Annotated in this window: 70 protein-coding genes, 1 tRNA gene, 2 pseudogenes and 1 other annotated feature; of the genes and pseudogenes, 34 read left to right on the top strand and 39 right to left on the bottom strand. The window is 57.0% G+C overall.

The annotated features are described in order from the left end of the window. Positions 1-56 precede the first annotated feature (56 nt). The 23 genes and pseudogenes from RRF55_RS20880 to RRF55_RS20770 form a co-directional block, all read right to left on the bottom strand. On the bottom strand, positions 57-176 hold the full coding sequence (locus RRF55_RS20880) for a lysis system i-spanin subunit Rz (protein WP_410317632.1): 120 nt from the start codon (positions 174-176) through the stop codon (positions 57-59). Continuing rightward, a pseudogene (locus RRF55_RS20875) lies at positions 140-241 on the bottom strand (hypothetical protein); the annotation flags it as partial. The gene RRF55_RS20880 and the pseudogene RRF55_RS20875, both read right to left, overlap by 37 nt. 354 nt (positions 242-595) lie before the next feature. Further along, the gene (lysC, locus tag RRF55_RS20870) at positions 596-850 is read right to left on the bottom strand and encodes an Rz1-like lysis system protein LysC (RefSeq protein ID WP_439419165.1); all 255 of its coding nucleotides are present in this window, start codon (positions 848-850) and stop codon (positions 596-598) included. Further along, positions 738-1,127: a DUF2570 domain-containing protein gene (locus RRF55_RS20865; RefSeq protein ID WP_232706158.1), complete on the bottom strand. Its 390-nt coding sequence runs from the start codon at positions 1,125-1,127 to the stop codon at positions 738-740. The genes lysC and RRF55_RS20865 overlap by 113 nt, the downstream gene beginning before the upstream one ends. After that, positions 1,124-1,618, bottom strand: a complete 495-nt coding sequence (locus tag RRF55_RS20860; protein WP_232706156.1) for a lysozyme — start codon at positions 1,616-1,618, stop codon at positions 1,124-1,126. Before RRF55_RS20860 ends, RRF55_RS20865 begins: the two co-directional genes overlap by 4 nt. Before the next feature lie 2 nt (positions 1,619-1,620). After that, positions 1,621-1,935 (bottom strand): hypothetical protein, encoded by a 315-nt coding sequence (locus RRF55_RS20855; RefSeq protein ID WP_029884058.1) that lies wholly within the window; start codon positions 1,933-1,935, stop codon positions 1,621-1,623. Positions 1,936-2,668: 733 nt separating this feature from the next. Then, the gene (locus RRF55_RS20850; RefSeq protein WP_046653824.1) at positions 2,669-3,169 is read right to left on the bottom strand and encodes an antiterminator Q family protein; all 501 of its coding nucleotides are present in this window, start codon (positions 3,167-3,169) and stop codon (positions 2,669-2,671) included. After that, positions 3,166-3,306, bottom strand: a complete 141-nt coding sequence (locus RRF55_RS20845) for a YlcG family protein (protein WP_032431116.1) — start codon at positions 3,304-3,306, stop codon at positions 3,166-3,168. Before RRF55_RS20845 ends, RRF55_RS20850 begins: the two co-directional genes overlap by 4 nt. Continuing rightward, a complete protein-coding gene (locus RRF55_RS20840; RefSeq protein ID WP_048291423.1) occupies positions 3,303-3,938 on the bottom strand; it encodes a recombination protein NinG in 636 nt (211 codons plus the stop codon). Before RRF55_RS20840 ends, RRF55_RS20845 begins: the two co-directional genes overlap by 4 nt. Further along, positions 3,931-4,101 (bottom strand): NinE family protein, encoded by a 171-nt coding sequence (locus RRF55_RS20835; protein WP_023342724.1) that lies wholly within the window; start codon positions 4,099-4,101, stop codon positions 3,931-3,933. Before RRF55_RS20835 ends, RRF55_RS20840 begins: the two co-directional genes overlap by 8 nt. Beyond that, positions 4,101-4,556 (bottom strand): YbcN family protein, encoded by a 456-nt coding sequence (locus RRF55_RS20830; RefSeq protein ID WP_125317065.1) that lies wholly within the window; start codon positions 4,554-4,556, stop codon positions 4,101-4,103. Before RRF55_RS20830 ends, RRF55_RS20835 begins: the two co-directional genes overlap by 1 nt. Before the next feature lie 251 nt (positions 4,557-4,807). Further along, positions 4,808-5,011, bottom strand: a complete 204-nt coding sequence (locus RRF55_RS20825; RefSeq protein ID WP_064169610.1) for a hypothetical protein — start codon at positions 5,009-5,011, stop codon at positions 4,808-4,810. After that, positions 5,011-5,751 (bottom strand): DUF551 domain-containing protein, encoded by a 741-nt coding sequence (locus tag RRF55_RS20820; RefSeq protein ID WP_228261575.1) that lies wholly within the window; start codon positions 5,749-5,751, stop codon positions 5,011-5,013. Before RRF55_RS20820 ends, RRF55_RS20825 begins: the two co-directional genes overlap by 1 nt. Further along, positions 5,748-5,960, bottom strand: a complete 213-nt coding sequence (locus RRF55_RS20815) for a hypothetical protein (protein ID WP_049079400.1) — start codon at positions 5,958-5,960, stop codon at positions 5,748-5,750. Before RRF55_RS20815 ends, RRF55_RS20820 begins: the two co-directional genes overlap by 4 nt. Next, positions 5,960-6,667: an ead/Ea22-like family protein gene (locus tag RRF55_RS20810; protein ID WP_125317064.1), complete on the bottom strand. Its 708-nt coding sequence runs from the start codon at positions 6,665-6,667 to the stop codon at positions 5,960-5,962. Before RRF55_RS20810 ends, RRF55_RS20815 begins: the two co-directional genes overlap by 1 nt. Before the next feature lie 10 nt (positions 6,668-6,677). Continuing rightward, the gene (locus RRF55_RS20805) at positions 6,678-7,430 is read right to left on the bottom strand and encodes a hypothetical protein (protein WP_023316697.1); all 753 of its coding nucleotides are present in this window, start codon (positions 7,428-7,430) and stop codon (positions 6,678-6,680) included. After that, a complete protein-coding gene (locus RRF55_RS20800; protein WP_023158884.1) occupies positions 7,427-7,687 on the bottom strand; it encodes a DUF4752 family protein in 261 nt (86 codons plus the stop codon). Before RRF55_RS20800 ends, RRF55_RS20805 begins: the two co-directional genes overlap by 4 nt. Next, on the bottom strand, positions 7,684-8,292 hold the full coding sequence (locus tag RRF55_RS20795; protein WP_228261574.1) for an ead/Ea22-like family protein: 609 nt from the start codon (positions 8,290-8,292) through the stop codon (positions 7,684-7,686). The genes RRF55_RS20800 and RRF55_RS20795 overlap by 4 nt, the downstream gene beginning before the upstream one ends. Then, positions 8,289-8,591 (bottom strand): MarR family transcriptional regulator, encoded by a 303-nt coding sequence (locus tag RRF55_RS20790; RefSeq protein WP_135721765.1) that lies wholly within the window; start codon positions 8,589-8,591, stop codon positions 8,289-8,291. Before RRF55_RS20790 ends, RRF55_RS20795 begins: the two co-directional genes overlap by 4 nt. Next, a complete protein-coding gene (locus tag RRF55_RS20785) occupies positions 8,588-9,439 on the bottom strand; it encodes an ATP-binding protein (RefSeq protein ID WP_029363677.1) in 852 nt (283 codons plus the stop codon). Before RRF55_RS20785 ends, RRF55_RS20790 begins: the two co-directional genes overlap by 4 nt. A 2-nt stretch (positions 9,440-9,441) precedes the next feature. Further along, entirely contained in the window at positions 9,442-10,296 is an 855-nt protein-coding gene (locus tag RRF55_RS20780) for a replication protein (RefSeq protein WP_232706154.1), read from the bottom strand. 86 nt (positions 10,297-10,382) lie between these two features. Beyond that, positions 10,383-10,703 (bottom strand): CII family transcriptional regulator, encoded by a 321-nt coding sequence (locus RRF55_RS20775; RefSeq protein WP_004141720.1) that lies wholly within the window; start codon positions 10,701-10,703, stop codon positions 10,383-10,385. Between the two features lie 49 nt (positions 10,704-10,752). Next, complete coding sequence (locus RRF55_RS20770) at positions 10,753-10,968, bottom strand: helix-turn-helix domain-containing protein (RefSeq protein ID WP_023284762.1); 216 nt, start codon at positions 10,966-10,968, stop codon at positions 10,753-10,755. Between the two features lie 99 nt (positions 10,969-11,067). Between RRF55_RS20770 and RRF55_RS20765 the strand changes: the two genes are divergently transcribed. From RRF55_RS20765 to RRF55_RS20695, 15 genes and pseudogenes are all read left to right on the top strand, one after another. Then, entirely contained in the window at positions 11,068-11,700 is a 633-nt protein-coding gene (locus tag RRF55_RS20765; RefSeq protein ID WP_038421610.1) for a LexA family protein, read from the top strand. A 317-nt stretch (positions 11,701-12,017) separates the two neighbouring features. Beyond that, complete coding sequence (locus RRF55_RS20760) at positions 12,018-12,143, top strand: hypothetical protein (protein ID WP_009652632.1); 126 nt, start codon at positions 12,018-12,020, stop codon at positions 12,141-12,143. Next, positions 12,136-12,330, top strand: a complete 195-nt coding sequence (locus tag RRF55_RS20755; RefSeq protein WP_004151303.1) for a hypothetical protein — start codon at positions 12,136-12,138, stop codon at positions 12,328-12,330. Before RRF55_RS20760 ends, RRF55_RS20755 begins: the two co-directional genes overlap by 8 nt. 88 nt (positions 12,331-12,418) lie before the next feature. Continuing rightward, positions 12,419-12,703 (top strand): host nuclease inhibitor GamL, encoded by a 285-nt coding sequence (gene gamL, locus RRF55_RS20750; protein WP_016529276.1) that lies wholly within the window; start codon positions 12,419-12,421, stop codon positions 12,701-12,703. Between the two features lie 15 nt (positions 12,704-12,718). Beyond that, complete coding sequence (gene bet / locus RRF55_RS20745) at positions 12,719-13,564, top strand: phage recombination protein Bet (RefSeq protein WP_201519117.1); 846 nt, start codon at positions 12,719-12,721, stop codon at positions 13,562-13,564. Then, the gene (locus RRF55_RS20740; RefSeq protein WP_116955501.1) at positions 13,561-14,241 is read left to right on the top strand and encodes a lambda exonuclease family protein; all 681 of its coding nucleotides are present in this window, start codon (positions 13,561-13,563) and stop codon (positions 14,239-14,241) included. The genes bet and RRF55_RS20740 overlap by 4 nt, the downstream gene beginning before the upstream one ends. Then, positions 14,238-14,666, top strand: coding sequence for a hypothetical protein (locus RRF55_RS20735; protein ID WP_017898874.1), 429 nt, complete (start codon positions 14,238-14,240; stop codon positions 14,664-14,666). Before RRF55_RS20740 ends, RRF55_RS20735 begins: the two co-directional genes overlap by 4 nt. Further along, positions 14,663-15,319: an MT-A70 family methyltransferase gene (locus tag RRF55_RS20730; protein ID WP_201519118.1), complete on the top strand. Its 657-nt coding sequence runs from the start codon at positions 14,663-14,665 to the stop codon at positions 15,317-15,319. The genes RRF55_RS20735 and RRF55_RS20730 overlap by 4 nt, the downstream gene beginning before the upstream one ends. Continuing rightward, positions 15,316-15,536: pseudogene (locus tag RRF55_RS20725) on the top strand (hypothetical protein). Before RRF55_RS20730 ends, RRF55_RS20725 begins: the two are co-directional and overlap by 4 nt. Further along, the gene (locus RRF55_RS20720; protein ID WP_065953597.1) at positions 15,533-15,757 is read left to right on the top strand and encodes a hypothetical protein; all 225 of its coding nucleotides are present in this window, start codon (positions 15,533-15,535) and stop codon (positions 15,755-15,757) included. Before RRF55_RS20725 ends, RRF55_RS20720 begins: the two are co-directional and overlap by 4 nt. Then, the gene (locus tag RRF55_RS20715; protein ID WP_201519119.1) at positions 15,754-16,428 is read left to right on the top strand and encodes a morphogenetic protein; all 675 of its coding nucleotides are present in this window, start codon (positions 15,754-15,756) and stop codon (positions 16,426-16,428) included. The genes RRF55_RS20720 and RRF55_RS20715 overlap by 4 nt, the downstream gene beginning before the upstream one ends. Beyond that, positions 16,425-16,652, top strand: coding sequence for a hypothetical protein (locus tag RRF55_RS20710; RefSeq protein ID WP_102047347.1), 228 nt, complete (start codon positions 16,425-16,427; stop codon positions 16,650-16,652). The genes RRF55_RS20715 and RRF55_RS20710 overlap by 4 nt, the downstream gene beginning before the upstream one ends. Then, positions 16,649-16,867 carry a TraR/DksA family transcriptional regulator gene (locus tag RRF55_RS20705; protein ID WP_101858848.1) on the top strand — a complete coding sequence of 73 codons (219 nt, stop codon included), beginning with the start codon at positions 16,649-16,651 and terminating at the stop codon, positions 16,865-16,867. Before RRF55_RS20710 ends, RRF55_RS20705 begins: the two co-directional genes overlap by 4 nt. Before the next feature lies 1 nt (position 16,868). Next, positions 16,869-17,204: a helix-turn-helix domain-containing protein gene (locus tag RRF55_RS20700; RefSeq protein WP_004151317.1), complete on the top strand. Its 336-nt coding sequence runs from the start codon at positions 16,869-16,871 to the stop codon at positions 17,202-17,204. After that, positions 17,087-18,244, top strand: a complete 1,158-nt coding sequence (locus RRF55_RS20695; protein ID WP_227661057.1) for a tyrosine-type recombinase/integrase — start codon at positions 17,087-17,089, stop codon at positions 18,242-18,244. The genes RRF55_RS20700 and RRF55_RS20695 overlap by 118 nt, the downstream gene beginning before the upstream one ends. A gap of 15 nt (positions 18,245-18,259) precedes the next feature. Here the strand turns inward: RRF55_RS20695 and RRF55_RS20690 are convergent. Next, a tRNA-Arg gene (locus RRF55_RS20690) sits at positions 18,260-18,336 on the bottom strand. A gap of 338 nt (positions 18,337-18,674) precedes the next feature. Here RRF55_RS20690 and folD point away from each other — a divergent pair. Continuing rightward, a complete protein-coding gene (folD, locus tag RRF55_RS20685; protein WP_004143017.1) occupies positions 18,675-19,541 on the top strand; it encodes a bifunctional methylenetetrahydrofolate dehydrogenase/methenyltetrahydrofolate cyclohydrolase FolD in 867 nt (288 codons plus the stop codon). A gap of 1 nt (position 19,542) precedes the next feature. Next, on the top strand, positions 19,543-19,755 hold the full coding sequence (gene ybcJ, locus RRF55_RS20680; protein ID WP_004143016.1) for a ribosome-associated protein YbcJ: 213 nt from the start codon (positions 19,543-19,545) through the stop codon (positions 19,753-19,755). 45 nt (positions 19,756-19,800) lie between these two features. On the opposite strand, the gene cysS is transcribed toward ybcJ, so the two are convergent. After that, positions 19,801-21,186, bottom strand: a complete 1,386-nt coding sequence (gene cysS, locus RRF55_RS20675; protein WP_004143010.1) for a cysteine--tRNA ligase — start codon at positions 21,184-21,186, stop codon at positions 19,801-19,803. 175 nt (positions 21,187-21,361) lie between these two features. Between cysS and ppiB the strand changes: the two genes are divergently transcribed. From ppiB to mnmH, 6 genes are all read left to right on the top strand, one after another. Further along, entirely contained in the window at positions 21,362-21,856 is a 495-nt protein-coding gene (gene ppiB, locus RRF55_RS20670; protein WP_004151319.1) for a peptidylprolyl isomerase B, read from the top strand. Between the two features lie 3 nt (positions 21,857-21,859). Further along, positions 21,860-22,582 (top strand): UDP-2,3-diacylglucosamine diphosphatase, encoded by a 723-nt coding sequence (lpxH, locus tag RRF55_RS20665; protein WP_032432666.1) that lies wholly within the window; start codon positions 21,860-21,862, stop codon positions 22,580-22,582. Between the two features lie 107 nt (positions 22,583-22,689). Then, positions 22,690-23,028, top strand: coding sequence for a hypothetical protein (locus tag RRF55_RS20660; RefSeq protein ID WP_032423671.1), 339 nt, complete (start codon positions 22,690-22,692; stop codon positions 23,026-23,028). A 96-nt stretch (positions 23,029-23,124) separates the two neighbouring features. Further along, entirely contained in the window at positions 23,125-23,634 is a 510-nt protein-coding gene (gene purE, locus RRF55_RS20655; protein ID WP_004893772.1) for a 5-(carboxyamino)imidazole ribonucleotide mutase, read from the top strand. Next, positions 23,631-24,698, top strand: a complete 1,068-nt coding sequence (gene purK, locus RRF55_RS20650; protein WP_064153244.1) for a 5-(carboxyamino)imidazole ribonucleotide synthase — start codon at positions 23,631-23,633, stop codon at positions 24,696-24,698. The genes purE and purK overlap by 4 nt, the downstream gene beginning before the upstream one ends. A gap of 111 nt (positions 24,699-24,809) precedes the next feature. After that, positions 24,810-25,886 (top strand): tRNA 2-selenouridine(34) synthase MnmH, encoded by a 1,077-nt coding sequence (gene mnmH, locus RRF55_RS20645; RefSeq protein ID WP_004151323.1) that lies wholly within the window; start codon positions 24,810-24,812, stop codon positions 25,884-25,886. A gap of 107 nt (positions 25,887-25,993) precedes the next feature. Here mnmH and RRF55_RS20640 read toward each other — a convergent pair whose 3' ends face one another. After that, positions 25,994-27,139 (bottom strand): porin, encoded by a 1,146-nt coding sequence (locus RRF55_RS20640; protein ID WP_004142997.1) that lies wholly within the window; start codon positions 27,137-27,139, stop codon positions 25,994-25,996. 91 nt (positions 27,140-27,230) lie between these two features. Here RRF55_RS20640 and RRF55_RS20635 point away from each other — a divergent pair, with 91 nt between their 5' ends. Then, positions 27,231-27,344 (top strand): hypothetical protein, encoded by a 114-nt coding sequence (locus tag RRF55_RS20635; RefSeq protein ID WP_032428564.1) that lies wholly within the window; start codon positions 27,231-27,233, stop codon positions 27,342-27,344. On the opposite strand, the gene ybbP is transcribed toward RRF55_RS20635, so the two are convergent. Then, a complete protein-coding gene (ybbP, locus tag RRF55_RS20630; protein ID WP_439419164.1) occupies positions 27,321-29,735 on the bottom strand; it encodes a putative ABC transporter permease subunit YbbP in 2,415 nt (804 codons plus the stop codon). The two genes, RRF55_RS20635 and ybbP, sit on opposite strands and share 24 nt — an antisense overlap. After that, entirely contained in the window at positions 29,732-30,418 is a 687-nt protein-coding gene (ybbA, locus tag RRF55_RS20625; protein ID WP_004146399.1) for a putative ABC transporter ATP-binding protein YbbA, read from the bottom strand. The genes ybbP and ybbA overlap by 4 nt, the downstream gene beginning before the upstream one ends. Here ybbA and tesA point away from each other — a divergent pair. From tesA to RRF55_RS20610, 3 genes are read left to right on the top strand one after another with little or no spacing between them, the layout of a single operon-like run. Continuing rightward, on the top strand, positions 30,389-31,012 hold the full coding sequence (gene tesA / locus RRF55_RS20620; RefSeq protein WP_004196998.1) for a multifunctional acyl-CoA thioesterase I/protease I/lysophospholipase L1: 624 nt from the start codon (positions 30,389-30,391) through the stop codon (positions 31,010-31,012). The genes ybbA and tesA overlap by 30 nt on opposite strands. Further along, a complete protein-coding gene (locus RRF55_RS20615; RefSeq protein ID WP_004191621.1) occupies positions 31,002-31,811 on the top strand; it encodes an SDR family oxidoreductase in 810 nt (269 codons plus the stop codon). The genes tesA and RRF55_RS20615 overlap by 11 nt, the downstream gene beginning before the upstream one ends. A gap of 58 nt (positions 31,812-31,869) precedes the next feature. Beyond that, positions 31,870-32,724 carry a co-chaperone YbbN gene (locus RRF55_RS20610; RefSeq protein ID WP_002892263.1) on the top strand — a complete coding sequence of 285 codons (855 nt, stop codon included), beginning with the start codon at positions 31,870-31,872 and terminating at the stop codon, positions 32,722-32,724. Between the two features lie 107 nt (positions 32,725-32,831). Here RRF55_RS20610 and fetB read toward each other — a convergent pair whose 3' ends face one another. Next, positions 32,832-33,614 (bottom strand): iron efflux ABC transporter permease subunit FetB, encoded by a 783-nt coding sequence (fetB, locus tag RRF55_RS20605; RefSeq protein WP_004177223.1) that lies wholly within the window; start codon positions 33,612-33,614, stop codon positions 32,832-32,834. Next, positions 33,601-34,278, bottom strand: coding sequence for an iron efflux ABC transporter ATP-binding subunit FetA (fetA, locus tag RRF55_RS20600; RefSeq protein ID WP_004177224.1), 678 nt, complete (start codon positions 34,276-34,278; stop codon positions 33,601-33,603). Before fetA ends, fetB begins: the two co-directional genes overlap by 14 nt. A 140-nt stretch (positions 34,279-34,418) precedes the next feature. Here fetA and RRF55_RS20595 point away from each other — a divergent pair, with 140 nt between their 5' ends. Further along, positions 34,419-35,336 (top strand): SPFH domain-containing protein, encoded by a 918-nt coding sequence (locus tag RRF55_RS20595; RefSeq protein ID WP_032421072.1) that lies wholly within the window; start codon positions 34,419-34,421, stop codon positions 35,334-35,336. Continuing rightward, positions 35,333-35,791, top strand: a complete 459-nt coding sequence (locus tag RRF55_RS20590; RefSeq protein ID WP_004142979.1) for an NfeD family protein — start codon at positions 35,333-35,335, stop codon at positions 35,789-35,791. The genes RRF55_RS20595 and RRF55_RS20590 overlap by 4 nt, the downstream gene beginning before the upstream one ends. Here the strand turns inward: RRF55_RS20590 and cueR are convergent. Continuing rightward, positions 35,788-36,198 (bottom strand): Cu(I)-responsive transcriptional regulator, encoded by a 411-nt coding sequence (gene cueR, locus RRF55_RS20585; protein WP_002892208.1) that lies wholly within the window; start codon positions 36,196-36,198, stop codon positions 35,788-35,790. The two genes, RRF55_RS20590 and cueR, sit on opposite strands and share 4 nt — an antisense overlap. Before the next feature lie 106 nt (positions 36,199-36,304). Between cueR and copA the strand changes: the two genes are divergently transcribed. From copA to ybaK, 3 genes are all read left to right on the top strand, one after another. Further along, positions 36,305-38,806, top strand: a complete 2,502-nt coding sequence (gene copA / locus RRF55_RS20580; RefSeq protein ID WP_032421659.1) for a copper-exporting P-type ATPase CopA — start codon at positions 36,305-36,307, stop codon at positions 38,804-38,806. 131 nt (positions 38,807-38,937) lie between these two features. Further along, positions 38,938-39,732, top strand: a complete 795-nt coding sequence (locus RRF55_RS20575; protein ID WP_004151327.1) for a TraB/GumN family protein — start codon at positions 38,938-38,940, stop codon at positions 39,730-39,732. 202 nt (positions 39,733-39,934) lie between these two features. Continuing rightward, positions 39,935-40,414 carry a Cys-tRNA(Pro)/Cys-tRNA(Cys) deacylase YbaK gene (gene ybaK, locus RRF55_RS20570; protein WP_002892205.1) on the top strand — a complete coding sequence of 160 codons (480 nt, stop codon included), beginning with the start codon at positions 39,935-39,937 and terminating at the stop codon, positions 40,412-40,414. A gap of 105 nt (positions 40,415-40,519) precedes the next feature. Here the strand turns inward: ybaK and ushA are convergent, their stop codons facing one another. Further along, positions 40,520-42,172: a bifunctional UDP-sugar hydrolase/5'-nucleotidase UshA gene (gene ushA / locus RRF55_RS20565; protein ID WP_004191627.1), complete on the bottom strand. Its 1,653-nt coding sequence runs from the start codon at positions 42,170-42,172 to the stop codon at positions 40,520-40,522. Between the two features lie 269 nt (positions 42,173-42,441). Here ushA and RRF55_RS20560 point away from each other — a divergent pair, with 269 nt between their 5' ends. Together RRF55_RS20560 and ybaL are read left to right on the top strand one after the other, a co-directional pair. After that, positions 42,442-43,662: an MFS transporter gene (locus RRF55_RS20560; RefSeq protein WP_040217364.1), complete on the top strand. Its 1,221-nt coding sequence runs from the start codon at positions 42,442-42,444 to the stop codon at positions 43,660-43,662. A gap of 225 nt (positions 43,663-43,887) precedes the next feature. Next, complete coding sequence (ybaL, locus tag RRF55_RS20555) at positions 43,888-45,564, top strand: YbaL family putative K(+) efflux transporter (RefSeq protein ID WP_002892195.1); 1,677 nt, start codon at positions 43,888-43,890, stop codon at positions 45,562-45,564. Positions 45,565-45,599: 35 nt separating this feature from the next. Here the strand turns inward: ybaL and RRF55_RS20550 are convergent, their stop codons facing one another. From RRF55_RS20550 to RRF55_RS20520, 7 genes are all read right to left on the bottom strand, one after another. After that, a complete protein-coding gene (locus tag RRF55_RS20550; protein WP_002892192.1) occupies positions 45,600-46,904 on the bottom strand; it encodes an inosine/guanosine kinase in 1,305 nt (434 codons plus the stop codon). A gap of 63 nt (positions 46,905-46,967) precedes the next feature. After that, positions 46,968-47,930, bottom strand: coding sequence for a ferrochelatase (gene hemH / locus RRF55_RS20545; protein WP_002892189.1), 963 nt, complete (start codon positions 47,928-47,930; stop codon positions 46,968-46,970). A gap of 128 nt (positions 47,931-48,058) precedes the next feature. Further along, positions 48,059-48,703 carry an adenylate kinase gene (gene adk / locus RRF55_RS20540; RefSeq protein WP_002892184.1) on the bottom strand — a complete coding sequence of 215 codons (645 nt, stop codon included), beginning with the start codon at positions 48,701-48,703 and terminating at the stop codon, positions 48,059-48,061. 222 nt (positions 48,704-48,925) lie between these two features. Then, positions 48,926-50,800, bottom strand: coding sequence for a molecular chaperone HtpG (gene htpG / locus RRF55_RS20535; protein WP_004177228.1), 1,875 nt, complete (start codon positions 50,798-50,800; stop codon positions 48,926-48,928). Between the two features lie 111 nt (positions 50,801-50,911). After that, positions 50,912-51,517: a recombination mediator RecR gene (recR, locus tag RRF55_RS20530; protein WP_002892177.1), complete on the bottom strand. Its 606-nt coding sequence runs from the start codon at positions 51,515-51,517 to the stop codon at positions 50,912-50,914. Continuing rightward, complete coding sequence (locus tag RRF55_RS20525) at positions 51,517-51,849, bottom strand: YbaB/EbfC family nucleoid-associated protein (RefSeq protein ID WP_002892173.1); 333 nt, start codon at positions 51,847-51,849, stop codon at positions 51,517-51,519. The genes recR and RRF55_RS20525 overlap by 1 nt, the downstream gene beginning before the upstream one ends. A 57-nt stretch (positions 51,850-51,906) precedes the next feature. Continuing rightward, on the bottom strand, positions 51,907-52,639 hold a 733-nt coding region (locus RRF55_RS20520), incomplete at its 5' end, for a DNA polymerase III subunit gamma/tau C-terminal domain-containing protein (protein WP_439419163.1). Then, positions 52,510-52,574 (bottom strand) — a sequence feature (DnaX frameshifting element). It overlaps the preceding gene by 65 nt.

The following is a 52,639-nucleotide window of genomic DNA, read 5'->3' as shown; positions in this document are numbered from 1 at the left end:
GCCGATTTGAATCTCAAGGACCAACGTTATAAATTGCCAACTAATTCAAGCATTGCTCACGCACATACTCCTGCAGGCCTGTCAGTTTTTTTGGTGATGGTTTCGACTCGCTCTCTGAGGGTGAAATAATCCCGTTCAGCGGAGTCAGTAAGTCGGAGGCCGGAAGCATCGCCCAGGCCGGTATGCCGACTCGATGGCCTCCCAGTCCGGTGTTGCCATAATTTTGTCCTCGCCTTGACATTATTGAGCCACCTCTGGAAGTGGCTCTGTAATGCCCATAAAAAAACCCGCCGGAGCGGGTCTGATTATTTTTTATTATTGCTTTTCTCGCGTTCGTACTGCATCCAAACCCCTAACATCAGGAGCTCAACAACTATCAGCATCATGTCGACTTTGATAACACCAAAAACCTGAGCGACAAGGCCAAGCACTGAGAAGAATGCAGCCAACCGCAATGAGAACATTACGAACCTTGGGTTTAGCATGCTATATATGTGTGTAGAAATGTTACAGGCGACACAATCATACAACATTTAACCCTACGGTTATAGTTGCTTAAATCAAACAAATAGCACAGCGTGCAGATGCAGTCCTGCTACTGGCTGGCCCGTTTTTTCTCTGCTTGCCTGATGTCGGCCTTATCCCGGTTACACTGCCCGAGCGCTGATAGCAGACTGACGTTTAAATCCAGGCTCTGGCCCCACGTCAGGTTGTCAGGGATATCCGGTTGCGGCGTGTCAGCCGTCAGGATGGCCGGTAACGGTACCACTGGCACTTTGACGTAGACCGTTCGCGAATTGTTGCAGCCGCTTAACTGCGCCAGCAGGCACAGGGCGATTAGTGCAATCATCATTCGCAACAGCAACCCGGATATCAGCCGAGGCTCCCGATGCGTCCAGTGCGATCTGCTCTTTTGCATGCTGATTGGCCTCAACGATGGTGTTGAAGATGGTCATGGTGGTCAGAACGTTGGATGTAATAGCCTGAGCTGCGTTTACCTGCTGCTCGGCGCCATCGGCTCGGGTTTTCTGCTCAGTAGCAGCGTTGCGGTAATGCATTGCCAGCCACCCAAGGCAAACAACCAGGCAGATCATAATGGCGCTGATAATGGCGGTTAACCGGCTCATTTCTGCCCCCACAAACAAACTTCACGCTCAATCTCTCGCCTGGTGATCAGTCCCTTCCACTGCTTGCCACCGGCATACGTCCAGCGCTGCAGTTCCTTGCAGGCGCCAGGGACGTCTCCAGCATTCAGTTTCTTCAGTAGCGTGGAGCTGGCGAAGGCGCCAGAGCCAACGTTATAAGTGAATGAGTAAAGCGCGGCGCGGGTAGGATCAGGAATGCGGACTTTGATGAGCGGGTCAATGGCGCTTGCCACCTTCTGCAGATCTGCCTTCAGCAGGCTGTCGCATTCCCTGTCGGTATAACGATGGCCGTGGCGAATATCGGTGCCAGTGTGACCATCACAAACAGTCCAGACGCCGACAACATCCTGATAGGCGTAATAACGCCTTCCTTCCAGGCCGTCAGCATTACCAAGCATGACGGAAGCAATGGCTATGGCGCCACCACCGCCGGCGATCACGCCAATCAGTTTTTTCCTCATTGATGGCGTCATGTTCACCCCTGTGTATCACTTGCGATCCGCTTCAAAGCCTCGGTAACCACTTCGGCTGAAGCCGGACGGTCACCTCCAGGCTTTGTGGAGACATCAGCCAGATAACTGGCCAACAGCTGCGTGCGCTTTTTCTCTTCATCAAGTCGCTCTCGCTCTTCCTTGCGCTTTGCGTAATAAGTCTTGATTGTGAAGAAGGCAGAGATCAGGGCGCCAATGATGAAGACATAATCCTGCAGACTCAGGACGGAAAAGATACCAAGCAAGGCTGACCACCAGTAAGGCAGATTGTGACCATCGGTTGGGTTCATACGTTGCATCTCTCACCTCCGATAATGTTCGGGGTGCTATCTGTAGTCAGTAAAAGATTCAGGGCCGTCGGGCTGATTTACCAACAAAGCGTCGAGGGTGATTCCCGCGACCCTGAAATAAAAAAAGGCCACGCTAAAGCGCAGCCCTTAAATGTCTTATGGTTTGTAGCAATGCCTTAATCAGGCGAAAAAAAGCCCGCTCAGAGGAACGGGCAGAAAGTAGACATTCTAGGTAGTAACAAACGAAAGCGCACCTAATAGTCCGAGCTACCGATTTACCAGGAGAGCGCTCGCTTTTTCCGTTACTGCCTTTTAAACATAGATGGAGGAGCCGAAACAGCAACCCCACTACCAAATGTCTTAGTAGTACTGCGTGGTGCCGGGTGCCTCCCGGTGAGCATGTCCCAGCCGACATGGCCCGCGCTGCATTTACAGATCACTGTAAGTGACTGGTCGCCCCACCGCACAGGGGGATTCACCACACGAATAGATTAACAAGATGTTAATTTTCTGGTCAATAAGATGTAAGCAAATGATGACATGCAGTTTTCTTATTGCAGAGTAACTTCAGTCTGGTTCAGAGCTCTTACCGGCGGGTGTCGACGTGTCGTGCAGCACGTCTCAACCCAAGAGCCCTGACCGGATCGCAGGTATAAAAAAACCCCGCACGATGGCGAGGCTCGGTGTTCTGATAGGTCAAACGCAAATACGGCAACCTACACTAAATATATTGCTCATTTGTTCATTGAAATGCAAGCACGTTATGACTATTTTTTGCAATTTTCTTCACACTTTCCCGATCGTTAAACGCATTTTGCAGCGGCTGGTACAGGCAGAAGAGCGCCGCGTTGATAATCTGCTTAACTTCCCGACGGATGGTTGAAATGCTCGGGTGCTTATACTGGTTTCCGGCGCGAGTCTTCATCAGGCGAGGTTTGCTAACAGCATGCTGCCATGAAGCGATCCTTATCTCGCTTGAGTTACAGACGTAATAGGCAAAAATCACCTTCCATGCGTTCTCATCTACGTTTTTCAGGTAATGTCGGATGACGGCATCAATTAGCAACCCATCATCATCGCTGCATACAGGCCTTGATGGTGCTTGCGGTTCAACCGTGGCCATGAACTTGGCAATCATATTTATCATCGCCTTGTCTATCTTCCCTGTCTGGCACCATGCGCCCCAAAGCTGGAGCCACTGATCTATCCACTGGTGCTGTTCGTTGGTTAATTCCAGTTTCATGCTGTCTCTCCCAGGCGCTTATAGATACGGACGAAATTGCGTAATATTTTGTAGTCAACCAGTACGGTGCCGCGGCTACGCAAGAGGCGGAGCTTTTGCCAACGGTCGCGGATGCGTTCGATAACGTCACGGCTCATGCAGCCTCCCGCTGTTTCAGTGCTTTGAGCTTGGCGCGGTACTCATCGCGGATACGAATAAAGTCTTCCCGGCGGTAGTTGGTCATTTCGTGGGGTCCGTTAAGCCAGTCGACATACTCCTGTCCATAACGAGCAACCAGGCCAGCTTCATATTGCTGAGCAACCGTCGCCTCTTTGGCTGTGTACTTCCCCGACCCGGCATTGCACGATTTGCACTGCTTATGAGCGTTGCGCTCTTCAAAACGCAACTCAGGGTAAGCGCCGACCGTTTTGAAGTGGCCGCAGTCCCACTGGCCGCCATGCAGATCAGGTGGGTTGGTCTCGCCGCAACTGATGCATGGCAAACCAGCATCACGAGCGCGGATGTAGGCGTTGAATGCCTTCTGAGCCTGGGCTTTGTAGTAACCGTTAGGTCTGAGTTCAGCCAATCTTGCTTTACGGCGCTGACGCCCCTCTTTCTCGGATTCGCGCTGGCGCTTCACCGCCCTGGCCTTCGCCACTTCCCGGGCTTTTGCTGTCTGTTTTTTGCCGATCGCGCTGGCGCATTCAAAACTGCATACCACCTGCCCTTCCCGGGCAGGATGGAACCATTCGCGGCAGTGGGCGCATTTACGACGTGCTGGTTTACGCATGTGGCCTCCGTGCTCTCAGGCGTAGCCACTTCTTATCGACCAGGCGGGCGGTGTAGTCTTTCAGGGTCGGGATATCGGAAGGCTTAACTTCGACCTTGCGCTTGCGGCGCGCCGGAACGCGGAAGATGCCGCGCTCCATTACTTTGGCGAGAAGGCTGCTCATTAGGCCTCCTGCTTTTGCTGCAGTTGCTGATATTCGCAACCGTGTGGAATGGTGAGAGACAGGCCAAACTGAGCGCACCAAGCCTCTACTTTGGTCAGGAAGATGTGCATTTCACCGGTATCAAGGTCGGCGGTATGGCGAGGCTCCCACGTTGTGGTTTTCTCACCGGTGATGAAGTCGGTGTATGTCACCTCTTCGCAGCCGAGATAGGTCTTTTTGAGGTTGCGCTTAACCCACTCAGGAGTTGCGTCGGTACGCCCGGAGTTAATCAGGTATTCGCTGATTTCCGCGTACCACATGTGACTGAGTGCGTTCTGGCTCAGGCTGCGCTTTTCGCGCCACTCTTTGACCTGCAGGCGAAGACATTTCCCGTCAGAGAGCTGCTCCTGAAGAATCTTGCCTATAGCGCTGAAGTTGCCGCTGTGCAGTTTGATGCCGCATTGAGGGATGTTCACGCTTCACCTCCTGGGAGGCTAAACGCTGAATGCAGAAAATCGCCGGTGACTTTCGCCATCGGTGACAGGGATTGCTGTAAGGTTTTGTGCGCCATGTGTCCCCACTTGGCGCCGGATAATCGTGTCAGTTGCTCAGGCTGACTAGATAATTATCGCCCTTCCCGGGGATAAATGCAAAATGAGCATATACGAGAAAACCCCTCAGGAGAGGGGTTTGATTTCAGCGGGAAGCTTTGCGTTCTGCGGGGGATTTAGGCACCTTTCGCCTCCCGCCTCATTTTGGTGATTGGGTTATTCCAGGAGTCGATATCCTCCTGAATCACCTTGCCGCTACCTTGGCACAGCTCACAGGAAGAAAGAAGCCCGTAGCAGACCGGGCATTTCTCAAACGGGCCAAACTGACGCTTCCACTTCAGCAATGCGGCATGCTTGCCAATCTCCTCAATGGTGCGCATCACTTCCCCTCCTGCTCATTCCGCGATACTAAGGGAATCAATGCGTTAATATCCTCCTTCGGACCGGCAGGCAGTGGCATCCAGTGAGTTGCCGGTAACTCTCTACCGGAAATAACTGACGTGAAGAAACGACAATTTGCAGCAGAGCACTCCATTTCGCCAACGTTAACTGCCCCTCCCATTGCGGTAAGCACGATGTCGCCAACTTCCGGCATCCGCTCGCTTACCGGAATCCATGTATCAGGAATTACCGAAGAGTTGCCGCCTTGCGCCGGAGAGTTGGTGTGCAGCACTTCACCTGTTTTTGACAACGAACCCATAGCTGGCGCGGGATTGATGCTGGTTAGCGACTCCTCATCGACATGGTCGACAAGTTGTCGGTCGAGCATGGCGGCGCGGCAGGCGTTCCAGCCTATACCAAAGCCAATTTTCGGCTCGCAGACGCCATTAAGCATCATTCTTCCGCGCTCATCGCGCACGTATGCATCAGGCACTACCGGCGCTGGCTGCGCTGCATATACAGGCATGGTGCAAGCCTTATTGAAATCTCTTCTTGCTAGGATATGCGGATAACCGGCATCAAAGTCTGATTTGCTTATGTACGCCACCGGCTCGCCGTCCATTGCGGCCAGCGCCATGCGCGCCAATTCTTCAATTTCAGCGTGAGACGGCGGCAGTGTCATTGCACGATGAAAGTTAGCGATTAGCTCAATGCGCTCTCTGGTTAATTTGCTGGTCATTGGTTGGCTCCCCGTGAAATTTTGTGGCCCGGCGCATAGCAGCGCTGGCGGTCTTTGCTGATGCGCCAGCCAGCTTTGCGCGCCTGCTGAGAAATATCGGTCATATTCCGGCCAATAAAATCAGCCTGCCCCTGAGGATAGATTTTCCCTGACTGGCAACCTTCACAGTCGCAATACAAATCGGCGCAAAATCCTTCAGTTATGCCCATCACTCAGCCTCCACCTTGATGCCAGCGAGCCAATTTCTAACCAGCTGATATTCGTTATTTCGGAAAGAACCGCAGGCGTAAATGTACGGCAACCGCAGGTTATGGCCGTTCTGGCGCAGATAGTCTTTGCATCCATGCTCGGTAAAGCAGGCAGTAACAAACTCATCTACTTCCTGCATCGCGTATCGATCATATCCGCGAGTGTCGCGACCATCCTGATAAAGCGCTTCCAGTCGCTTGGCTCTCAGCTCGCTGACCTCTTCACCATCCCATACCCAGCAAATTCGGCTAGGCGAGTGCTCGTCACTTCCGATAATTTCACGCTTCTGGAAAACGACGAACATGGGCTGATCGGTAATGCGGTTGTCCTGCGTCCTGATAAGCTCACCGATTGTGTAAAGCTCAGGGGACAGCTTCACGGTGCGGGACTCCAGCTGGGCGATGCGCTTCTCTGCAATTTCCAGTTCCAACTTTAGGTGTCGGTTTTTATCTCTCGCCGCTTCCCTAAATTCGATCGCGGTTTTGCTATAGGTCTCAAGCTCGCCGTTCCGCTGCTGCGCCTTCTCCAGCGCCTCTACCAGCGCGAGGATGTTTTCCGGAGTTACAGTTCTTTCCCATATTTCAGAAGTTTCGGCGACATCTCGGCAAATCATCTCTCTATCTGCTGCCGCTTTCAGGCTCTGCGACAGTTCGGTGATACCAGTCATGGTTGACTCCCTAAATCTCAAAGGCCAATTGCGGCATAAAGCGGTCGCGTTCGGCGTTATAGTTGAGCGCACTGGCGCTGTTCATTGACTCGATACGCTCAACGAGTACAGCGGCTCTGGTTTCTTTGCTGGCCGGTGCATAGGCTGATTTCTGCCATGATTTGTCGATACCGATATTGCGGGCCACGTTTGTGCTATCAGCTGATGACAGCGGTATATGGCGGAAAATATCGGCATTGAGCATACGTAGGCCGTGCAGTTTGCAAATCGGGTAGCCGTTCTCATCCACAACATGCCGGATTAAGTCACGCAGGCGAGCCACACAGCGGCGCGGCCGCTTTGCGTCGTATTCGCCCATGCTGCCGATTGCCACGCGGGGGAACTCATTGCAGAGCTGAATAAACCGCTCGTCTGGTTCGTTCATATGCCACACTGGCGCCCCAATAAACTTTCCGTGCGGCCACTCTGCTATCAGCGCATCGTTTTCTTCGCTACTACCACCGATAACGTCAGGGATAATGGCGAATGAGAACCGCGGGTGATTAGCCCAACGCTCGACGAACCGGTAATACTCGTTCCAGTCCACAACGCGTTTTTTCGTCCAGAAACTGAATGCGCCGTTATCCAGAGCAAATGACTGAGTAACCTCGCTGGCCAGTGCTAACTGACCAGCGTTTGCAAAGCTAATGAACGCATGGCGCCCCTTCCACGCTTTCAACGCACAGGTATCTGGCGTGATTGGCCCTCCGTGGAAGTGAATCATTTGTCGGCCCCCTCGCTGCGGAACATCATGATTGTCAGGTCGCCTTTAGTGGCCAGGCGAACGGTAGAGCCAGGTTCCAGGCTGTTAAGCTCAAAGGCGTCATAAAACTCATTCACAGCTTTCTGGCGGCGAGATTCCTTACGACGCTTGTCCCACTGCCTCAGAGCATTTTTAGTAATCCACTGGCCTGTTTTAACCATGATGTATGCCCATCCCAGAATGGCTAAACCGGTATTGAGATAAGTGGCGATGCTCATTTTCCGTCCCCCTCCCGCAGCTGTTTGGCGATATCTGCCAAGATGTCATCAGCAAAAGAACGGTCGAAATCACCCTCTGGTGCATTTGCCATAAACTCGGTTGAGGCGAGAATCATGCGAGCGATATCTGCTGCGTTTTTGGCGGTGTCTTCGATGAAACCGGCATCCCAGGCAGCCAGCATTCGGTTAGCCACAAAGTGCGCACCTTCAACGCGGCCATCAGCCTTAATCCCGGCTACGATGCGATCGGTGGCTGGGGTGTCTGGCTTAAGTGCGTCAAGAACGGCGTGGATAACCTCTGTTTCGTTTTCAACCCATGACCACTCGGAGGTTTCATTCCAGTCATGATCCATTACAGCGGTTTCCATGAATGCATCGACTGCTTCGGATGGGATTTCCCCCTGGCTAAAAACAGCCTTCAGCGCCACATTCTCCGCAGCCAGCTTATCCATTTCGATGCTACGACCTTTCCAGCCCTCCCACATTGCAGCCATCATCATGAACCAGACATTTCCGCACCCCACCTTCTTCTCGTTAAAGAACCAGGTTACGAATTCAATGCTCATATCGTTTTGCTGTGCAATCTGTTCGATTTCGTTTTTCATTTTCTTACTCCCGCCAGGCACTGGTTAAACAGGTTGGTCATTGGGTTTACGCCGCCAGGACGCTGGCGATACTGAACAGACGGATCGCTTTCGGTTACGGCTGTTGTGTCGATCAGGGTGTAGCGGTAGCTACTGCACTCACCCGCACGCTGTACCTGGCCGTCACGGTGCATCTGCCACAGGGAGGAATTGACCACTGAAGAGTCAAGCCCGGTACCGCGGCGGATATCCTGAAAGCTGCAGCCAGGATGCTGGCCGATGAAGTTAATAACGGCTTGTTTGCCAGAGTTCTTTTTCATGACCGGTTCTCCCGATAGCTGTCCCAGGTAAACGAAATCGTGCAGCCGCCGCCGTCGTTCATGCGGTCGATGACCCGCTCGCCGATGAACTGCGTCAGCTCATCCTTCGGCAGGTTGCTGATCAGGATCGTCGGCTTAAGGCGCTCGTAGCGGGTGTTGATGATTTCAAACATGATCATCTTCTCGGCTTCGCTGCCAAACTGCACACCAACCTCATCGACAATGAGAAGGTCTGGCTTCGTGAAGTAGCGGATCACCTCATCCTCAGTGCGCGTGGCTGTTTTTGACCAGGTCGATTTAAACTCCCGGGCAATCTTGAGCGCCGTCGTGAAAATGACTGAGCTTTGGTGGTGCTCAATCACATGACGGGCAATGGCCAGCGCAAGGTGGTTTTTACCGGTACCAGGCTTGCCACACATAACCAACCCACCACCCTGCTGGAGGCGATCAGTCCATTTCGATGCGTAGGCCTGGCAGACCCGTAATGCTCGCTCAGAATCCTTCCCAACAGGCTTGTAGCTGTCCAGAGTGCACGTGGAGAAGCGCTCTGGTATATCCAGCTGTCGAAGCAGCCTTTCTGCAGTTTGCTGGCGAACTCGCTTATCCCAGCGAACCTTTTCATCCCTCAGAAAATTCAGTTCGTCTTCCAGGCAGCCCGGGCAGCGTGTCGGCGGTGATGGCAGATTGATGATGCTGCTGGTCAGGATCCGCTTTCGCTGCTCATACTCGCCATGCTTTTCGCAACAGACGCGCTCAATAACCACCTCGCAATTCGGGATGTCTTCCGGTGGCTTACTCAGCTGATCAAGCATCCGCTCAATGGCAGTGATTTTTTCTTCCAGTTCCATGATCAGTCCCTCGCCCATGATGGGATTTCAGTCTGCCCGTAATCCTTCCCTGCGAAATTTTCGGCAACTCGCACCTGTTGACTTGGTTGAGGCTTGACACCATTTGGCTCAAACAGGCCTTGCCAGCCATTGGCGATGCTGCGGTTGATAATTTCTTCGGGCGCGTAACCGTTCAGTCTGCAGCGGTCCAGCAGGTTGATAGCCTGGGTGACCGTCTGCTGAGACTTGATCGGCTTTTTCAGGTCACGACGGTATGCCACCCATGACGACCAGATTTTTGCAGAAAGCCAGTCAGGCAACTGAACAGCTGACGCATCGAACGAAACCGCCCGGGGGGATTTAGGGGGGTTATTAATATTGTCTTTATTGTCTTTTGTATGTTTGTCTTTTGTGTTTACCTGATTCGGGTAATAGGCGTTACCTGATTCGGGTAATCTTTTCTTACCTGATTCGGGTAATGTTACCTTTTTCAGGTAAGGTTCCTTTTCTGTACCTTTTACGGGTAAAGATGACCATTCGCTGACCGTTTTATTAATCCCGATAACACGACCGGTTTGAGTTAATATCCCCCGCTTAACCAGGACGCTTTTTGCAGCTGAGCACTTATGCGGGAGAATGCCGGTCAGCTCCGAGAGCTGCTCGTTACTGACCCAGTCAGATTTCTTGTTGAAGCCGTATGTTTTGCGCATGACAGCCATGAACACCAAAAGCTGATGCTGCGACAAACCCGCACGCATGACAGCTTCAAGGAGCTCATTGGCGATGCGCGTAAACCCATCGTCGAGATCTGCCACGCGCAGCTCCTGTAGTGCCACGACAGGCACAGGGAAATTGATTACCTCGGCAGTATTTGCCATAATTACTCCTGTGAATTTGTTCAGTTAATTCGCGTAGAAAGCCGTTAGTGTTCGAGCACTGCGGCTTTCGCCTTTTACGCACTTCATCAGTCCCACCCTAACGGGCCAGGGCGGCACCGCTCCGCACGCAAACCGATATCCGCCAGCGTTTCTACTGACTGCAGGTAGTGGCGGGAAACAACCACCGCCTCCGGCGGAACAACCTGCAAACCCAGCGCTGATATTTCCTTCGCCATTTCGGCGTAATACCCCTCGCTCTTGCGGCGACTGATTGTCGACTCGCTAACCCCTCGCATTTCCGCAAAAACCTTTTGGCCAATGGATAAAAGCCGGTTTAACAAAATGCCTTCAATCTCAATTGGGTTGAGGATTGGCGGCTCTAACTTTCGGGCTATTGCATTCTCCATCTGTGATACTTCCTCTGGTGGTGTTTGAAAGGCCGATTAAATCGGCAACTTATTGAGATTGAGATGGCATCTCGCCATAAAGCAGCCACTTAGGGTCGCAATGGAGCGCAGTTGCCAGTTCGAACAAATAACGTGGGCGCTTGGTTGTCCCGGCCTCAATTGCCTGTAGAGACTGCTGTCTCATGCCAACTTTTTTTGCTAATTGCGCCTGAGACAGATTCATCTCTTCGCGCTTTTTTTTGAGGCGTTGCGAAATGGTTTCCATGTTACCTCCTACAGTTTTATCTGTATTCTGTGACAGTTATTTCTGTTTGTCAATTACAGTTTTAACTGTGAATATCAAGGCATACATTGAGAGGGATTTATGAGCCTTGCAGATCGCGTAAAGCAAAAGAGAATTGAGCTCGGTCTAACGCAGACCGAGGCAGCGTTGAATGCCGGAATAACTCAGCAGTCATGGCAGAGCATTGAAAAGGGAGACACCAGAAAACCGCGTAATATTATTGGCATAGCTAAGGCGCTAAAGTGCGATCCTGACTGGCTAATGAATGGCGGGGCCTTTATGCCTATTGCTGAAGTTAGCAGCAAGAAGGTGCCTCTCATAAGCTATGTCCAGGCAGGGGCTCTCGCAGAAAAAAATCCTATTGAGGCATTTGATGGGAGTTTTGAGTACATCCTTACAGACCACGAAGTTTCTGATTTTACATTTGCTTTACGCATCGAAGGCGATTCGATGGAGCCAGACTTCAAGGCTGGAGATGTGATCATCGTAGACCCAGAGGTTGAGCCAACCCCCGGAGAGTTTGTTGTGGCCAAGAACGGTGGAACTCAAGCGACATTTAAAAAATATCGGCCAACTTACACCGATCACCTGGGCTGCCAGCATTTCGAGCTTGTGCCATTGAATGATGACTACCCGATTATCAGCAGCGAGCATCAACCACTAACAATCATCGGCGTGATGATTGAACACAGAATCTATCGAAGAAAGCGCTAACCCCCTACCCCTCTCAGAATAGAACCGGCATATGCCGGTTTTTTTTCGCCCCATCAAAATAAATCCCCTTTCATTACAGACAGATATGTAACAAACACCAAAAAATACAGTTTTGTCTGTTGACGAAAATACAGTTTTATCTGTAAATTTAAGCCATCCAAACAACAACGTTGGCGCCGATAATAGGTAACAACGCTCCGTTAGCCGCGATAAGGCAAAGGTGAAGAGATGATCCGCGAAGAAGACAAGCCTGCATGGCGTAATTTTTGGTTAAAGGTCGTTCCGTTTTTGGTTGCTGTTATCGCAGTTAGCTATCCGTGCTGGGGTGGAAAATGAGCAAACAAGGCATTCGTTCACTGATTTACTGCCTGCTGATCTGCGGCGTTATCTGGACAGCGTTGATTATCAAAATTCTACACGTTACGGGGGTGTTCAATGGCTAACTCAATTCCTAACAACGGACGCGCCGTGATGATGCGCAATCGCCGCACCGGCGCCGCCTGGCTGGTCAGCTTCGACTATCGCGACGGCAGCTACTGGCATGAGCCGCAGGGAAATCTGCGCCACATCCGCCGGCCATACGCTTCACGCAGTATCGAACCGAACCTGGTACCAGCCGGGACGCATTAACCGCGCATATCAGCGCACGAATTTAACTGAGCTATCAGGCAGCCATTACGGTGCCGGGCGTTTCACAACCAAATTTCAGGAGCGAGATATGAACGCATACCGCGCATACGACGCTATCGAAGAACGGAAATGGGCTGAGCAGTCGCTCACCGAAGAGAAGCAAAAGTGGATTGACGATCGGGCGCAGGAAATTATCGACGCGCTGCCGAAAGAGCCGTCAGGCCTGTTCCGCTTCTCTGTACCTATGGACAAAAGCCCATACGAAGGCCTCCGAAGCGATGCAGCTGGCGAGGCATATAACGATCTCATTTCGGCAGTAGCTTACGCCCAGGCGGAATACGACTGGGATCACCGCACCGGCTGCCCGTTTTAACTTTGGGGAATAGCAATGGCTAACGAACTTGTGATTACAGCCAGCTCTCTTGCTGAGCGAGGAATTGACGGCGCTACCTGGAGCGCCCTCAAGAACAGTATTTATCCTGGCGCCAAGGATGAGTCGGTGATGATGGCGCTTGACTACTGCCGGGCCAGAAACCTCGATCCGCTTCTGAAGCCCGTTCATCTGGTGCCGATGAGCGTTAAGGACTCGAAGTCGGGGAAAAGCGAGTGGCGCGATGTGGTTATGCCTGGCATCGGGCTTTATCGGATTCAGGCCGATCGCTCCGGTGATTACGCTGGCGCAAAAGAACCAGAGTTCGGCCCGGACGTCACTCTGACGCTTACCGGTGTTGAGGTGACAGTCCCTCAATGGTGCAAGTACACGGTCAGCAAGCGCATGCCGAGCGGGGAGATCGTCGAATTCAGTGCGAAAGAATACTGGGTTGAAAACTACGCCACCGCCGGCCGCGACACTACCGCGCCAAATGCTATGTGGAAAAAGCGCCCTTATGGCCAGCTGGCGAAGTGTGCCGAGGCTCAGGCTCTGCGTAAGGCATGGCCTGAAATTGGCCAGCAGCCCACTGCCGAAGAGATGGAAGGTAAAACGCTGGAAGTGGATGCGCGTGACGTAACGCCGCGCAGCACGACAGAGGTGCTCCCCCTGGTGGCCAGTGAGGAAACGTTGCAGGCAATTACCGACCTCCTGACGTCCCTGAATAAGGACTGGGAGCAGGACTTCCTGCCTCTGTGCAGCAACATCTTCAAGCGTGACATTTTCCAGGCATCACAGCTCACCGAAGAAGAAGCGCAGAAAGGCTTTAGCTTCCTCCAGAAAAAAGCTCAGGTGGCAGCATGACACCAGAAATTATCCTCGAACGAACTGGCATTGACGTTACCCGCGTTGAACAGGGAGATGAATCCTGGCACCGCTTACGCCTGGGCGTGATCACAGCCTCGGAAGTTCACAACGTCATTTCTAAACCCAAGTCAGGCAAAAAGTGGACTGATATGAAGATGTCCTACTTTCTTACGCTCCTTGCCGAAGTGTGCACCGGCGTGGCGCCGGAAGTTAACGCCAAGGCGCTGGCCTGGGGGAAACAGTATGAGGCCGACGCTCGCACCCTGTTTGAGTTCACCACCGACGTGCAGGTAACCGAGTCGCCGATCCTTTTCCGTGACGAAGGTATGCGAACCGCCTGCTCACCAGATGGCCTGTGCAGTGATGGCCGAGGCCTTGAGCTGAAGTGCCCTTTCACCTCTCGCGACTTCATGAAATTTCGGCTTGGCGGCTTCGAGGCTATCAAATCCGCCTACATGGCCCAGGTGCAATTCAGCATGTGGGTAACCGGGAAGGACGCCTGGTACTTCGCGAATTATGACCCTCGCATGAAGCGAGAAGGCATTCACCATGTCGTTGTTGAGCGCGACGAAAAATACATGTCCGACTTCAACGAAATGGTGCCGGAGTTCATCAGCAAGATGGATGAATCGCTGGCGGAGATCGGCTTTACCTTCGGGGAGCAGTGGAAATGAAACGCACTCCATTTTACCGCAGGCCCGGCAAAGCAGGGAAATTCTCCGGCCTTCGCGAGCGCGTGATCTGGATGATTCAGACGCGCGGCCGCCCTGTTACCGGCAGCGAAATAGCGGAGAAGTTCGGCGTGACGCTTGTCGAATTTAACCGCGTTGCGAACGGCATAACCAAGGGAGAAGGCCGCATTGCGCAGCTGATTGCATCGGAAACCTGGCTTAACGAGGACGGCATCTGCGATCGCACCTTTGACCTGATCACAAGGCCAAAGGTCATTACCCCGCAGGGTAAAACTCGCCTGTTCACTAAGCGCTCGATAGCTCAGGCCGCCTCTGGCAACCGCCAGAAATGTATTGATAAAGCGGCCCGGCGCCGCCGGCTTATCGCATCTGGCCTCTATATCGATGAAATGGAGTCAGTCCTATGAACCGCTACTCACTTATCTATGCCGACCCGGCCTGGTCTTACGGGAACACGATCAGCAACGGCGCCGCCGTCGATCACTACCTCACCATGAGCTTGCTCGATATGAAGCGGCTCCCGGTGTGGGAGCTCACCGCGGATAACGCTGTGCTGGCGATGTGGTACACCGGCACCCACAACCAGGAGGCGATCGAGTTGGCCGAGGCCTGGGGATTTACGGTGCGCACGATGAAGGGCTTCACCTGGGTGAAGTTGAACCAGCTGGCCGAACTGCGCATTACCAAGGCTCTGGCAGAGGGAGATGTGACCGACTTTTACGACTTCCTCGACCTGCTGAATGCCGAGACACGCATGAACGGCGGCAATCATACCCGCGCCAATACCGAAGACGTCCTGATCGCCACCCGCGGCGCCGGACTGGAACGCCAGCATGCTGGCATTAAGCAAGTGGTCTACAGCCCACTCGGCGCGCACAGCGAGAAACCGTGGGAAGTTCGCCACCGCCTGGAGCTGCTCTACGGAGACGTGCCGCGGATTGAGCTGTTCAGTCGCAGCGCGGCGCCAGGCTGGAGCCACTGGGGTAACCAGTGCGCCACCGCTTCCGTTGAGTTGATCCCCGGCTGCGCCATTGACGTTGTGAAGACGGAGGCAGCATGACGCCAGAGGAAAAAGAAAACGCTCTCCGCGCCCAGGCTCGTCGCTGCGCAGAAGAGATAACCAAAGCGATGAACGTAAAGCCTAAACCGAAGTGGAACGCTGTATGCCCCCCATCCTTCGCAAGCACTACGAGAAGGTAAAACCGATGGGTGTCAGCCTGGTGAAATTTGTCAGTGTTATTGGGCGGCTCAGCGGCCGCTATGGAGTGGAGTCATGAAGCTGAAAATGTATACCCCATCCGGGTCTGTGATCGTCGAAACCAACGACGTCGTGCAGTTTTACCCGGACGCTGAAAGCGGCGGAGAGCTGACCACAATCGAACTGGTTTCGCCAACCGGCGACCATGGGAAGGTGGCAGTAAAACATAGCTTCCACCAGGTGACTGGCGCTCTCGCCACGGCCTGGAAAATGGATGAAGACAAGGCAGGTGCAGCATGAAAGAACGTGGAATGATTTTTAACGCTGAGATGGTGCGCGCGTTGCTCGACGGCCGGAAGACGCAGACGCGGCGGATTGTTAAAGGGACTGACGGCGCCGTGAAGTTCTGCAAGGAATGGGACATCAACGGAGAAGAAATTTTCGTTGTTCTCGGCGAAAAAGACCGCACAGGAATGAATCCTGTTTTGGGTGCTATCTCGTGCCCGTTCGGAGCAGTCGGCGATCGCATCTGGGTGCGCGAGACGTTTCAGGGGCCACTGTTCGACTACGACCTAATGGATAGCTATTGCAAAGACCCCACTCCATTTGAGAAGCCCGAATTCTGCGTTTACAAGGCTGATGGAGTGCCTGCGCCAGAGTTTTACGATGCGGATGATGAACTTCATTGCTGCTGGCGACCATCCATTCACATGCCGCGCTGGGCCAGCCGCATTCAGCTGGAAATCACCGGCGTGCGGGTTGAGCGGTTGCAGTCCATTACCCTTGGGGATATTTGCAAAGAGGTTGGATGCGGTCTTTATGATTTTCGACCTGCCACTTATGGCTTCCAGGTATGGGAGGAGTTGTGGAAATCCATCTATGGCGCCGAAAGTTGGAATGCCAACCCCTGGGTTTGGGTTATCGAGTTCAAGCGCGTTGAAGCGGAAAAAAGCGAAGGCGGTGCAGCATGAGCAAATACATAAATCTTGATATCGCGATAATGAGCAAGCTTAGCGAGACGCCATCTCCTTTCAGCCGGCTGTTCTCTGGTGACGTAGGGGCTGAGTGCGTCGATATAGCGAAGGATGAAGGGGATAAAAAAGAGCCATTCCGCATCCTCGACCGCCGATTACAGGCCTTGCGTAAATTGGGGGTGATTGCCCATGTGAAAGGTAAAGGATGGGTGAAGTTATGAGCGCAGAAATCATCGATCAGGCCAACGAGCTGGCAGAGCGCCGGCTGGAAATGACCATCCAGAACATGCGCATCAACCATGCGGCAGTCTCAGCTACTCACTGCCGCGACTGTGGGGAAGAGATACCCGAGCGGCGCCGGGAACTGGTAGCGGGCTGCCAGCGCTGCGCTGACTGTCAGGAAGACGAGGAATTACGCGGTAAGCATCGGAGGTGATATGGCATCTGACAAACCGATAACAGCACAGCAGGCCGCCGATTTGCTCATCGTGTCTGCGCGGGTGATCTACCGCCTGATTGAGTCTGGGGAGCTCGCCGGCCGCAAGGTCGGCAATAAGTACAGAACGACCGAGGCTGCGTGTATTGCATATTTGAAAACCCCGCGCGATCCTGTCATCGCGAACGCGGGTGAACATAAAGGAGAAGTTTTATGTCAATCACCCTCAGGGGCGGCGTGTGGCACTGTCATTTCTTTACGCCGTCAGGAAAAAGAGTTAGGCGATCTCTTGGCACGGGGGACAAAAAGCAGGCTCAGGAGCTCCACGACAAGCTGAAGGCGGAAGCGTGGCGGGTTGACCAGATCGGCGACCTGCCCGTCAGAACCTTCGAAGAGTACTGCATCCGGTGGCTGCGGGAAAAGGACCATAAACGATCGCTGGATGATGACAAAACCAAAATTGAGTTTTGGCTGCAGCATTTTTCCGGCCGTGATGTCTCGAAGATAACGGCGGAGGAAGTTCATGAAGCCGTTAACGGGATGATCAACCGTAAGCACCTGCAGGTGTGGGAGAGTAAACGTGATGCCGCGTTGAGGAAGGGTAAGCCGGTTCCGGAGTACAAACCACGGCAGGTTTCGCAGGCGACGAAGGCGCAACACCTTTCCTTCATTCGGTCTCTGCTTAGGGCCGCGGCGAATGACTGGGGCTGGATAAAAACAGCTCCTGTTATCAAAACCCGCAAGCCGATCAGTAAGCGGATACGGTGGCTGACCAGAGAAGAAGCTGAGCGATTGATCGAGTGCATGCCGGAGAGCATTAAGCCAGTGGTGATATTTGCACTGGCAACCGGCCTGCGCCGCTCAAACATCATCGGGCTTGAGTGGCAGCAGGTCGATATGCAGAGAAAGGTTGCATGGGTAAATCCGGAGAACGCAAAAGCGGGCAAGGCGATTGGCGTAGCTCTGAATGATACCGCATGCAGGGTGTTAAGGGATCAGATAGGGAAGCATTCCCGGTGGGTGTTCGTTCACACCACGGCAAAGCATCGCCCTGATGGGACACTGACGCCCGCGGTTAGAAAAATGCGGGTGGATGACAATAACGCCTGGCGCGCCGGGTTGAAAAAAGCGGGGATCGAGGATTTCCGTTTTCACGACCTCCGGCACACCTGGGCGAGCTGGCTAATTCAGTCCGGCGTCCCGCTTTCTGTACTGCAGGAAATGGGAGGATGGGAGAGCATCGAGATGGTACGTCGTTATGCTCACCTGGCGCCGAACCACCTGACCGAACACGCACGGAAAATTGACGCCATTTTTGGCGCTAGCGACACAAATACGACACAAGGAGGAAATCAGGCTGGTTTAAAACTGGCATAAGTTATTGTTTCTTAATGGCACGCCCTACAGGATTCGAACCTGTGACCTACGGCTTAGAAGGCCGTTGCTCTATCCAGCTGAGCTAAGGGCGCCCTGAGAAGCGAGTGCTTCGCGGAGTGAAACGCCTGGAATTATACGGTCCACGTCGGTTGAGTCAATCCATTTTGCCAGGAAACTGCGGGCTTATACGACGCTGGCGAAATATCCCCCACCAACTGTACAAGAAGCATACCGCTGGGGCTCATGCGCGCGTAAATCGACTCAGTGGCCAGGCGCAACGCACCAATAACCATGTAATAACCATGGTCATAACAGGCTAAATTAGCCTCAGACAGGATAAAACAGCAAACGAGGACTGACAGCGAGGCCCGCTTCTGACAAAATATCCTCATCCCCCTTTCGTAAAGATACAGATGGAATCCTCTCTCTGATGGCAGCAAAAATTATTGACGGTAAAACGATTGCGCAGCAGGTACGCTCTGAGGTTGCGGAAAAAGTGAAGGCTCGCGTTGCGGCCGGAAAACGCGCCCCTGGGCTGGCCGTCGTGCTGGTCGGCAGCAACCCGGCCTCGCAGATTTATGTCGGCAGCAAGCGCAAAGCATGTGAAGAAGTGGGCTTCGTCTCCCGCTCTTACGATCTCCCGGAAACCACCAGCGAAGCCGAGCTGCTGGAGCTTATCGACACTCTGAATGCCGATAAGACCATCGACGGTATTCTGGTTCAGCTGCCCCTGCCGGCAGGGATCGATAACGTCAAAGTTCTCGAGCGCATCGCGCCGGATAAAGACGTCGACGGCTTCCATCCTTACAACGTTGGCCGCCTGTGCCAGCGCGCGCCGCGCCTGCGTCCGTGCACTCCGCGCGGTATCGTGACCTTGCTGGAACGCTACAATATCGACACCTACGGCCTCAATGCGGTGGTCATTGGCGCTTCCAATATCGTCGGTCGCCCGATGAGCATGGAGCTGCTGCTGGCCGGCTGCACCACCACCGTCACCCACCGCTTTACAAAAAACCTGCGCCATCATGTCGAAAACGCCGACCTGCTGATCGTCGCGGTGGGCAAACCGGGCTTTATTCCTGGCGAGTGGATTAAAGAAGGGGCGATTGTGGTCGATGTCGGCATCAACCGTCTGGAAAGCGGCAAAGTGGTCGGCGACGTGGTGTATGAAGATGCCGCCGAACGCGCGTCCTACATCACCCCGGTTCCCGGCGGCGTTGGCCCGATGACCGTCGCCACCCTGATCCAGAACACGCTGCAGGCGTGCGAAGAGTATCACGACGTTGAGGAGGCCTGAGATGGCGACATTTTCCTTAGGTAAACACCCGCACGTTGAGCTGTGCGATCTGCTGAAGCTGGAAGGCTGGAGCGAAAGCGGCGCCCAGGCGAAGATCGCCATCGCCGACGGGCTGGTAAAAGTCGACGGCGCGGTGGAAACCCGCAAACGCTGCAAAATCGTCGCTGGTCAGACGGTGAGCTTTGAAGGCCAGAGCGTGACCGTCACGGCCTGACAACGAAAATAAAAACGCCCGCTTTTGCGGGCGTTTTTTTATGGCTTACTTCCGGCGCCAGGTGGTGCCCTGCGGGCCATCTTCCAGCACAATGCCCATCTCGTTGAGACGGTCGCGCGCCGCATCCGCCGCCGCCCAGTCTTTCGCTTTGCGCGCGTCCAGACGCTGCTGGATGAGCGATTCGATCTCCGCCACTTCCGCGTCGTCAACCTGCGCGCCGCTCTGCAGGAACGCCTCCGGCTCCTGCTCCAGCAGACCCAGTACCGCAGCAAGCTTACGCAGGTGGGCCGCCATGGCGTTCGCCGCGGCCGCGTCCTCGGTTTTCAGGCGGTTTACTTCACGCGCCATATCGAACAGCACCGAATAGGCTTCCGGGGTGTTGAAGTCGTCGTCCATCGCCTCGATAAAGCGTGCTTCGAAGGCTTCGCCCCCCGCCGCGTCGACGGATTTGTCCGTCCCGCGCAGCGCGGTGTACAGACGCTCCAGCGCCGAACGCGCCTGCTTGAGGTTCTCTTCGCTGTAGTTCAGCTGGCTGCGATAGTGGCCGGACATCAGGAAGTAGCGAATCGTCTCCGCATCGTAATACTTCAGCACGTCGCGGACGGTAAAGAAATTACCCAGCGATTTCGACATCTTCTCGCGGTCAACCATCACCATGCCGGAGTGCATCCAGTAGTTGACGTATTCACCGTCGTGGGCGCAGGTGGACTGGGCGATTTCGTTTTCATGGTGAGGGAACATCAGATCCGAACCGCCGCCGTGAATATCGAAGTGGTTGCCAAGCTGCTTGCAGTTCATCGCCGAGCACTCGATATGCCAGCCCGGACGGCCCGCGCCCCACGGCGACGGCCAGCTTGGCTCGCCCTCTTTCGACATTTTCCACAGGACGAAGTCCATCGGGTTACGCTTGACGTCAACCACGTCGACGCGCGCCCCCGCCTGCAGCTGGTCTAGATCCTGGCGCGACAGCAGACCGTAGTTCGGGTCCGTCGGCACGTCGAACATCACGTCGCCGTTATCTGCCACGTAAGCATGGCCTTTGGCGATCAGCTGCTCGGTGATCTCAATGATCTCCGCAATATGGTGCGTTGCGCGCGGCTCGCTGTCGGGACGCAGAATATTCAGCGCGTCAAAATCTTTGTGCATTTCGGCAATCATGCGATCGACCAGCGCGACAAAGCTTTCGCCGTTTTCATTAGCGCGCTTAATGATTTTGTCGTCGATATCGGTGATATTGCGCACGTACTTCAGCTTATAGCCGAGAAAACGCAGATAGCGCGCCACGACGTCAAAGGAGACGAAGGTACGTCCATGGCCGATATGACAGAGATCGTAAACGGTAATACCACACACGTACATGCCGACTTCCCCGGCATGGATAGGTTTAAATTCCTCTTTCTGGCGCGTCAGTGTATTAAAAATTTTTAACATCGAAGATTCCGTGTAGACGTGTGTGGGTAATGAAGTCTCTATAATACCCATAATTCAGACCGGACGCAGCACACATTGCAAGGTGCATCGACCCCCGCGGTTATGCTATAACACCCCCCTATATATCACCCGACACCGGGTGCTGGCACCACACTCATCGGAACAGGATGCAAAAATGGTTACTTTCCACACCAATCATGGCGATATCGTAATCAAAACGTTTGACGACAAAGCGCCGGAAACAGTTAAAAACTTCCTGGACTACTGCCGCGAAGGTTTCTACGACAACACCATTTTCCACCGTGTTATCAACGGCTTCATGATTCAGGGCGGCGGTTTTGAACCTGGCATGAAACAAAAAGCGACCAAATCTCCGATTCAGAACGAAGCGAACAACGGTCTGAAAAACACCCGCGGCACGCTGGCGATGGCCCGTACTCAGGCGCCGCACTCTGCCACCGCGCAGTTCTTCATCAACGTGGTTGACAACGACTTCCTGAACTTCTCCGGCGAAAGCCTGCAGGGTTGGGGCTACTGCGTCTTCGCGGAAGTGGTTGAAGGCATGGACGTGGTTGACAAAATCAAAGCGGTTGCCACCGGCCGCAGCGGCATGCACCAGGATGTGCCGAAAGATGATGTGATCATCAAAAGCGTCACCGTCAGCGAGTAATTCGTGGCGACACTTTTTATTGCAGATTTGCACCTGCAAACAGAAGAACCGGCGATCACCGCCGGTTTTCTGCGTTTTTTACAGGGCGAAGCCCGCCAGGCGGACGCTCTGTATATCCTTGGCGATCTGTTTGAGGCATGGATCGGCGATGACGATCCTAACCCGCTGCACCAACAAATTGCCTCGGCAATCAAAGCCGTCGTCGAGGCCGGCGTGCCGTGCTACTTCATCCATGGCAACCGCGATTTTCTCGTCGGCCAGCGCTTTGCCCGCCAGAGCGGGATGATCCTGCTCGCCGAAGAAGAGCGACTGGACCTCTATGGCCGTGAAGTCTTGATCATGCATGGCGACACGCTGTGCACCGATGACCAAGGCTATCTGGCGTTTCGCGCCAAAGTCCACACCCCGTGGATCCAGCGTCTGTTCCTGGCCCTGCCGCTGTTTATCCGCCGTCGCATCGCCGCCCGCATGCGCGCCGACAGCAAAGCCGCCAACAGCAGTAAATCAATGGAAATTATGGATGTAAATCCACAGGCGGTAGTTGACGCGATGGAGCGGCATCACGTGCAGTGGCTGATCCACGGCCATACTCATCGCCCGGCGGTCCATGAACTGCAGGCCAACGGCCAACCCGCATGGCGTGTGGTACTTGGCGCCTGGCACAGCGAAGGTTCGATGGTCAAGGTGACGCCGGACGACGTCGAACTAATCCACTTTCCGTTCTGATTCCTGCGCGAGCACAATTCCGAAAGCGCCTTTTGCCCGGGCGAAGGTGCGCGCTTCCCCCCGCCCTGCATGCTAGTCTTCCACAACGTCACTCTCAAGGAACGAGCATGAGCAGGAAAAAGTGGAGTCAGCCGCTGACGTGGGGAATGATCATCGCGATCCTCAATCCGTTAGGGGTAAGTTATATCGCCTTAATCGGCGTCGTTATCGGCAACACGCTGACGTTTGTCTGGTGTGCGATGCTGGCGTGGGCTATCTATTTTTATGCCATTTATTTGCTCTGCACCCGCCCTCACGATAGCCGGCTGGTACAAATCTATTTACTGCTTATGGGCACTCTGATGCTCCCGTGGGGGTTAGTGCTGCTTATCACCTGTATCATGAGGGAGATAAAGGTCAATCAGTCACCCACGCCATCACCTCCAGGCGAGACAAAAGACGGCTAACCATGCGCACGCAACCGTTTTCCTTGCTGGCAGTTCATGCTATTCTCTGTGGCCTCTAAAGCAGTGTGAAACACACCCACAGGAGTTTTAAGACGCATGTCTTCCCGCAATAATTCGGCGCGTATCGCCATCGTGATGGGGTCCAAAAGCGACTGGGCTACCATGCAATTTACCGCAGAAATCCTTGATGCCCTGAACGTTCCGTACCATGTCGAAGTGGTCTCCGCCCACCGCACGCCCGATAAGCTGTTCAGCTTTGCTGAAAGCGCCGAAAGCCACGGTTATCAGGTGATTATTGCAGGAGCAGGCGGCGCGGCGCATCTGCCGGGCATGATTGCGGCGAAAACCCTGGTGCCGGTGCTCGGCGTACCGGTTCAGAGCGCAGCCTTAAGCGGTGTCGACAGCCTCTACTCCATTGTGCAGATGCCGCGCGGCATTCCGGTCGGTACCCTGGCCATCGGCAAAGCTGGCGCTGCGAACGCCGGCCTGCTCGCCGCGCAGATCCTTGCCCAGCATGATGCAGAACTGCACCATCGCCTGAGCGCCTGGCGTCAGGCGCAAACCGATGAAGTGCTGGATAATCCGGATCCGCGGGGTGCGGCATGAAACAGGTATGCGTGCTCGGTAACGGCCAGTTAGGCCGTATGCTGCGCCAGGCCGGCGAGCCGCTGGGCATCGCCGTTTGGCCGGTCGGCCTGGAAGCCGACCCGGAAGCGGTGCCGTTCCAGCAGAGCGTCATCACGGCAGAAATTGAACGCTGGCCGGAAACCGCCCTCACCCGCGAGCTGGCCCGCCACCCGGCGTTCGTCAACCGCGATGTCTTCCCGATTATCGCCGACCGCCTGACGCAAAAGCAGCTGTTTGACAAGCTTGGCCTCGCCACCGCCCCGTGGCAACTGCTGGCGGATAAAAGCGAGTGGCCGGCGGTGTTTGCCCGCCTTGGCAAACTGGCGATCGTTAAGCGTCGCGTTGGCGGTTACGACGGCCGCGGCCAGTGGCGTCTGCGGGAAAACGAAATCGATCAGCTACCGGCCGATAACTACGGCGAGTGCATCGTCGAGCAGGGGATTAACTTCTCCGGCGAGGTATCGCTGGTGGGCGCCCGCGCCCATGACGGTAGCACCGTCTTCTACCCGCTGACCCGTAACCTGCATCAGGACGGTATTCTGCGCGCCAGCGTCGCCTTCCCGCAGGCCAATGCCCGCCAGCAGGAACAAGCGGAAAGCATGCTGACGGCGATCATGAACGAGCTGAACTACGTCGGCGTGATGGCGATGGAGTGCTTCGTTACCGCCGAGGGGCTGCTGATTAACGAGCTGGCGCCGCGGGTGCACAACAGCGGCCACTGGACGCAGAACGGCGCGTCTATCAGCCAGTTCGAGCTGCATCTGCGGGCGATTACCGGCCTGCCGCTGCCGCCGCCGGTGGTCAACAGCCCGTCGGTGATGATCAACCTGATCGGCACCGATCTTAACTACGACTGGCTGAAGCTGCCGCTGGTGCACCTGCACTGGTATGACAAAGAGGTGCGCCCGGGTCGTAAAGTCGGCCACCTGAACCTCACCGACAGCGATACCGATCGCCTGAGCGCGACGCTGGAAGCGATCAAGCCGCTGCTGCCGCCGGAGTACACCAGCGGCCTGTTCTGGGCGCAATCGCAGCTCAGCTAAGCCCTTCGTGCCGGGGATTTGATCTATCCCCTTCCCCGGCACACCTTGAGGCGCGTACAATCCCCCCCTTGCTGTAAAGCTCATTTCTGTTTTGACTTCAGAGGATACCCCATGACCAATGGGACGGATTATCGCGCCATTCTCGCCAGCGATACGCCACTGATTGACGTACGCGCCCCGGTGGAGTTTAGCCAAAGCGCGATGCCGGCGGCGATCAACCTGCCGCTGATGAATGATGAAGAACGCGCCGCGGTCGGCACCTGCTACAAGCGTCAGGGGCCGGAAGCGGCGCTGGCGCTCGGCCATAAACTGGTCCAGGGTGACCTGCGCGCCAGCCGTACTCAGGCGTGGCTGGAAGCGTGCGCCCGTTACCCACACGGTTACCTGTGCTGCGCCCGCGGCGGCCAGCGCTCGCATATCGTCCAGCAGTGGCTGAAAGAAGCTGGCGTGGATTACCCCCTGATCGTCGGCGGCTATAAAGCGCTACGCCAGGCGGCGATCCAGGCCACCGACGAACTGGTGCAGCGCCCGATCGTGCTGATTGGCGGCTGCACCGGCAACGGCAAAACTCAACTGGTCTGCTCGCGCCCGGACGGTATCGACCTGGAAGGGCTTGCTCATCACCGCGGTTCTTCATTCGGTCGAACCCTGCAGGATCAGCATCCACAGGCCACCTTTGAAAACCACCTGGCGGTCAGCCTGCTTAAAAAAGCCGAACAGCAGACCCGCTGGGTGCTGGAAGATGAAGGCCATATGATCGGCGCCAATCATCTACCGGAGAGCCTGCGCCTCCGCATGGCGCAGTCGCCGCTGGCGGTGGTGGAAGATCCGTTTGACGTTCGCCTCGAACGGCTGCGCGAAGAGTATTTCGATCGCATGTATCGCGACTTTATCGCCGCGTATGGCGAAGAGAAAGGCTGGCAGGCATACGGCGAGTATCTGCATCACGGCCTGTTTGCCATCCGCCGTCGCCTGGGGCTGCAGCGTTTTGCTCAGCTCACTGAACGGCTCGATGAGGCGCTGGTGCAGCAGCAGCGCACCGCCAGCACCGAGGCGCACTTTGCCTGGCTGGTACCGCTGCTGGAAGAATACTACGACCCGATGTATCGCTATCAGTTGGGGAAAAAAGCCGGGAAAATTCTCTTTCGCGGCAGCTGGCAGGAGGTCGCAGCCTGGCTGGCGAAGTAATCGCATGCTCTATTGTCCCGGCTTGCGGCGTAAACGCCTTAGCCGGGCTACCGGTCGGCGCGATTTGTAGCCACGGTAAGCGCGCGCGACCGGGGAGTTGTGACCGCTTAGAAGTCGTAGCGCAGACGGACCAGGTTCATATCGCCAAGGTTGTCGGTGCTGGAGGTAAACACGTGTTCGTAGTCAACGCGGAAACCGTAATCCAGCTGGAAGCTAATCCCCAGACCGTTATCGATACGCTGATAGTTGCGGCCGTTCACATATTCCAGACGGTCGCCCATAAAGTACGGCTGAATAGATTTTACAGCGTATTGATTGATCGGGAATTTATAGCCCGCAAAATATTCAATCCCCCAGGCGTCACCGGCAAAGTAATTATGCACATCGGTTTTCTTGGTGGTGAGGAAGTTCTGATACCAGCCGCCGCCGAAGGAGAAGGTCCAGTTATCCGGGGTCCAGCTCAGCGCGGTACCGACGATATTCTGGTCATAGGTTTTGCTGTCGGCGCTTGACGGGTCGCGCATTTCCGCGCGGGTGTAGTTCCACGCGGTACCCCAGGTCAGATCCTTCATGATGTGGTAGTCCGCGCCAACAGAACCACCGCCTTTACGCTTGTAGCGCAGGCCGTTACCCGGCAGGTATTCGCTGTCTTCGAACAGATAAGAGCCGTAAAGATCGACATCACCTACAGTTTTCTTATATTTCAGCATATTACGTGAACGATAGGAGCCATCGTAATCGCCATTAATACCGTTCCCCGGGGCCTGACCGATCATATCGTAGTCCCAGATATCGGTTTTCACCCCCACCACATCATAGTAAATGCTGTTCTGCTGCCCGTAGGTTAACGTACCCCAGGTATCGCTTTTCAGGCCGGTATACAGCATGCGGCGGGTGGTATTGTTCGCGCCTTCCGCGTAGTGGTTATCCCAGTCAAACAGCGCCGGAATGTTCACGCCCAGCTCATAGTAGCTGATCCAGCTAATATCATCGAACAGGTAGTAATCCGCCGCGAAGCGGAAGCGGGTGCCGCCGTCAAAACCGTTACGCTTATAGGAGCCTTTGTCGCCATCGCCGGTCATCATGTTGAACTGCGGCCGGATACTGCCGCCGACGGTAAAGTTAAGCCGGCTTAACGGATCGCCCGCCTGCGGATCTTGTTTCAGCAGCGTAATCTCCGCGTGGGAAGGCAATGACGTTAACGCTAATGCTGCGCCGATCGAGATCGCCAGCGCTTTTATTGTGTGTGCCATAGTTTTTCCTTGATTAATAAGCCACCTTATATTTTCCAGTTGAATATTAACCGCGAATCAGCATAGCGTGTTGCTGGGTTTTTAATGTTTTGTGCTCTTAAAAATCAATGAGTTATCAATTTGTGCGTTTAAAATAAAAGCGCCGCCAAAAACGGCGGCGCATCATCAAAATGCAATATTCTTACTGGCTAAACTGGCGGAATAGCGCTTTTCCTTTTAACAGACGCAGCCCCAGCCCGCCGCCGCACAGGGATAACAACACCGCTCCCGTCAGCGGCAGCAACACCCACAGGCGCCAGTCTGGCGCCCAGGGAAAATCAAAGACTTTCGTCTGCAGCATCGCCAGCGCCACTTCCGCGCCTATCGCCGCCACCAGGCCGGAAACCAGCCCCAGCAGGGCAAACTCCGCCCACAGCGTAGCGCGCAGCAGCGATTTTCCTGCCCCCAGCGTACGCCAGACCACCAGCTCCTGATGGCGTTGACGCATACCGACCTGCACCTGCGCCAGCAACAGCAGCACGCCGCAGGCCGTCACCAGGCCCACCATCACCTCCAGCGCCCGGCTGACCTGGAAGAGCACCTGGCCGACCTGACGCAGGATGGCGCCGATATCCAGCAGACTGACGGTGGGAAACTCGCGGTTCAGCTGGGTCAACATCGCGGGGCCGTTATCCCAGCGGAAGCTGGTGAGCCAGCTCTGCGGCTGCCCGTCCAGCGCCCCGGCGGGGAAAATAAAGAAGAAGTTTGGCCGCAGGCTCTCCCAGTCTACTTTGCGCACGCTGCTGACCTTCGCGCTGAACTCCTGGGTATCGCCGGTAAAGGTCACCGTATCGCCGATCTTTATCCCCAGCCGCTGCGCCAGCCCCTCCTCAATCGATACCTCGCCCGGCTTCGGCGGCCAGCTGCCGGCCACCAGCGGATTATGATCCGGACGCTGTTCGCTCCAGGTGAGATTAAGCTCGCGATTCAGCGCTTCGTCTTTGTTCCCGTCCGTGGATTGACCGTTGATCTGCGTCAGACGGGCCCGGACGATCGGATAGAATTCCGCCGCCCGCGTCTGGTGTTCGGCGAGGAAGGTCTTCACCGGCACTATCTGCTCAGGGGCGATATTGATCAGAAAGTAGTTCGGGCTCTGCGGGGGCAACTGCTGCTGCCAGCGGTCAAGCAGATCGCCGCGCAGCACCAACAGGAGCGCCAGCAGCATAAATGACAGGGAAAACGCCGCCAGCTGGCTGAGGGTCGACCACGGCTGGCGCAGCAGGCGGTTCACCGCCAGACGCAGCGGCAAGGCTTTGAGCGTCAGGCGTTTGAGCAGCCACAGCAATCCCCAGCCCACCAGGCCGCACAGCAGCGCCAGCACCACCGCCCCGGCCAGCACCGACCACAGCAGCGGGCTGCCGCCCAGCAGCCAGGCCAACAGGCCCACCACCACGACGCTAACCGCCGGGATCCAGATTTTCAACGGCCAGACGTTAGCCACCACATCCTGACGCAGCACTCGCAGCGGCAGGGTCGCCAGCAGCAGTCGATAGGGTCGCAGGCCCACCAGCAGGGAAATGACACCTGTCGCCCCGATAGCCCACAGCCACGGCCAACCGCTGGCAGCGGGTAGCGCGGCGGGCAACACCGGTTTGAGCACCAGCAGCAGCAGACGCTCCAGCGCCAGGCCCGCCCCCCCGCCGGTTATCACCGACAGCGTCAACAGCAGCAGCCATTGGCCGACGATAAGCTTGCGCAGCTGCGACCGTCCGGCGCCCAGCGTCTTGAGTATGGCGACCAGATCATAGCGGCTGCGGCAGTAGTGGCTCATCGCTACCGCCACTGCGGCGACGGCCAGCAGCAGCGTCAACAGCGCGGATAACAGCAGGAATTGCTGCGAGCGCTCAAGAGATTTGCCCAGCGCGCTGTCGTCCTGGTCAAGGCCAATCCAGCGATGTTCCGGGCCGAGCTTCGGCAGCAGCCACTGCTCATAATTGGCCAGCTGTTCAGCGTCGCCGGCGAACTTATAGCGCCATGCGACGCGACTGCCGGGCTGCACGGCCCCGGTTTTTGCCACGTCGTCCATATTCATCATCAGCCGCGGCGCCATCTGGAAGGGGTTAAACCCTGCATCCGGCTCCTGAATCACCTCCCCGGCAATGCGCAGCGTGGCATCGCCAACGTCAATCGTATCGCCGGTTTTCAGGTTCAGGAGCGCCATCAGCCTTGGCGCCAGCAGCACGCTCCCCGCCTGCGGCTTCAGCCCCGGCGGCTGCGTCTCGAGGGTGCCATACAGCGGATAGCGGTCGTCCACCGCCTTAACGTCCGCCAGCTGCGGCGTATCACCGGCGAACGTCATGGTGGCAAAGCTCAGCTGCTCGCCGACGGTCAGCCCTGACTTCCGCGCCTGTGCGATCCACTCGGCGGGTACCTCGCGCGAACTGCGCAGCGTACGGTCGCCGGCCATAAACTCACGGCTTTGCTGGCTAAGGCCTTTCTCCATCCGATCGCTTATCGACCCCAGGGCCAGCACGCAGGCCACGGCGAGGCTTAACGCCAGCCAGACGATCAGCAGCGACGGCGAGCGCCATTCGCGCCAGAACCAGCGGGCGATCATGCTTCCTCCCGCAGCTGGCCATCCACCAGGCGCAGACGGCGATCGCAGCGCGCCGCCAGCAGCGGATCGTGAGTGACGAGGATCAGGGTGGTGCCGTGTTCGCGATTAAGCGAGAACAGCAGATCGGCAATTTTGTCCCCGGTCTGGCGATCGAGGTTGCCGGTGGGCTCATCGGCGAACAGAATGGCCGGGCGCCCGTTAAAGGCCCGGGCCAGCGCCACCCGCTGCTGTTCGCCGCCGGAGAGCTGCGCCGGCAGGTGGTGCAGGCGTTTGCCAAGTCCCAGCTGCTCAAGCAGCGCGCGGGCATCGCCCCGGCTCTGGCTATCGCTGGCGCCGCGCAGCAGCGCCGGCAGCTCGACGTTCTCCAGGGCGTTGAGCGTCGGGATCAGCATAAACGACTGAAAAACAAAACCAACGTGCTGCGCCCGCAGCGCCGCCCGCGCCTCTTCATCCATCCGGTGCAGCGGTTTGCCCAGCATCGATACTTCCCCGCTGCTGCCATCGTCGAGGCCGGCGAGGATCGCCAGCAGGGTCGATTTACCGGAACCCGACTCGCCGATCAGGGCGATGGTCTGCCGCGGTTTGACAACCAGCTCAACTCCGGTAAGGATGGAGAGCTGATGCTCCCCCTGACCGACGGACTTCTTAAGATGATGAACTTCAAGTATGTTTTCCGCTGGCATGTGCCTTTCCTGTTGTTGTTCCTGTTTACCTGCCGCGCGATGGCGGCGGACACGCTGCTGATCCTCGGCGACAGCCTGAGCGCTGGCTATCGGATGGCGGCCAACGCCGCCTGGCCGGCGCTGCTCAATGAGCAGTGGCAGGCGAAAACGCCGGTGGTGAACGCCAGCATCAGCGGCGATACCTCGCAGCAGGGGTTGGCTCGCCTGCCAGCGCTGCTTAAGCAGCACCAGCCGCGCTGGGTGCTGGTTGAGCTCGGCGGCAATGACGGACTGCGCGGTTTTCCGCCGCAGCAGACCGAGCAGACGCTGCGCACCATTATTAAAGATATCAAAGCGGCCAACGCCGAGCCGCTGCTGATGCAAATTCACCTGCCGGCGAACTATGGCCGCCGCTATAATGAAGCCTTCGGCGCGATTTACCCGGCCCTGGCCAAAGAGTTCGCTATTCCTCTCCTGCCCTTTTTTATGGAGGAGGTCTATCTCAAGCCGCAATGGATGCAGGACGACGGCATTCATCCAAATCGCGACGCGCAGCCGTTTATCGCCGACTGGATGGCGAAGCGGCTGGCTCCCTTAGTTAATCATGACTCCTGAACGCCAGGGGTCGCTGACAGGTAAAGTTATGCAAAAAACGGTTTTAGTGACAGGCTGTTCCAGCGGAATTGGTCTGGAAAGCGCGCTGGATTTAACCCGCCAGGGCTTTCGCGTGCTGGCGGCCTGCCGCAAAGCAGAGGATGTCGCGCGGATGCAGGATCTGGGGCTAACCGGTATTTTGCTCGATCTGGATGACCCGCAGAGCGTGGAGCGCGCGGCAGCGGAGGTGATTGCGCTGACCGATAATCGTCTCTACGGCCTGTTCAATAACGCCGGGTATGGCGTCTATGGCCCGCTGAACACCATCAGCCGCCAGCAGATGGAACAGCAATTTTCCGCTAACTTTTTCGGCGCGCATCAGCTCACCATGCTGCTACTGCCGGCGATGACGCCGCACGGCGAAGGGCGCATCGTGATGACCTCCTCGGTGATGGGGCTTATCGCCAGTCCCGGCCGCGGAGCCTATGCCGCCAGTAAATATGCCCTCGAGGCGTGGTCCGACGCGCTGCGCATGGAGCTGCGCCACAGCGGTATTCAGGTCAGCCTGATTGAACCGGGCCCGATCCGCACCCGCTTTACCGATAACGTCAACCAGACGCAAAGCGATAAGCCCGTAGAAAATCCGGGTATCGCCGCCCGCTTTACCCTCGGGCCGGAGGCGGTGGTGGAAAAAGTGCGCCATGCTTTTACCAGCGATAAACCAAAGCTGCGCTATCCGGTCACCCTGGTCACCCACGCGGTGGCGCTGCTTAAGCGCCTGCTGCCTGCCCGCGCGATGGACAAAATTATCCACGGCTGAGTTGAAGCGCGGAATGCCGCCCCCATGTAAAACAGAAATCGACTAACGAGAAATGCCCATGTCCGAACAGAATATTGTCAACATTAGCGAAGCGAACCTGCAGCAGACGCTACAGCAGTCCATGAACGTTCCGGTGCTGTTTTATTTCTGGTCTGCCCGCAGCCAGCACTGCGAACAGCTGACCCCGGTGCTCGAGCGCCTGGCAGCCCAATACAACGGCCAGTTCACGCTGGCGAAGGTCGATTGCGACGCCGAGCAGATGCTCGCTTCACAGTTTGGTCTGCGCGCCATCCCTACGGTTTATCTGTTCCAGAACGGCCAGCCGGTGGATGGTTTTGAAGGCCCGCAGCCGGAAGAAGCGATCCGCGCCCTGCTGGATAAAGTCCTGCCCCGTGAAGAGGAGCTGAAAGCTCAGCAGGCGCTGGCCCTGATGCAGGAAGAAAAATACGCCGATGCCCTGCCGCTGCTGAAGGAAGCCTGGCAGCTGTCGAATCAGGAAAGCCAGATTGGCCTGCTGCTGGCGGAAACGCTGATTGCTCTGCACCGTTCCGATGAAGCGGAAAGCGTGCTGAAAACCATTCCTCTGCAGGATCAGGATACCCACTATCAGGGTCTGGTGGCGCAGATTGAGCTGCTCAAACAGGCCGCCGACACCCCGGAAATCCAGCAGCTGCAGCAGCAGGTGGAACAGAATCCGGAGGATGCGCAGTTGGCCTCCCAGCTGGCGCTGCAGCTGCATCAGGTCGGGCGTAATGAAGAAGCGCTGGCCCTGCTGTTCAGCCATCTGCAGAAAGATTTAGGCGCCGGCGATGGCCAGGCGCGCAAGATGCTGCAGGAGATTCTCGCCGCCCTCGGTACCGGCGATGCGCTGGCCGCCAAATATCGTCGTCAGCTCTATTCGCTGCTGTACTAATCCGTTGCCTTCCCCGGATAGCGCTGCGCTTATCCGGGCTACGCGAACTATGCGGAACGTAGCCTAAGTAGCCCGGGTAAGGCGTGAACGCCGCAACCCGGGATCGTTCACGGGCGCTTTTTCAGCTGCGTCACCACCAGCTGATGGCGGGCGTTGAAGAACTTCCGGTAGGTCAGATAGCCGGCGATAATCGTCGACAGGCTGGCGGTCGACAGCAGCATAAAGGTCACCATGATCTGGTACTTAATCGCCTTCACCGGGTCAATACCGGCAAAAATCAGCCCCGACATCATCCCAGGCAAGCTCACCAGACCGACCGTTTTCGCCGAATCGACGGTGGGAATCAATGACGCGCGAATACTCTCGCGAATCAGCCGCGCTGAGGCCATCTTCGGCGTCGCGCCGAGGCTCAGTTTCTCCTGAATCTGCTGCTGCTCGCTGCTGAAGCGCTGGCCCATATTGTTGTAGCACAGCCCCACCGCCACCATGGCGTTCCCGGCCACCATCCCGGCAATCGGGATCACCTGCATCGGCACGAAGGCGATCGAGCCAGAAAACACCAGTACCGCCAGCGTTAGTCCAGCGCCAGTAGTGATGGCGATAAACGACGAGATAAAAGCTTTGTCGATATATTTACTGCGCTTCTTCGCATTCCACGCCGCGTTAAAGCAGATAAACAGCACCATCAACAGCGTCAGAACCGCATGATTGACGTTAAAGATATATTTCAGCACATAGCCGACGATTATCAGCTGCACGATCGCCCGGCAAATACTCCAGATAATATCTTTTTCCAGCGCCAGCTTTTCCCGATAGCTGACCAGAATAGCGATCAGCACCAGCACCATCGACAGCGCCAGCGATTCGTTCGTAATGTTATGCCCGTTCATGCTGTACCTCCTGCATATTTCCGCCGGCAGGTTGCAGCGTAATCACTTCATCGGCATGCGAAATTTCATTGCGATCGTGGGTGACCCACAGAACAGCGACCTGTTTTTCCGTTGCGTAGCCATGAATAATTTCATTCACATTCTGTTTATTACTTTCATCCAGCGCGCTGGTAATTTCGTCCAGCAGCAGCACGCGCGGCAGAAATTGTAGATTGCGGATCAGCGATACGCGCTGCTTTTCCCCGCCGGAGAGTTCGTTAATGGATTTTTCCAGCATATTTTCGTCAAGGCCAAAGCGCTGAAGGTCGGCCAGCAGCGCCTGCGGATCCGGTTGTTTATTGCGGATCTGCCACGGAAAAATCAGATTATCGTAAACCGAATCACCGAACAGGGCCGGCGTCTGCGCGCAGTAAGAGACCTGTTGGCGATACCTTTCCGGCGACAGCGTCGCGACATCCGCATCGTCGAAGAACAGGCGCCCGGAGGTTGGGCTGAGCAGCGAGGCGATAATCTTCAGCAAGGTACTTTTCCCGCAGCCGGAAGGGCCGGTAATCAACTTGAATTCTCCGGCGCGAAGCTGAAAATTGATATTGTGTAAAATAACGGCGTCGTCGGTCTTAAACCCCACACCGTCGAGACGCAAAAGCGCGTTATTTTCCTTCATGAGTCTTCCTGATTATTTTCTGAAACACCGCTAGTTTACCGCACTTTCCTTTCTCCAGGATGAGGAGAAAGATATACTCAGTTTAAACATGCGCTATTTCCTTGTAGCGCCCCGCCAGGCAACAAGACAGGAGGTTTTTGATGCTAATTTTTATTCCTATCCTTATTTTCGTCGCGCTGGTTATTGTGGCCGCGGCGGTGAAAATTGTCCCGCAGGGCTACCAGTGGACGGTGGAGCGCTTCGGGCGTTTTACCCAGACGCTGCAGCCGGGATTAAGCTTAGTCGTGCCGTTTATGGACCGTATCGGCCGCAAAGTGAACATGATGGAGCAGGTGCTCGATATCCCCTCGCAGGAGGTTATCTCCCGGGATAACGCCAACGTCACCATCGACGCGGTCTGCTTTATTCAGGTGATCGACGCGCCAAAGGCCGCCTACGAGGTCAGCAATCTTGAGCAGGCGATCGTCAACCTGACGATGACCAACATCCGTACCGTGCTCGGCTCAATGGAGCTGGACGAAATGCTCTCCCAGCGCGACAGCATTAACACCCGCCTGCTGCATATCGTTGACGACGCCACCAACCCGTGGGGGGTGAAAATCACCCGCGTCGAAATTCGCGACGTTCGCCCGCCGACGGAGCTTATCGCCTCGATGAACGCCCAGATGAAAGCCGAACGTACCAAACGCGCGTACATCCTTGAGGCCGAAGGGGTGCGACAGGCGGAAATTCTGAAAGCGGAAGGGGAAAAGCAGTCGCAGATCCTCAAGGCCGAGGGCGAACGGCAGTCCGCGTTCCTGCAGGCGGAGGCTCGCGAACGGTCCGCCGAAGCGGAAGCCCGCGCCACCCAAATGGTCTCCTCGGCGATCGCCTCAGGCGATATTCAGGCGATCAACTACTTCGTGGCGCAGAAATACACCGATGCGCTGCAGCAGATTGGCGCCGCTAACAACAGCAAAGTGGTATTGATGCCGCTGGATGCCAGCAGCCTGATGGGATCGATCGCCGGGATCAGCGAGCTGATCAAAGAAGGCGCTGGCGATCGGAAAAAATCATGATCGGCATGATCCTCGCACACCCCCATCTGTTCTGGCTAAGCCTCGGCGGGTTGCTGCTGGCGGCCGAGATGCTGGGCGGCAGCGGATACCTGCTGTGGAGCGGCGTCGCCGGCGTGGTGACCGGCGCCCTGACCTGGCTCCTGCCGCTGAGCTGGGAATGGCAAGGCACGCTGTTTGCCGTTCTCACCCTGCTGGCGGCGTGGCTGTGGTCGAAATGGCTGCGCAAGCGCGTCAAAACGCAGCGCCCGGCCGATGCCCAGCTCAACCAGCGCGGGCAGCAACTGGTGGGCCGCCGCCTGACGCTGGATGCCCCGCTGGTGAACGGCCGCGGCCACGTCCGCGTGGGCGACAGCTCCTGGCCGGTGATTGCCGATGAAGACTTCGCGGCGGGCAGCAAGGTTGAAGTGATTGCCGTAGAAGGGATTACGCTACGAATCAGACCCGCCGTCCGTTAAGCCTGCGCCTTGCGATGGCAGCAGCCGGAAAGATTATCGATAATCGGGCACTCCGCGCTGTCGTCGCCGGGGCAGGATTCGGCCAGCGCCAGCAGGTGCGCGCGCATATTTTGCAGCTCGCGGATATGGTTCTCGATATCCGCCACTTTCTCCAGCGTGCGTTTTTTCACATCGGCGCTGTGCCGCGACGGGTCGTTGAACAGTGCCACCAGCTCGCGGCACTCTTCCAGGTTAAACCCCACCTGCCGCGCCTGGCGCAGCAGCGTCAGTTCATCGAGATGCTGCTGGCTATAGGTGCGGTAGCCGTTTTCGCTCCGCAACGGCGGCGTCACCAGCCCCTTCTCTTCATAAAAACGAATCGCTTTGCTGGTTAAGCCGGTTTTTTTCGCCACATCGCTGATATTCATTTTTTCTCCTTGACCTTCCCCTTGCTGGAAGGTTTAACCTTCTTAATACTCGATGAAAGAGTGGGTCTGGTCAATCGTTGACCGGAAAATTATTCAGGAGTTATTTATGTCTAACACTATCGACCTGACGCTGGATGGCCTCTCCTGCGGCCACTGCGTCAAACGCGTGAAAGAGAGTCTGGAGCAGCGTCCTGACGTTGAGCAAGCGGAAGTAACCCTCACTGAAGCCCATGTGACGGGCAGCGCCAGCGCGCAAGCGCTGATTGATACCGTTAAACAAGCCGGATACGGCGCGGAGCTCAGCCACCCAAAGGCTAAACCGCTGGCAGAATCATCAATCCCGTCGGAAGCACTGACAGCGGCCACTCCTGAGCTTCCGGCAGCCCATGACGAAGATGACAGTCAACAGCTGCTGATCAACGGCATGAGCTGCGCCAGCTGCGTCTCCCGGGTACAAAACGCGCTTGCCGCGGTGCCGGGCGTCTCACAGGCGCGGGTTAACCTGGCGGAACGCACGGCGCTAGTGATGGGCAGTGCGTCCGCCGCAGAATTAGTGCAGGCGGTGGAGAAAGCCGGCTATGGCGCGGAGGCGATCGAAGACGATCTGCAACGCCGCGAACGCCAACAGGAAACCGCCCTCGCGACGATGAAACGTTTTCGCTGGCAGGCGATTGTCGCCCTGCTGGTCGGCGTGCCGGTGATGGTCTGGGGCATGATCGGCGATAACATGATGGTCAGCGACGACAACCGTTCGCTGTGGCTGGTTATCGGCCTTGTCACCCTCGCCGTCATGGTCTTCGCCGGCGACCACTTCTACCGCAGCGCGTGGAAAAGCCTGAAAAACGGCACCGCCACCATGGATACGCTGGTGGCGCTCGGCACCGGCGTCGCCTGGCTGTACTCGATGAGCGTCAACCTGTGGCCGCAGTGGTTCCCGATGGAAGCCCGCCATCTCTATTACGAAGCCAGCGCGATGATTATCGGCCTGATTAACCTCGGCCATATGCTGGAGGCCCGCGCGCGTCAGCGCTCCTCGAAAGCTCTGGAAAAACTGCTCGACCTGACGCCGCCTTCGGCGCGGGTCGTCACGCCCGAGGGCGAGAAAGATCTGCCGCTCGCGGAAGTTCAGGCCGGCATGACGCTGCGCCTGACTACCGGCGACCGCGTCCCGGTCGACGGCATGATAAGCCAGGGCGAAGCCTGGTTTGATGAAGCGATGCTCACCGGCGAACCGGTGCCGCAGCAAAAAGGCGATGGCGACGCCATTCACGCCGGGACCGTGGTGCAGGATGGCAGCGTGCTGTTTACCGCCAGCGCCGTCGGCAGCCAGACCACGCTGGCAAGAATTATCCGCATGGTGCGCCAGGCGCAGAGCAGCAAACCGGAGATCGGCCAGCTGGCGGATAAAATCTCCGCCGTATTTGTTCCGGCGGTGGTCGTCATTGCGCTGATCAGCGCTGCGATCTGGTACTTCTTCGGCCCGGCGCCGCAGATCGTCTATACCCTGGTCATTGCCACCACAGTACTGATTATCGCCTGTCCGTGCGCCTTAGGCCTGGCGACGCCGATGTCGATTATCTCCGGCGTTGGCCGGGCGGCGGAGTACGGCGTGCTGGTGCGCGATGCCGATGCGCTGCAGCGCGCCAGTGAACTCGACACCCTGGTTTTCGATAAAACCGGCACCCTGACCGAAGGCAAGCCGCAGGTGGTGGCGGTGAAAACTTTCGCTGGCGTTGATGAGCATACCGCGCTGCGTCTTGCCGCCGCGCTGGAGCAGGGCTCAAGCCATCCGCTGGCGCGAGCGATCCTTGATAAAGCTGCCGACGGCCCATTGCCGGAAGTCAGCGGCTTCCGCACCCTGCGCGGCCTTGGCGTCAGCGGCGAGGCGGAAGGTCATCGTCTGCTGCTCGGTAACCAGGCGCTGCTCAACGAGCAGCATATCAATACCGCCGAGGTGGAAAGCGAGATGACAGCCCAGGCCTCACGCGGCGCCACACCGGTGCTGCTGGCGGTGGATGGTCAGGCCGCCGCGCTGTTCGCCATCCGCGACCCGCTGCGCGAAGACAGCGTCGACGCCCTGGCGCGTTTGCATCGGCAGGGCTACCGGCTGGTGATGCTTACCGGGGATAACCCCACCACCGCGAAGGCTATCGCCAAAGAAGCCGGCATTGATGAAGTGATCGCCGGCGTGCTGCCGGACGGTAAAGCCGATGCCATTAAGCGTCTGCAGAGCCAGGGGCACAAAGTGGCGATGGTTGGCGATGGGATTAACGACGCCCCGGCGCTGGCCCAGGCGGATGTCGGGATCGCCATGGGCGGCGGCAGCGATGTCGCTATTGAAACCGCGGCGATCACCCTGATGCGCCATAGTCTTCACGGCGTGGCCGATGCACTGGCGATTTCGAAAGCAACGTTACGCAATATGAAGCAGAACCTGCTGGGCGCGTTTGTCTACAACTCGCTGGGTATCCCGATTGCCGCCGGGATCCTCTGGCCGCTGACCGGCACCCTGCTCAACCCGGTGGTCGCCGGCGCGGCGATGGCGCTGTCGTCGATCACCGTGGTGAGTAACGCCAACCGCCTGCTGCGCTTTAAACCAAAAGAGTAAACGCCGTCAGATGAAACGGGCGCCGACGTTGTTCGGCGCCCGTTTTTTTGCCGGGACAAGAAAAGCCCGCCGGAAGGGTGACGTGTATCACCATATGCGCTAGCATGAAGTCCTCACACTTCGGAGCGCGTATGGGCCTGTTAAACCGGATAAAAATGCTGTGGCGAGCCGCCGTCGGCTCGTCTTATTCCTGGCCTGCGATGGATATCGTCCTGCCCGGCGAACGCTATTTGCACCTCGTCGGCAGTATCCATATGGGCACCCGCGACATGGCGCCGCCGCCGGCAAAGCTTCTGAAAAAAATACGCCAGGCCGATGCGTTAATCGTCGAGGCCGATATCAGCGGCAATGAAACCCCGTTTAGCAATCTCCCCACTTACCCACCGCTGGCGGAACGCCTGAGCGATGCGCAGCTGAGCGAGCTAGAGGCGCGAGCCGGCGAGCTGGGCCTGTCGGTCGGGCTGTTCGACAGCCAGCCGCTGTGGCAGGTGGCGATGGTCCTGCAGGCCACCCAGGCGCAGAAGCTGGGGCTGCGACCGGATTACGGCATCGATTATCAGTTGCTGATGGCCGCCCGCGAGAGCAACATAGCGGTGATGGAGCTGGAAGGCGCCGACAGCCAAATCGCGCTGCTGCGCGATCTGCCCGACGGGGGGATGGCGCTGCTGGAGGATACGCTAACCCACTGGCGCACCAACGCCCGTTTACTGCAGGTCATGATCGGCTGGTGGCTGGAGCAACCGCCGTCGCGGGGCGCGGTATCGCTGCCGACGACCTTTAGCCAGTCTTTATATGATGTGCTGATGCACCAGCGCAACCTCGCCTGGCGCGAGACGCTGCTGGCCTTGCCGCCGGGGCGCTACGTGGTTGCCGTCGGCGCGCTGCACCTGTATGGCGAAGGGAATCTGCCGGATATGCTGACATAAAAAAAATGGCCAATATTGCTATTGGCCCGTCAAAGAGGAATTTCATCATTATTATTATCCCGGGATTTGCATCCCGGATCGTCTGATTGTCGCTCAAAGTGACCATCACTGCCAACACTATTGCGCAAGATGGTACTATTTTTTAGACAACCTGCGGGCGTATTCTGACGTCACGCAAAACCGGTTGGTAAGAAGGATAGCTATGACTCCCGCCGTTAAATTACTCGAAAAAAACAAAATTTCCTTTCAGATCCACAGTTACGATCACGATCCCAATGAGACCAACTTCGGAGATGAAGTGGTGCGCAAGCTCGGCCTCAATGCCGACCAGGTTTACAAGACCTTGCTGGTCGCCGTGAACGGCGATATGAAGCATCTGGCGGTGGCCGTCACTCCGGTCGCCGGGCAGCTGGATTTGAAGAAAGTGGCGAAAGCGCTGGGCGCTAAGAAAGTCGACATGGCCGACCCGATGGTGGCGCAGCGTATCACCGGCTATCTGGTGGGCGGCATCAGTCCGCTGGGGCAGAAGAAGCGCCTGCCGACGGTGATTGACGCCCCGGCGCAGGAATTTGCCACCATCTATATTTCCGGCGGCAAACGCGGGCTGGATATTGAGCTGGCGGCCAGCGATCTGGCGCAGCTTCTCGATGCGAAGTTCGCCGATATCGCCCGCCGCGATTGATAAAACGATCCCGGATAGCGGCGCACGCGCCTTATCCGGGATACCCAACTTGTAGCCCCGGTAAGCGTAGCGCCACCGGGGAAATAGCCAACCTGAAGCCCAGGCTTACTGCCAGCTCACCTCGCCTTTCGGCTCATAGGCGGCGGCATCCAGCGGCGAGTTCTTCTCGATATACTCTTTCAGCACTTCGGCATCGATAAAGCCGGTATTCACATACCCGGGTTTATCGGCGATGTTCGGATAGCCATCGCCGCCGGTGGCGTTAAAGCTCAGCGTCGCCATCCGATAGGTCTTCGCCGGATCCACCGGTTCGCCTTTGATTTTCAGATCGTTCAGCTTACCGTCTTTGGCCACGAAACTGACGTTGGCAAACTGCGGATAAGCGCCGGAATCCGGCTTCATCTGCGCGACGGCGGTCAGGTAATCCACTACCTCCTTGCCGCTCATATCGACATAGGTCAGCACATTGCCGAACGGCTGGACCTTCATCACATCTTTGTAGGTGATATCCCCCGCCTCAATGGAGTCGCGGATCCCGCCGCCGCTCATCACCGCGAAATCCGCGTTGCTGCGCGCCATTTGCGCCGCCAGCAGCAGGTGGCCCATATTGGTCTGCACAAAGCGCACTTTACTGCGGTCGCCCTCCAGATGACCATTCACGCTGCCGATTTTGACCTGCAGCTGCGCCTTGCCTTTGTTCTGGAACGGCGTCAGCAGCGACATCATCTGCGGGTTCTCGGCGATCTGCGGCGTATACAGCACCCGCTCGCTTTGGCCGTTATCGTAAGTCACTTTTTTCTTCAGGTTGACCGGGATCAGCTGATAGTGCACCAGCTTCATCTCGCCGTTGCGGAACTCAAAATCGGCGCGGCCGACGTATTTGCCCCACTCATGCGCCTGGACGATCCAGATGCCGTTCTGACGATCCGGAGCGCACGGGGTGCCTGGCACATAATCGACCTGCTTTTTATTTTCCGCCGCCATGCATACCGGATCCTGCGAGTGACCGCCGACGATCATCGCCAGCGATCCCGCAGGTAAACTCCGCGCCATTTCAACATCGCCCGGCGCATTAGAGCCGTGGTTGCCATTGTCGTAATGGCCCATATGGGTGGTGGCCAGGATCACGTCCGGCTTTTCATTCTGCTGCAGCTCCTGGATAACCAGCTTCGCCTCTTCCGCCGGTTTGCGGAATTCAATATCGGTGAAATATTCCGGATTGCCAATCTTGGCCGTATCGTCGGTGGTTAAGCCAATCACCGCGATTTTCAGCCCACCGCGCTTAAACAACGCCCAGGGTTTGAACAGCCGTTCGCCGGTGCTTTTCTGATAAATATTGGCCGACAGGAACGGGAACTTAGCCCACTTTTCCTGCTGGCGCAGTACGCTCAGCGGATTATCGAATTCATGGTTTCCCACCGCCATCGCGTCGTAGCCGATGAGGTTCATGCCGCGAAAATCGGGCTCTGCATCCTGTAAATCAGACTCCGGTACGCCGGTATTAATATCGCCGCCGGATAACAGCAGGACGCTTCCCCCTTCCGCCGCCACCTCTTTCCGGATGCCATCGACCAGCGTTTTCTGCGCCGCCAGGCCATATTCGCCGTAGTCATTGCGCCAGAAATGGCCGTGGTGATCGTTGGTGTGCAGGATGGTAATTTTATAGGTTTTATCCTGCTCATAGGCCTGTGCCGACAGGCTGCCCAGCGATAAAGCGGCGAATAACGCCAGCGCTACGCTGTGTTTGAAATAATGCATGCTTCACTCCCTGACTTAATCCCAAGTGCCGAAAGTATAGCGAGTTAGTCGCGTTGACAAATATGTTTTCAGAATTGCGACTTCCTTCAAACCTTATCAGCAGGTATGTTAGTCGGATAATAATTCTACCTGCATCCTCTATACGCCTTCGCGTTGTATGGCATTGCGTCAGCCCGTTCGTCATATTTCCCATGCAGTAGCCGGGAAAATCAGGGCAGTCGCCATGGCGGACAAAAGACGAAAGCTATATAAAAAAGTGACGTGAACCTATGGCAATCAATCAGACCGCTCAACCCTTGTCCGGCCCCGCTGCGCCGCCGCAAAAAGCACGCACCTCGTTTGGCATCTTAGGCGCGATCAGCCTGTCCCATTTGCTTAACGATATGATCCAGTCGCTTATTCTCGCTATCTACCCGCTGCTGCAGGCGGAGTTCTCCCTTACCTTCGTGCAGATCGGCATGATCACCCTGACCTTCCAGCTCACCTCATCGCTATTCCAGCCGGTGATTGGCTACATCACCGATAAACGCTCGATGCCGTGGTCGCTGCCGGTGGGCATGTGCTTCACCCTCTGCGGTTTGATTCTCCTCGCGCTGGCCGGTAGCTTCGGCATGGTGCTGCTGGCCGCCGCGCTGGTGGGTACCGGATCCTCGGTTTTCCATCCGGAATCGTCCCGCGTAGCGCGAATGGCCTCCGGCGGCCGTCACGGCCTGGCCCAGTCGCTGTTCCAGGTGGGCGGCAACTTCGGCAGCTCGCTTGGCCCATTGCTGGCGGCGGTGATCATCGCCCCGTACGGCAAAGGCAACGTCGCCTGGTTCGTGCTGGCCGCTCTGTTGGCTATTGTCGTGCTGTCGCAAATCAGCCGCTGGTATGCCGCGCAGCATCGAATGAATAAGGGCAAACCGAAACCGGCCATCGTTAATCCGCTGCCGCGCAAGAAGGTTATTCTGGCGGTAGGCATTCTGCTGGTGCTGATTTTCTCGAAATATTTCTATATGGCGAGCATTAGCAGCTATTACACCTTTTATCTGATGCATAAATTCGGCTTAACGGTGCAAAACGCCCAGCTTCATCTGTTTGCCTTCCTGTTCGCAGTGGCTGCCGGGACGGTAATTGGCGGGCCTGTTGGCGATAAAATTGGGCGTAAATATGTGATTTGGGGTTCTATCCTCGGCGTAGCGCCTTTCACCCTTGTTTTACCCTACGCCAGCCTTGAATGGACGGGGATTTTAACGGTGATCATTGGTTTTATCCTCGCCTCGGCCTTTTCCGCTATTCTGGTCTATGCGCAGGAACTGCTGCCGGGACGCATCGGCATGGTTTCTGGCCTGTTTTTCGGCTTCGCCTTTGGCATGGGCGGCCTTGGCGCCGCGGTGTTAGGCCTGCTGGCGGACCATACCAGCATCGATCTGGTTTATAAAATCTGCGCCTTCCTGCCGCTGCTGGGATTCCTGACGATATTCCTTCCTGATAACCGGCAAAAAGCCTGATTAATCGGCGGCCAAAGTGCAACCCTGGCCGCCGTTAACCCTTGTGTCATCAGCCTGTTCCACGATTTCCCCCCGCCATTTTCCCTTCTGTGCCTTTTGGCCGGTTAATTCCATTTTTTTGCACAATTCAAGAATTATTCATAAACAAAGTGAACGTTTTTGTCATAAACTATTACCCGGACAGGGTAGCAAAATGGACCGATACACCACTGGAAAGGAGACGGAATGCACCACGCAACACCGCTTATCACCACCATTGTCGGCGGCCTCGTGCTCGCCTTTATTCTCGGCATGATTGCCAATAAGCTACGTATTTCTCCTCTGGTGGGATATCTCTTAGCGGGCGTGCTGGCCGGACCTTTCACCCCTGGCTTTGTTGCTGACACCAAACTGGCTCCGGAACTGGCGGAACTTGGCGTCATTCTGCTGATGTTCGGCGTCGGGCTGCATTTCTCACTTAAAGACCTGATGGCGGTAAAATCGATCGCCATCCCCGGGGCTATCGCCCAGATAGCCGTGGCGACGCTGCTGGGTATGGCGCTCTCCGCCGCCCTCGGCTGGTCGCTGATGACCGGCATCGTCTTTGGCCTGTGCCTCTCCACCGCCAGTACCGTAGTGCTGCTGCGCGCGCTGGAGGAACGACAACTGATTGACAGCCAGCGCGGGCAAATCGCCATCGGCTGGCTGATTGTGGAAGACCTGGTGATGGTCCTGACGCTGGTCCTGCTGCCGGCGATTGCCGGTATGGCGGAGAAAGGCAACGTCGGCTTCGCGTCCCTGGCCCTCGACCTCGGGATCACCATTGGCAAAGTGGTGGCCTTTATCGCCATTATGATGCTGGTCGGCCGCCGGCTGGTGCCGTGGATCATGTCGCGCAGCGCCGCCACCGGCTCACGCGAGCTGTTCACTCTGTCGGTGCTGGCCCTGGCGCTGGGCATCGCCTTCGGCGCCGTGGAGCTGTTTGATGTCTCTTTTGCCCTCGGCGCCTTCTTTGCCGGCATGGTGCTTAACGAATCCGAGCTCAGCCACCGCGCCGCCCATGACACCCTGCCGCTGCGCGACGCCTTCGCGGTGCTGTTCTTCGTCTCCGTCGGCATGCTGTTTGACCCGATGGTGCTGGTCCAACAGCCGCTGGCGGTGCTGGCGACGCTGGCGATTATTATCTTTGGTAAATCCGCAGCCGCCTTTTTCCTTGTGCGGATGTTTGGTCACTCGCCGCGCACCGCGCTGACCATCGCCGCCAGCCTGGCGCAGATTGGCGAGTTTGCCTTTATTCTCGCCGGCCTGGGAATGGCGCTTAACCTGCTGCCGCAGGCCGGACAAAATCTGGTGCTGGCCGGGGCGATCATCTCAATTATGCTCAACCCGGTGCTGTTTACCCTGCTGGAAAAATATCTCGATAAAACCGAAACCCTCGACGAGCAGACGCTGGAAGAGGTCCTGGAAGACGAGAAGCAGGTGCCGGTCGATATCTGCAACCACGCGCTGTTGGTCGGCTTCGGCCGCGTCGGCAGCCTGCTGGGCGAGAAGCTGATGGCCCAGGGGATCCCGCTGGTGGTGGTTGAAACCTCGCGCACCCGCGTGGATGAGCTACGCGAGCGCGGGATCAGCGCGGTGCTCGGCAATGCCGCCAATGAAGAGATCATGGAGCTGGCGCATCTCGATTGCGCCCGCTGGCTGCTGCTGACAATCCCTAACGGCTACGAGGCCGGAGAGATTGTCGCTTCCGCACGGGAAAAATGTCCGAATATCGAGATTATCGCCCGCGCCCATTATGATGACGAAGTGGACTACATTATCGATCGCGGAGCCAATCAGGTGGTGATGGGCGAACGGGAAATTGCCCGCGCCATGCTGCGGCTTCTGGAAACGCCACCGGCCGGCGAAGTGGTCACCGGCTGATGTACTGCCCTCTCCCCGCCGGGAGAGGGACGCGCTTACCGATCCCAGTACGCCTCTTCCAGGCTGTCCTCACGCTCCGGCAGGCCGCGAGTTAAACGCGGCGAGTGCTGGTTCAGCACCTGATAGCTCACGCGGTTGGCATATTTACACACCTGCGCCAGCGAGGAGTAGGTCAGCCATTTGCATTTGTGCTTGCTGGAGTTGGGGACGTTATTGCGGTGGTAGTTATTGGCGGTGATGTCATGCAGCAGCGCCGCCAGCGCGCCGTCGCCTGCGCCGTTGGTGTTCATGATCTTCTCGGGGCCGCCCATATAGGGAGCGATATGGGAATATATGCGCAGCGGATTAACGCAATCCTGGTGACGCATCGCGCGGCTGAATTCAAACTGGTTAAACTCCGGGATCGCCCCCGGCAGCAGCGGATGCTGGGTTTTCCGCTTCGCCTCTTCTTCGGTGAAGCCCGCCATATACAGGCCCGCCGGGCCGGCGGTGCACAGCACCAGGTCGACCCAGTCCAGCGCCTTATTCGCCGCTGACAGCGGATCGGCAAAGCCGGTCAGCGCTTCCCCTTCCTCTTCGTTCATTGCCAGAATAGAGACATGCTCCTGCAGGAACTCCTGCCACCACGCCGGGTTATCGGCAATCACGTATTTGGTTCCGAGGGTTAACACCACCGGCACATCGTGCTTTTTGGCATACTCAATAGCCTTCATCGTGGCGTCCGGCATCGGCTCGCCCGGCTTGCAGCGGACCAGGTAAGAGGTCAGCACCAGCGCCGAGGCGCCGGCGATCACCGCTTCCGGAATGCTTTCGGGACGCAGCTTGTTCATGTGGCCCGGGCTGATGGCGAAGGTGCGCTCGCCGCTGTCACCGATCAGGGTAAAGCAGCGGCCAATGGCGCCGTCGACGCCCTGCAGATAGTTCAGATCGGTGCGGCTGGAGGTATTGCACAGGTAACGATAGGCGTAGCCGCCGATTTCGATATTGCTGCACATCACGCCAAGCAGCACCGAGCGATCGTCCGCCAGCACCGAGTAGTTGTGCATGGTATTGCCGATGGTGCCGCCGGCAAACTGATGGGTAATGAGATTGTTGCGCACCAGCTCCTGGTACAGCGCCTCGGCGACGTCATCTTCAATCACCAGCGAATGGCCCGCGCTCAGGCCGTAGCGCACGATAAACGCCTCATCCACTTTCGCTTCGATATCCACCAGCGTCTGGTCGATACCGACCACCCAGGAGACGCTGGATTCATTCTCCGGCTGAATTTGCTGCAGCAGCGGATCGCGGGCGTTAACGGGAAAATAGTGTTTAGATTTGCGTTTACCGGGAAATTTCATAGTGGCGCTTAAATAACAGGGAACAAGCGGGAAATAGTAGCATATTCCCCGCCCTGCGCGCGATCAGCGATAAGGCGCCGTCAGATTGACCATCATCTCAATATGCGCTGCGTCCGCATTAAGCGCCGGAATATATTCATATTGCTTGCCGCCTGCTTCGAGGAATATTTCCCGGTTCTGGACGGCGATTTCTTCCAGCGTTTCGAGACAGTCGGCGGCAAACCCCGGGCACAGCACCTGAATATGCTTCGTCCCTTTCTCGCCGAGCATCTTTAGCGTTTCATCGGTGTACGGCGTCAGCCAGGGTTCCCGGCCAAAGCGCGACTGGAAAGTCATCATCACCCGCTCCGGCGGCAGCCCCAGCGCGGAAACCAGTTCCCGCGTCGTATCGCGACAGCGCTGAGGATAATCATCGCCCTGGTTGGCATAGCGCTGCGGGATCCCATGATAGGAGAGCAGCAGCAGATCCGGTTCCCCATGGACAGCGAAGGAAGCGCGCACGCTGGCCGCCAGCGCATGGATATAGTCCGGATGTTCGGCATAGTCGCGAATAAACGAGATACCCGGAATGGCGCGCTTTTTCGCCAGAATCCGCGCCAGTTCGTCCCAGACGGCGGCCACCGTCGAGCAGGAATATTGCGGATACAGCGGCAGCACCACGATGTGCTCCACCCCCTGCGCCAGTAAGTCATCCACCGCGCTGGCCAGTGACGGTGAACCATAGCTCATGCCCAGCGCCACCGGGGTATCCGGCAGCCTGGCAGCCAGCGCCTGCTGCTGGCGACGACTATACACCATCAGCGGCGATCCCTCTTCCATCCACACGGACTGATAGAGCTTCGCCACACGCGGGGAGCGAATCGGCAGTATGACGCCGCGCAGCAGCGGCCACCATAGCAGACGAGACGTATCCACCACCCGTTTGTCGCTGAGGAATTGTCGCAGATAGCGCTTCACCGCCCCGGGGGTGGGCGCATCGGGAGTGCCTAAATTGGCCAGCAAGATACCTGTTTTCGTCTGATGCATTACCGCCTCTTAACCATTTGAATCGCAGCCAATTGTAGCTGAAATGGCGCTAAACGGAACCAATCATAGCAAAAGGTAGAAATGAGAGGAGTTCTCATCCTGCCGCAGCAGGATGAGAAAAGGCTTTATCAGCCGAGGATTTTTTCCAGTTCGGCGCGCACGTCAGCTACCGCTTTGGTGCCGTCGACTTTGGCGTATTTGGTGTTGCCCGCCTGCGCTTCTTTGGTGTAGTAGCCGATCAGCGGCGCTGTCATCTGATGGTATTCTACCAGACGCTTACGCACGGTCTCTTCCTGATCGTCTTTACGGGTGGTCAGCTCTTCGCCGGTCACGTCGTCTTTGCCTTCCACCTTCGGCGGATTGAATTTGATGTGGTATACGCGACCGGATGCCGCATGGACGCGACGGCCAACGATGCGGTCGACGATCAGTTCGTCCGGCACGTCGAATTCCAGCACGTAATCAACGGTAATGCCCGCCTCTTTCATGGCGTCAGCCTGCGGAATGGTCCGCGGGAAGCCGTCCAGCAGGAAGCCGTTACGGCAATCTTCCTGGGCGATACGCTCTTTCACCAGCGCGATGACCAGCTCATCGGTCACCAGCTTGCCTGCGTCCATAATGTCTTTCGCTTGCTTACCGAGCTCAGAGCCGGATTTTACCGCCGCGCGCAGCATATCGCCGGTGGAGATTTGCGGAATACCGTATTTCTCCATGATGAACTGAGCCTGAGTTCCTTTACCCGCGCCCGGAGCGCCAAGCAGAATAATACGCATTACGAAAATCCCCTCAAAAGTCGATTCAATTTTTCAAAAACGCTAAACCATACCACCAGAACGGCGATGGCTCAAGGAAGGCGGTGCGGCTGAAACGGTTAATGGTGAGATATTTTATGCAATCCAATGTGAAATGCCCCGCCTGAGCACATCGCTCAGACGGGGCATTTATCCCGTTCCCGGCGTCGCGTCGCTCGGCCGGGCTACTCGTTCAGGTTCGCGTCAGGAAGCCAGCAGCTGGTTCATACGGCGGATAAACTGGTTCGGATCTTCCAGCGTGCCGCGCTCGGCCAGCAGCGCCTGATCCAGCAGCAGTTCCACCCATTCGCCGAACTGCGCGTCGTCCTGGGTATCGGCCGCGCGTTTCACCAGCTGATGCGCCGGGTTCAGTTCGAAGATGTATTTCACTTCCGGCGCCGCCTGGCCCGCTGCCGCGAACAGCTTCGCCATCTGCGTGCTCATCTCGTCGGCGTCGGTAGTGACAATCGCCGGGGTGTCGGTCAGACGATGGGTCAGACGCACCTCTTTCACCCGGTCGCCAAGCAGGTTTTTCACCCGCTCAACGAACGGCTCCAGCGCTTTTTCGGCTTCTTTGGTGGACTCGTCTACTTCATCCGCCAGCTTGTCCAGCGACTCGTCGGCTTTAGCGACAGACTGGAACGCTTTGCCGTCGAACTCGGTCAGGTAGCTCATCATCCACTCGTCGATGCGATCGGAGAGCAGCAGCACTTCGATCCCTTTCTTACGCAGCAGCTCGAGGTGCGGGCTGCTCTTCGCCGCCGCATAGCTGTCGGCTGTGATGTAGTAGATCTTCTCCTGACCTTCTTTCATGCGTGAGACATACTCTTCCAGCGATACGGTCTGCGCGGAGGAGTCGGTATGGGTGGTTGCGAAACGCAGCAGTTTGGCGATCGCTTCCTGGTTGCTCGGATCTTCCGCCGGGCCCTCTTTCAGCACCAGGCCGAACTGTTTCCAGAAGGTTTGGTATTTTTCAGCGTCGTCTTTCGCCAGCTTATCCAGCATCTGCAGCGCGCGTTTGGTCAGCGCGGTGCGCAGGTTGCGGGTCACGCTGCTGTCCTGCAGGATTTCACGGGAGACGTTCAGCGGCAGATCGTTGGAATCGATCAGGCCGCGCACGAAGCGCAGGTAGTTCGGCATAAACTGCTCGGCGTCGTCCATGATGAACACACGCTGGACGTACAGCTTCAGGCCGTGTTTATGATCGCGGTTCCACATATCCCACGGCGCCTGCGACGGGATATACAGCAGGCTGGTGTACTCCTGCTTACCTTCCACGCGGTTGTGGCTCCAGGTCAGCGGGTCGCTGTAGTCGTGAGCGATATGCTTATAAAACTCTTTGTATTCGTCGTCGTTAACTTCGGATTTGCTGCGGGTCCACAGGGCCTGCGCCTTGTTGATTTTTTCCCACGAAATCACGGTTTCGCCGTCTTTCTCTTCCCGTTTTTCAATCTCAACCGGCAGCGCGATATGGTCGGAATACTTGCTGATGATAGAGCGCACGCGCCAGTCGTTGAGGAAATCATCTTCGCCTTCGCGCAGATGCAGGGTGATTTCGGTGCCGCGATCGGCTTTGGTGATATCAGCTACGGTATATTCGCCTTCGCCGGCGGATTCCCAGAACACGCCGTTTTCCGGCTTGTCGCCCGCCGCACGGGTACGCACGGTCACTTTGTCCGCCACGATGAAGGCCGAATAGAAGCCGACGCCGAACTGACCGATCAGCTGGCTATCCTTAGCCTGGTCAGAACCCATCGATTCGAGGAACGCTTTGGTGCCGGATTTGGCGATGGTGCCGAGATGGTCGATAACCTCTTCCCGGTTCATACCGATACCGTTATCGGCGATGGTCAGGGTGCGGTTGTCTTTATCAAACGAAACCCGCACGCGCAGCTCGCCGTCTCCCTCATACAAATCCGGCTGCGACAGCGCGCGGAAACGCAGCTTATCGGCCGCATCAGAGGCGTTGGAAATCAGCTCACGCAGAAAGATTTCTTTGTTGGAATAGAGGGAATGGATCATCAGGTGCAGAAGCTGCTTTACTTCTGACTGAAAACCACGAGTTTCTTGTCCTTTCATCTGATTCAACCTCAACAATGCCATTTTAAATGGGTAAAAAACCGTTGAGTGGGAGATGGGGACAGCGGGGAAATTTTTCAAGCGGAGGCGGCAAAGGCCGCCTCCATTTGTTCAGAAAGTAATCTTGTGGCGACCGGCCAGGGAGTGGGACAGCGTGGTGCCGTCGACCATCTCCAGCTCGCCGCCCACCGGCACGCCGTGGGCGATTCGGCTGGCGTCGACGCCATACTGCGCGCACAGCTCCGCGATGTAGTTGGCCGTCGCCTCGCCCTCAACGGTCGGGTTGGTGGCGAGGATCACCTCGGTGATCGACTCCGCCTCCAGCCGTTGCTCCAGGCGATCGAGCCCGATGTCATCAGGCCCGATGCCGTCGAGCGGCGACAGGTGCCCCATCAGCACGAAGTAGCGGCCGGAATACTGCCCGGTCTGCTCAATGGCATAGATGTCCGCCGGACTCTCTACCACACAGATCTGGCCGTTTTCCTGGCGACGCGGGTTGCTGCAGATATTGCACACCTCCTGCTCGGTGAAGGTGCGGCAATCGGCGCAGTGGCCGATCTCCGACATCGCACGCGTCAGCGCCTGCGCCAGGCGCATCCCGCCGCTGCGATCGCGCTGCAGCAGGGTAAACGCCATGCGCTGCGCTGACTTCGGGCCGACGCCCGGCAGACAGCGCAGCGCTTCCATAAGCTGAGTTAACAGCGGGCTGGTTTGCATCAGAACGGCATCTTGAAGCCTGGCGGCAGTTGCATACCGGCAGAAACGGAAGCCATCTTCTCTTTCTGGGTCTCTTCGATACGGCGCGCGGCGTCGTTGAACGCGGCAGCCACCAGATCTTCGAGCATCTCTTTGTCGTCTTCCAGCAGGCTTGGGTCGATCTCCACACGGCGGCAGTTGTGCGCGCCGTTAATGGTCACTTTCACCAGACCCGCGCCGGATTCGCCGGTTACTTCCAGCTGAGCGATCTCTTCCTGCATCTTCTGCATTTTTTCTTGCATCTGCTGGGCCTGCTTCATCAGGTTACCCAGGCCGCCTTTTCCACCAAACATAGGCTTCTCTCTCAGTCAGTCATCGTTAAAGGTACTGAATGCCAGTCAGACTGGCATTCAAATGGGGCGAATACTCTCTTCATCCAGATCGGCGTCGAAGAAACGACGCAGGGTCTGAATGTTATTATCCGCGATAATGGCTTCGCGCGCCTGCGCGAGCTTCTCTTCATAAATAGCCTGCCGCCACTCCAGCGGCGTACGCATCGCGGGATTATCGTCTTCCACGATGGTCAATTCAACCGGCGTACCGTACAACACCCCCAGCGCTTCAGCCAGCTTTTGCTGCGCGCTGGCGGAATTGAGGTGGCGCTGGCTGGGACGCAGATGCAGACAGACGCGGCTGCCCTCCTGCTCTTTCCACGCGTTGAGCGCCACCTGCTCGACCAGCTTCGGTACCGCCAGCTGGCTCACTTCCGCCGCCCAGCTGTCGCGCTCGACCGCTTCTTCGGCGAGCTTGGCCGCCAGCTCCGGCGTCTTCTCATGCTCCAGCGCCTTTTTCAGCGCTTTGGGCGTGGCGACTTCGACTTTGCTCTCTTCCACCACCGTCGTCGCCTTCCAGCGATAGGCCTCTTTCTTCGCCGGGGCCTGCTCCAGCGCGGCCGCGGCCGGACGAGCCTGGACGCGCTCGGTAATCGAACTCAGTCGCTCCAGCGCAGCGTTATTCACCGGCCGCGCGCGGGAAGCGGCTGCCGGTTCACTCTTTTTTGGGGTGGTTGCTCCCTGACTGCGCTGCAGGTGGCTGCGGGCCGCCAGCACCTGGCTGGTGGTCGGCGGCCAACTCTGCGGCGAC

It is taken from the genome of Klebsiella sp. K47 (assembly GCF_051858335.1).
Classification (GTDB): Bacteria; Pseudomonadota; Gammaproteobacteria; order Enterobacterales; family Enterobacteriaceae; genus Klebsiella; species Klebsiella pneumoniae.
The sequence above is the reverse complement of the archived record's forward strand: the minus strand, read 5'-3'. Positions and strand labels throughout refer to the sequence as shown.

Excerpts from the sequence above, each read along its gene's own strand:
- RRF55_RS20865 (WP_232706158.1), bottom strand. The coding sequence starts at position 1,127 with ATGAGCCGGTTAACCGCCATTATCAGCGCCATTATGATCTGCCTGGTT.
- mnmH (WP_004151323.1), top strand. The coding sequence starts at position 24,810 with ATGACCAATGGGACGGATTATCGCGCCATTCTCGCCAGCGATACGCCA.
- tesA (WP_004196998.1), top strand. The coding sequence starts at position 30,389 with ATGAACTTCAAGTATGTTTTCCGCTGGCATGTGCCTTTCCTGTTGTTG.
- RRF55_RS20805 (WP_023316697.1), bottom strand. The coding sequence starts at position 7,430 with ATGATTCACTTCCACGGAGGGCCAATCACGCCAGATACCTGTGCGTTG.
- hemH (WP_002892189.1), bottom strand. The coding sequence starts at position 47,930 with ATGCATCAGACGAAAACAGGTATCTTGCTGGCCAATTTAGGCACTCCC.
- RRF55_RS20710 (WP_102047347.1), top strand. The coding sequence starts at position 16,425 with ATGAGCAAATACATAAATCTTGATATCGCGATAATGAGCAAGCTTAGC.
- RRF55_RS20560 (WP_040217364.1), top strand. The coding sequence starts at position 42,442 with ATGGCAATCAATCAGACCGCTCAACCCTTGTCCGGCCCCGCTGCGCCG.
- RRF55_RS20740 (WP_116955501.1), top strand. The coding sequence starts at position 13,561 with ATGACACCAGAAATTATCCTCGAACGAACTGGCATTGACGTTACCCGC.
- RRF55_RS20640 (WP_004142997.1), bottom strand. The coding sequence starts at position 27,139 with ATGGCACACACAATAAAAGCGCTGGCGATCTCGATCGGCGCAGCATTA.
- cysS (WP_004143010.1), bottom strand. The coding sequence starts at position 21,186 with ATGTTAAAAATTTTTAATACACTGACGCGCCAGAAAGAGGAATTTAAA.
- RRF55_RS20815 (WP_049079400.1), bottom strand. The coding sequence starts at position 5,960 with ATGGGCATAACTGAAGGATTTTGCGCCGATTTGTATTGCGACTGTGAA.
- RRF55_RS20825 (WP_064169610.1), bottom strand. The coding sequence starts at position 5,011 with ATGCGCACCATTGAGGAGATTGGCAAGCATGCCGCATTGCTGAAGTGG.
- RRF55_RS20700 (WP_004151317.1), top strand. The coding sequence starts at position 16,869 with ATGGCATCTGACAAACCGATAACAGCACAGCAGGCCGCCGATTTGCTC.
- RRF55_RS20795 (WP_228261574.1), bottom strand. The coding sequence starts at position 8,292 with ATGAAAAACGAAATCGAACAGATTGCACAGCAAAACGATATGAGCATT.
- copA (WP_032421659.1), top strand. The coding sequence starts at position 36,305 with ATGTCTAACACTATCGACCTGACGCTGGATGGCCTCTCCTGCGGCCAC.
- RRF55_RS20765 (WP_038421610.1), top strand. The coding sequence starts at position 11,068 with ATGAGCCTTGCAGATCGCGTAAAGCAAAAGAGAATTGAGCTCGGTCTA.
- RRF55_RS20610 (WP_002892263.1), top strand. The coding sequence starts at position 31,870 with ATGTCCGAACAGAATATTGTCAACATTAGCGAAGCGAACCTGCAGCAG.
- bet (WP_201519117.1), top strand. The coding sequence starts at position 12,719 with ATGGCTAACGAACTTGTGATTACAGCCAGCTCTCTTGCTGAGCGAGGA.
- ybaL (WP_002892195.1), top strand. The coding sequence starts at position 43,888 with ATGCACCACGCAACACCGCTTATCACCACCATTGTCGGCGGCCTCGTG.
- RRF55_RS20730 (WP_201519118.1), top strand. The coding sequence starts at position 14,663 with ATGAACCGCTACTCACTTATCTATGCCGACCCGGCCTGGTCTTACGGG.
- lysC (WP_439419165.1), bottom strand. The coding sequence starts at position 850 with ATGATTGCACTAATCGCCCTGTGCCTGCTGGCGCAGTTAAGCGGCTGC.
- folD (WP_004143017.1), top strand. The coding sequence starts at position 18,675 with ATGGCAGCAAAAATTATTGACGGTAAAACGATTGCGCAGCAGGTACGC.
- ushA (WP_004191627.1), bottom strand. The coding sequence starts at position 42,172 with ATGCATTATTTCAAACACAGCGTAGCGCTGGCGTTATTCGCCGCTTTA.
- ybaK (WP_002892205.1), top strand. The coding sequence starts at position 39,935 with ATGACTCCCGCCGTTAAATTACTCGAAAAAAACAAAATTTCCTTTCAG.
- purE (WP_004893772.1), top strand. The coding sequence starts at position 23,125 with ATGTCTTCCCGCAATAATTCGGCGCGTATCGCCATCGTGATGGGGTCC.
- RRF55_RS20780 (WP_232706154.1), bottom strand. The coding sequence starts at position 10,296 with ATGGCAAATACTGCCGAGGTAATCAATTTCCCTGTGCCTGTCGTGGCA.
- RRF55_RS20850 (WP_046653824.1), bottom strand. The coding sequence starts at position 3,169 with ATGAAACTGGAATTAACCAACGAACAGCACCAGTGGATAGATCAGTGG.
- RRF55_RS20590 (WP_004142979.1), top strand. The coding sequence starts at position 35,333 with ATGATCGGCATGATCCTCGCACACCCCCATCTGTTCTGGCTAAGCCTC.
- fetB (WP_004177223.1), bottom strand. The coding sequence starts at position 33,614 with ATGAACGGGCATAACATTACGAACGAATCGCTGGCGCTGTCGATGGTG.
- RRF55_RS20790 (WP_135721765.1), bottom strand. The coding sequence starts at position 8,591 with ATGAAAAAGAACTCTGGCAAACAAGCCGTTATTAACTTCATCGGCCAG.
- ybcJ (WP_004143016.1), top strand. The coding sequence starts at position 19,543 with ATGGCGACATTTTCCTTAGGTAAACACCCGCACGTTGAGCTGTGCGAT.
- purK (WP_064153244.1), top strand. The coding sequence starts at position 23,631 with ATGAAACAGGTATGCGTGCTCGGTAACGGCCAGTTAGGCCGTATGCTG.
- RRF55_RS20705 (WP_101858848.1), top strand. The coding sequence starts at position 16,649 with ATGAGCGCAGAAATCATCGATCAGGCCAACGAGCTGGCAGAGCGCCGG.
- ybbA (WP_004146399.1), bottom strand. The coding sequence starts at position 30,418 with ATGCCAGCGGAAAACATACTTGAAGTTCATCATCTTAAGAAGTCCGTC.
- recR (WP_002892177.1), bottom strand. The coding sequence starts at position 51,517 with ATGCAAACCAGCCCGCTGTTAACTCAGCTTATGGAAGCGCTGCGCTGT.
- RRF55_RS20735 (WP_017898874.1), top strand. The coding sequence starts at position 14,238 with ATGAAACGCACTCCATTTTACCGCAGGCCCGGCAAAGCAGGGAAATTC.
- RRF55_RS20855 (WP_029884058.1), bottom strand. The coding sequence starts at position 1,935 with ATGCAACGTATGAACCCAACCGATGGTCACAATCTGCCTTACTGGTGG.
- RRF55_RS20660 (WP_032423671.1), top strand. The coding sequence starts at position 22,690 with ATGAGCAGGAAAAAGTGGAGTCAGCCGCTGACGTGGGGAATGATCATC.
- RRF55_RS20800 (WP_023158884.1), bottom strand. The coding sequence starts at position 7,687 with ATGAGCATCGCCACTTATCTCAATACCGGTTTAGCCATTCTGGGATGG.
- ppiB (WP_004151319.1), top strand. The coding sequence starts at position 21,362 with ATGGTTACTTTCCACACCAATCATGGCGATATCGTAATCAAAACGTTT.
- adk (WP_002892184.1), bottom strand. The coding sequence starts at position 48,703 with ATGCGTATTATTCTGCTTGGCGCTCCGGGCGCGGGTAAAGGAACTCAG.
- RRF55_RS20845 (WP_032431116.1), bottom strand. The coding sequence starts at position 3,306 with ATGAGCCGTGACGTTATCGAACGCATCCGCGACCGTTGGCAAAAGCTC.
- RRF55_RS20525 (WP_002892173.1), bottom strand. The coding sequence starts at position 51,849 with ATGTTTGGTGGAAAAGGCGGCCTGGGTAACCTGATGAAGCAGGCCCAG.
- htpG (WP_004177228.1), bottom strand. The coding sequence starts at position 50,800 with ATGAAAGGACAAGAAACTCGTGGTTTTCAGTCAGAAGTAAAGCAGCTT.
- RRF55_RS20720 (WP_065953597.1), top strand. The coding sequence starts at position 15,533 with ATGAAGCTGAAAATGTATACCCCATCCGGGTCTGTGATCGTCGAAACC.
- RRF55_RS20755 (WP_004151303.1), top strand. The coding sequence starts at position 12,136 with ATGGCTAACTCAATTCCTAACAACGGACGCGCCGTGATGATGCGCAAT.
- ybbP (WP_439419164.1), bottom strand. The coding sequence starts at position 29,735 with ATGATCGCCCGCTGGTTCTGGCGCGAATGGCGCTCGCCGTCGCTGCTG.
- RRF55_RS20860 (WP_232706156.1), bottom strand. The coding sequence starts at position 1,618 with ATGACGCCATCAATGAGGAAAAAACTGATTGGCGTGATCGCCGGCGGT.
- RRF55_RS20615 (WP_004191621.1), top strand. The coding sequence starts at position 31,002 with ATGACTCCTGAACGCCAGGGGTCGCTGACAGGTAAAGTTATGCAAAAA.
- RRF55_RS20835 (WP_023342724.1), bottom strand. The coding sequence starts at position 4,101 with ATGAGCAGCCTTCTCGCCAAAGTAATGGAGCGCGGCATCTTCCGCGTT.
- RRF55_RS20575 (WP_004151327.1), top strand. The coding sequence starts at position 38,938 with ATGGGCCTGTTAAACCGGATAAAAATGCTGTGGCGAGCCGCCGTCGGC.
- RRF55_RS20840 (WP_048291423.1), bottom strand. The coding sequence starts at position 3,938 with ATGCGTAAACCAGCACGTCGTAAATGCGCCCACTGCCGCGAATGGTTC.
- RRF55_RS20820 (WP_228261575.1), bottom strand. The coding sequence starts at position 5,751 with ATGACCAGCAAATTAACCAGAGAGCGCATTGAGCTAATCGCTAACTTT.
- RRF55_RS20810 (WP_125317064.1), bottom strand. The coding sequence starts at position 6,667 with ATGACTGGTATCACCGAACTGTCGCAGAGCCTGAAAGCGGCAGCAGAT.
- RRF55_RS20770 (WP_023284762.1), bottom strand. The coding sequence starts at position 10,968 with ATGGAAACCATTTCGCAACGCCTCAAAAAAAAGCGCGAAGAGATGAAT.
- cueR (WP_002892208.1), bottom strand. The coding sequence starts at position 36,198 with ATGAATATCAGCGATGTGGCGAAAAAAACCGGCTTAACCAGCAAAGCG.
- RRF55_RS20715 (WP_201519119.1), top strand. The coding sequence starts at position 15,754 with ATGAAAGAACGTGGAATGATTTTTAACGCTGAGATGGTGCGCGCGTTG.
- RRF55_RS20550 (WP_002892192.1), bottom strand. The coding sequence starts at position 46,904 with ATGAAATTTCCCGGTAAACGCAAATCTAAACACTATTTTCCCGTTAAC.
- gamL (WP_016529276.1), top strand. The coding sequence starts at position 12,419 with ATGAACGCATACCGCGCATACGACGCTATCGAAGAACGGAAATGGGCT.
- RRF55_RS20785 (WP_029363677.1), bottom strand. The coding sequence starts at position 9,439 with ATGGAACTGGAAGAAAAAATCACTGCCATTGAGCGGATGCTTGATCAG.
- fetA (WP_004177224.1), bottom strand. The coding sequence starts at position 34,278 with ATGAAGGAAAATAACGCGCTTTTGCGTCTCGACGGTGTGGGGTTTAAG.
- RRF55_RS20775 (WP_004141720.1), bottom strand. The coding sequence starts at position 10,703 with ATGGAGAATGCAATAGCCCGAAAGTTAGAGCCGCCAATCCTCAACCCA.
- RRF55_RS20595 (WP_032421072.1), top strand. The coding sequence starts at position 34,419 with ATGCTAATTTTTATTCCTATCCTTATTTTCGTCGCGCTGGTTATTGTG.